Origin of the sequence: Maricaulis sp., from assembly GCF_039978735.1 — a bacterium.
Taxonomy (GTDB): Bacteria; Pseudomonadota; Alphaproteobacteria; order Caulobacterales; family Maricaulaceae; genus Maricaulis.
This window is the reverse complement of sequence record NZ_JBDWAS010000014.1, coordinates 55,996-112,623: the sequence shown is the minus strand read 5'-3', so window position 1 is coordinate 112,623 and position 56,628 is coordinate 55,996. Positions and strand designations below refer to the sequence as shown.

Sequence of the window (56,628 nt, the reverse complement as noted above, 5' to 3'; positions counted from 1 at the left end):
TTGCGGCGGCGCTTGCGCGACTTGCGCATCAGGTTCAGCAGCATGCCTTCGCGCAGCCCCCGGTCGCCGACGCGCAGCCGGTCCGCCGGCCAGGCTTCCGCCACCGCCTCGTAGATCGCACAGCCGGCAAGCACAAGCTCGGCGCGGTCCGAACCGATGGTCGGTTCCAGTGCCCGGCCCGCCACATCCAGATTGCGCAGGCGGGCGCAGGCGGCCAGCGCCTCCTCGCCCGACATCCACAACCCGTCCACGCGCGAACGGTCATAGCGCGGCAGGCGCAGATGCACGCCGGCCATAGAGGTCACCGTGCCGGACGTGCCCACCAGATGCCCCCGCCCCTCGCTGAACAGCGGCCGCATCGCGCGGGCACCGCGCGGGGTCTTCATCAGCCCCGCCGCATAGGCCTTCATCTCGTTATACCAGGCCTCGCGATCCTCGCGTTCGGGAAAGCGTTCGGACAGGGTGACAACGCCCACCGGCGTGGAGGTCCAGGACTTCATCGGCGGACGCCCGCCGCTTTCCGGTCCGCCGCGCTTGCGCCATTCGGCCAGATCCACCCAGGAGAGCTCCGTCGAGCCGCCGCCGATATCGATCACCAGCGCGGCGTCCTTTTCCGGATCCAGCAGGTCGACACAGCCATGCACGGCCAGACGCGCCTCTTCCTCCGGCGAGATCAGGTCGAATTCCAGCCCGGTCTCCGTGCGCACGCGCTCGAGGAAAGCCTCGCCATTGCCCGCCATGCGGCAGGCCTGGGTGGCGATGGAGCGGTAGCGGATGGATTTGTGACGGCGGATCTTGGAGGCGCAGATCTTCAGCGCCTCGACAGCCCGGTCCATCGCATCGTCGGAAAGATTGCCTTCGGCGGCCACGCCTTCGCCCAGCCGCACGACCCGCGAAAAAGCGTCGATCACCTGAAAGCCGCTGCCGGTGCGGTGCGCCAGCAGCATGCGGCAGTTATTCGTACCCAGATCGATCGCGCCGTACACCGGAGACGGCGCGCGTTTGCGCCGGTTCCGTTTGCGTCCGGCGGCGACCTTCCCCGGTTCCCCGGGTGATGGCTCCGCCATGATAGTCCTCTCGCCGTCCGGCGCGCCTGGGTCCCGGAGCGGGAGCACGAACCCGCAAGGGCCCGCCGGCGCGACACGAATCGGCCTGATACCGTTTCGAAACCAGAATACTCTCCCTGCCCCGGCCTGCAAGGATGCGTGACGCATGGCCCGTGTTTTCGTAGCTTATTGCCGGAAACACCCCATATGGAGGGGTATGAACACTATAATGGACGCGAGTCAGAGTACGCCCATGATCATTCGCCACGCCCGTTTCGGCCTCGGCGATGTGGTTCGGCACCGCCTTTTCCCCTTCCGGGGCGTGGTGGTGGATGTCGATCCGGAATTCGCCAACACCGAGGAATGGTACCAGTCCATCCCGGAGGATATCCGTCCGTCCAGGGACCAGCCCTTCTACCACCTGCTGGCCGAGAATGAGGACAGCTATTACGGCGCTTATGTCTCGGAAGGAAACCTGATCCCGGACGCCGAGAACGGCCCGGTCAGCCACCCGCAGGTGCCGGAAGCCTTCGAAGGCTTCGACGGCGAACGCTACACCCTGCGCGCCGGACCGGAGAGCGCGCACTAGGGTGCGTCGAACACCCTGTCATCCCGGCCGGATAGCCCGCGCAGGCGGGCTGGAGCGCCGGGACCCATAAACGCCGGCGTCGGCCGGAAGCAGGCTGGATAGCGCGAACAAATGGATGGGGACCGGGACTATGGGTCCCGGACCTGCGCCCCGCCTGCGCGGGGCATCCATCCGGGATGACAGATCAGCTTTTCTTCGCCGGGATGACAGCGAGCTGCATCGTCGCCCCCGCCTCAGCCCGCTTCATACCCCGCCTGCAACTCCCGCTTCAGCACCTTGCCGATGGCGCTGCGGGGCAGTTCGTCGATGATGCGCAGATCGGCGAGGCGCTGCATCTTGCCCAGCTTCGCATTGGCCCAGGCGAACAGCTCGTCGGCGCCGGCCGCGTCCGGTGAGGACAGGCACACGAAGGCGACCGGGGTCTCGCCCCAGTCCTTCGACGGCACGCCCACCACCGACGCGTCGGCCACGGCGGCGTGCTCCAGCAGCACGGCTTCCAGGTCCGCCGGATAGATATTCATGCCGCCGGAGATGATCATGTCCTTGGCGCGGCCGGCTATGGTGAAGAAGCCGTCGGCATCCATCTTCGCCAGATCGCCCGTGCGGATGAAACGCTCGCCCTGCGGCGATATCCATTCCGCCTCGCGCGTCTTGTCCGGCCGGCCGTGATAGCCGGTCATCATCGAACCCGAGCGGCCGACAACCTCGCCCACCTCGCCCGGCGGCAATTCGCGCCCGTCCGGCCCGATGACGCGGATATCGTGACCGGGCATCGCCTTGCCCACCGTGTGCAGCTTGTCCGGATGCTCGTGAGCAACAAGGGCGCAGGACCCGCCGCCCTCGGTCATGCCGTAGAATTCGATCAGACCGCCCGGCCAGCGGCGCAGCACCTCGGCCTTCAGCTCGGCCGAGAAGGGCGCGGAGGTGCAGTATTTCAGACGGAAGGCCGACAGGTCGAAAGCGTCGAAATCCTCCACCGCCAGGATGCGCTGATACTGCACCGGCACCAGCATGGCATGGGTCGCCCGGTGCTGCTGGGCCAGTTCCAGAAAGCCGCGCGCGTCGAATTTCGGCATCAGCACCACCGTGCCGCCGCCGGCCAGGGCCGGCAGGAAGGCGACCAGCGTGGTGTTGGAATAAAGCGGCGTCGATACCAGCCCCACCGCATCGGGACCGAACCCCGGCGGATCGGTCAGCTGGTTGTGCGGCCAGCGCATCTTGTGCGACTGGACGATCCCCTTGGGCGTGCCGGTCGTACCCGAGGAATAGATGATATTGAAGGCCATCTCCGGCGTGATCTCGACCGGCTCCGGCCGGGCACTCTCCGGCGCCATCCAGCCGTCCAGCGGAGCGCCGCGCGCGCGCTCTGTCAGCGCGATGAAATCTGCTTCGACCCCGCCGGCGACCGGTGCCAGATGCGCCGAGACGCTTGCATCGGTGAAGACATGGCTCGCCCCGCAATCGGCGATCATCCCGGCGAGCTGTTCCGCCGTGGCCGAGGGCGAGAGCGGCGCAATGGCCGCGCCGGTGCGCAGCGTGGCAATGAAGACGGCGACATAGTCGATCGAGGCCGCGGCACAGATCGCGACCGCACCGCCCGGCTTCACCCCGTCGCGCTGCAACGCCGCCGCGATCCGGTCCGCCCGCGCATCGAGTTCGCGATAGGAAATCCCCGCCTCGCCGCAGATCACCGCAGTCTTTTCGGGATCGGCCGCCACCTGCAGGGCGAACAGCCCGGTGAAGGTGCCGAAGGGCTGCTGCACATAATCCCGGATCGCACTCACCGCATCTCTCCCGCCATGGTTTGGAAACAGGGTATGCCTGTCCCGCCACATATTTATGCGGAAAGGTTAGCCTTGCGATCTACGGTATGGAAGGAGCCGGGCGCAGCACGCACAACACGCCATCGCTTCATCTGTCATCCCGGCTGAATGCCCCGCGAAGGCGGGGCGCAGGGCCGGGACCGATACGCGCCGATGTCGGCCGCAAGCAGGCTCCACCGCCGAGACAGCTGGATAAGCACCGGGGCTATGGGTCCCGGACTTCCGCCCGGCCCAGGACCGGGCATCCATCCGGGATGACAATCTGTGTGACGGTGCGAGCCAACCCTAACGCAGCTGGCTGTCCTTACTGCCGCGGCGGTTGATGCCGCCGGAGGGGCGGCGGGCATCGCGGCCGGACTGGCAGTCGATACAGGTCCGCACGCCCGGCAGGGCCTGGCGCCGGGCCAGCGGGATGGCTTCGCCGCATTCCACGCAGTATTCCGACCCCTCGCCTGTCGGCAGGCTGGCGCGCGCCGCGGCGACCGCGTCATTCGTGGAATCGTCGATCTGGTCCTGAATTGCGCCGTCGCGCGTCCAGCCACCCGCCATGTCGGCACCCGGTCTGCTATCGGTGTACGGAAGGATATGGCGGGTGAACGGGTGCGTTCAAGGGCGCCGAGAAGGGCTCGCCCCGCTTGCGGGGGAGCTGTCTGTCCAACCGCCCAAAGGTGTCATCCCGGCCGGATAGCCCGCGCAGGCGGGCTGCAGGGCCGGGACCCAAACGCGCCGATGTCGGCCGGAAGCAGGCTTCATCGCCGAGACAGCTGGAAAGCACCGGGGCTATGGGTCCCGGACTTCCGCCCGGCCCGGGGCCGGGCATCCATCCGGGATGACAATGGCGTGGGTGAGAAACCTACGCCTTCACCACTTCCTGTTCGATGGCGCCGAAGATGGAGTGGCCGGTCTTGTCCTTCATCTCGATGCGCACCGTGTCGCCGTAATTCATGAAGGGGGTTTTCGGCGCGCCGCTCTCGATGGTCTCGATCATGCGGATCTCGGCGATGCAGGAATAACCCACGCCGCCTTCGGCAATCGGCTTGCCGGGACCGTCGTCCAGCTTGTTGGAAACCGTGCCGGAGCCGACAATCGTGCCGGCGGTGACCGGACGCGTCTTGGCCAGGTGGGCGATCAGCTGCGGGAAGTCGAACGTCATGTCGATGCCGCACTCGGCCTTGCCGAAGGGTTCGCCATTATATTTCACCAGCAGCGGCAGGTGCAGCTTCTTGCCGTCCCAGGCCTCGCCCAGCTCGTCCGGCGTCACGGCGACCGGCGAGAAGGCGCTGGGCGGCTTGGACTGGAAGAAGCCGAACCCCTTGCCCAGCTCGGCCGGGATCAGGCCGCGCAGCGAGACATCATTGACCAGCATGACCAGGCGGATCGCCTTCTCGGCCTCTTCCACCGAACAGCCCATCGGCGCATCGCCCGTGATCACCGCGATCTCGCCTTCCATGTCACAGCCCCAGGCCGTGTCGCCCAGCGGGATATCGCCGCGCGGCGCGAGGAAGGCGTCGGATCCGCCCTGATACATCAGCGGATCGGTCCAGAAGCTGGCCGGCATTTCCGCCCCGCGCGCCTTGCGCACCAGTTCGACGTGATTGACATAGGCCGAGCCGTCGGCCCACTGGAAAGCCCGCGGCAGCGGCGACAGGGCCTCGCGCTCGTGGAAGCGTTCGCGCGGAATGGTTTCGCGCTCCAGCTCGTCGGACAGTGTGCGCAGCTCGCCCTCGCATCGCTCCCAGTCGTCCAGGGCCGCCTGCAGGGTCGGCGCGATGCGGGTGGCATCGGCACACCAGGCCAGATCCTTCGAGACGACGACCAGACGGCCGTCACGGCTGTCCGACTTGAGCGTTGCGAGTTTCATGATCGGTCTTTCCTTCGACGTTCGTGGATACCGGCCGCCCCTCTGCGGGAACGGTCCGGCGCTAGACCAGCGCGCCGGGCAGGCGCCCGTCGCGCGGGGATTGCGGGAATACGCCGTAGCTCCAATCGACGATGGCGTCGAGCTCCGGCCCCAATTGTTCGGCGATCCGTTCGGCTTCCGCGCGGCGGCGGTCAGGACCATGGGCCTGCCCCGTATCCTTGGCATCGCGGGTGAAGAGCGGCCCGGAGGCGGTCGCCGCGATATGGTCTTCGCCCAGCTCCAGCCCGAAAAACGCGTCGACAGCCGTGAGCCCCTGTTCCGGCGCGGCAACGAAGGCATCGCCGTCGAGCCAGGCGAAACGGTCTGCCGCGCCCTGGGCGCGCGCTTCCAGCATGGCAGCGACCTGCATCTGCCAGACGAGGGCGGCGATCTGCAGGTCGGACATCTGCATCAACTGGCGCGGGTCGGTGCGGGCGACCGGATGCCCGTCCATCGCGAAGATCGTGAACAGCCGCCGCGCAAAGGCCCGTCCCGCCTCGCCCTTCTTGGCGATGGAGATCAGGAAGGCGCGCAGCTGGGAGGTGAGGAAGAGATGGCGGCTGTCCGGGAAGAGGCGCACCACATCGCCGATCAGATTGTTGACCGTATTGGTCGGCTTGAACGTGACATGGGTCTCGCCGGCGAAGGGCTGGCTCAGGGCGCCGAGAACGGGTTTCAGCCAGGTATCGGACACCGCCCGGCCCTCGCGCCGCTTGATATTGGCGACCTCCATCAGGGCGGCCGGCTCCTTCAGGCTCAGATTGACGCCCGGCCGGTCGAGACAGCGCGCCAGCAGGGTCGAGCAGCAAAAGGCGGTATGCCAGATGAAGACCGGCGCGGCCGGCTTGTCCGGCTGCGGCAGCTCGCTCAGCGACACCCCCCGGGTGCGGCAGCCGGTGCGGTCCCAGCGCTCGTCCAGGAAGGCGGTATCGGCCAGGCTGTCACGCGTGGTCTGACACAGGCGCACCGCCCGGTTCTGCGCATCCAGCGCATCGGGGAACCACAGCGCGTCCGGCATGCCCGTGTCCGTCAAATCCCGCTCCCTGCCTGCCGGTCTCAGACCGCGCCGAACGCGCCGTCCTCACCCAGCCATTCCAGAATACCGTCATGAATGGAGAAACGCGCGCCGTGAAGCTCCAGACCGCGCCGTTCGATGGCGTCGCGCACGAAGGGGAATTGCTTCAGGCGTTCCAGGGAATGGCGGATCGAGACCAGCTCCAGCGTGTCGGCGATCTCGGCCAACGGCGCATCGCCCAGCTCGCCGCTCACCTCGGCCCGCGCCGGCTCCATCGTGCTCAGCCAGGGGCCCAGATAGGTGTTGGGCAGGCCGTCCAGCCCGGTGGCGCAGGCTTTCACGCCGCCGCAATCGCCATGGCCCATGACCAGCACGCCCTTGACCTTGAGCACTTTCACCGCGAATTCCAGCGCCGCCGAGACGCCGTGCAGGCCCCCGCCCTCTTCCGCCGGCGGCACCAGATTGGCGACATTGCGCACCACGAACAGCTCGCCCGGCGCGGCGTCGAAAATCGCCGCCGGATCGACCCGGCTGTCCGAACAGGCAATCACCAGCGTGTGCGGCGTCTGCCCGTCGGCAAGCTCGGCATAATGCGCCCGCTCGACCCGGAAACGGCCATCCTTGAAACGATGATATCCTGAAATCAGGGTCTCTGGCGGCTGAAACGACATGAACACCTCCGGCGATGCCTGTGCCCCTCAACGGGCATCTTTGCCAGCGGTTCTAGTTGCAATCGCAAGCAACGGGAACCCGCAGCCGCAGGCAAAAAAGGCCGGCCCCGCGAACGGGACCGGCCTCCAGTGTCGTGCATTTCGCCTTGGCAGTCTGGGAGGATTACCCGGCAGTCGTGCACTGAGCCATGGCCAGATTGGCCTCGACCTCGTCCTCGCCGGACGAGGCTGCATTCGCCGCCTGGAACGCCTCGACAGCGGCCGCACGGTCGCCGGAGAGCCACAGGGCCACACCGCGATTATTCATTGCGCGCCAGGCATCGTCGCGCATCTCGATGGCCGCATCGCAGGCGGCGATCGCCATCTCGTACTCGCCCGTCGCAGCGTAGGCGGCGCACAGATTGGTGTGGGCGGCCACTTTGTGACCCGGCGCACCGGAACCGGCGACGACTTCCTCGCCGAAATGGATGGCTTCCGGCCACTCGCCACGGCTCACCGCATTGTACTGGGCGCGGATCACGCCGTTGGCGGTGCGGTGGGCGGCAAATTGCGGTTCGGCATCGCAGGACTGGGCCAGGGCCGCAGACGAAGACACGGCCGCCAGGGCCGCCGCGAGAAACACAGAGCGCATGGTCACTCCCTCAACAAGCGCGACCCTTCAGGGGTGTCCGCCAGGGACAGAACGGGCTCCGATCCGCTCTCCAGGCCGCGCGACCATTCAAGACTGGCAGGCAACGCCGCCCGGAAGCCGCGAAAACCTTGTAAACAGCGTTCAGATTTAGAACGAAGTTATGCGAATGGAATTGACGAATTCAGGATCGCCGGAATACATATTCGTATGGATGACTGGTCCGATTATCTAGTCTGCCTGGCCATTTCCGAGGCCGGCAGCCTGACCGCCGCAGCGTATCAGCTGGGCGTCAGCCAACCCACCGTGACCCGGCGCCTGCAGGCGCTGGAACGCCGATTCGGCGAGCCCGTTTTCGAGCGCGAGAACGGCCAGTCACGGCTCACCCCCCTTGGCCAGAAGGTTATCGCACATGCCAAGCGCATGCGCGACGAGGCGTCTGCCATCGAGCGCGCCGTGATCGCCCAGGACCAGTCCCTTTCGGGCCTGGTCGTGGTCTCGGCCTCCGAAGGCATCGGCGCCGACTGGCTGCCGCGCGCCCTCGTCTCCTTCCAGCGCGCCAATCCGGGCATCGGCATCGAGATCGCGATCAAGAACAATTCCGCCAATCTGGCCGACCGCGAAGCCGATATCGCGCTGCGCTGGAACGGGCCCGGCACACAGCAGAGCCTGATCGGCCGCCGCGGCGCCACGGTCGGCGCAGGGCTCTACGCCTCGAAAGACTATCTCGACCTGCACGGCCGTCCCGAACAGGTCGAGGATCTCGCCGACCATGCCTGTGTCGGCTGGTCGATGGGGGATTATTTCGGCTGGCCGGCCAATGCCGACGGCGCCCCCGTCCTGCCCCGCCATGTCTCGATGAAGGCCAACTCCCCGGCCAGCCATGTCATGGGCATCGAGGCCGGCTTCGGCGTCGGCGTCACCTCCCACCGCCTCGCCCGCCGCAACCCCAACCTGGAACGCCTGTTGCCGGACTTCGAGTCCTCCCTGGACCTCTGGGTCGTCGCCCACGAAACGGTGCGCAAAAGCGCCCGGGTACGCGCCGCCTTCGACCACATCATCGCGCAGATGCAGGCGGACGGGGCGTATTTTACGCGCGGGGAGGCTTCGATTTTGTGAGGGGGGAGGTGTGTCTGCTTTGGCGCAGGAGCGGGCGCTGCGATGTCGTGGCAGGACCTCCCTCTCGAAACGACCGAGAAGGCGGTGAGAGCGCGATTGACGGATAAATATTCGCGCATCATGCACCGGACAGGTCGGCGGGCCCCAAATCAGTGCTGCCGGCCAGAAGCGCGGGCCGGCCGGACTGACCCCGACCGCCACGCAATCCATTTCCGGCGCTAAGCCCGGATCTCGATCGCCGCGGCGTTCTGGTATTTGTCGACAGCGTCCTCGTCGAGCTCAACGCCCCAGCCCGGCCCGGTCGGCACGTAAGCCAGGCCTTTCTCATAGCGGATGTCCTGCTTGATCAGGTCGTCCTCCAGCATCAGGTGACCCTGCAGCTCCGTGGCGTGGCGGATATCGCGCGCCCGGGCCGCGTGCATGTGAAGGATCACCGCGCTGCCGATGCCGGAGGGCTGATTGTGGAGTACGACGTCGAGCCCGCGCGCTGCGGCGTAGTCGATCGCCTTCAGCGCCGCCGTCATGCCGCCTGGCCGTTCGGCATTGAGCCCGAAACACCGCACCCCGCCCGTTTCCGCCAGGGTGACGATGTCGCGTAGCCCGAAGGCGCTTTCATGGGCCATGAGCGGAACCGCTGTGCGCGCCTGCACATAGGCCAGTCCCGCGAATTGGTCGGCGTGAACCGGCTGTTCGGCGTAGTCGATGCCATAGGGCGCAATCGCTTCGATGGCCGCCAGCGCCTCATTCGGCGCATAGGCCTGATTGTAGTCCACGCGCAGGCCGGCCTCCGGGCCGATCAGCTCGCGCATCGCCTTGATGATCTCGACATCGCGCACGGCGCCGTCGCCAAGCTTGCAGCGAAAGGTGCGAATGCCCTCGTCGAGTCCCATTTGAGCCAGGTTGAGAATGGTCTGCGTGTCCGTCAGCGGCAGCACGAGGCACATGGGAACGGCATCGATCTGCTTGCCGCCGCACAGATCGTAGACCGGCCGGCCGATGGAACGGGCAGCGATGTCGTGCATCGCCAAGTCGAGCAGGCCCTTGGCCATCTCGTTGCGTGCGACATTGTTGTCGAAACGCGTCGCGACCGCCTCCCGGTCGAAGGCCGACTGGCCAAGCACGTAGCGGGCCAGATGATCCTTGATCACGCCGGCCATCATGGCCGGGGATGCGCCACTTTCAACCAGCCAGACATAGGCGTCGGAGATGCCGACGATGCCGCTTTCGGTCGTCATGCGGCAGACAAGAAAATCCGCCCCCAACCAGGGATCGTCCACCTTGAGCCCCATGGCCACCTTGCCGCTGCCGCCCTGCAGAAGCGAGCGCACCATTTCGTTGAACGGGATGAAGACCGGAAACAGTTCGATCTTTACGATGGGGTCGTGTGTGCTGTTCATTGCGGCTTGTCCAATCGGCGTTCGAGGGTGGCAAGCTTCGTCAGTGCGTCCGAGAAAACCTGCCGCCCGCGGGCAAGAATCGCCCGCCGCCATTCGTCGTCGGCGGGCAGGAAGACTTCGCGCAGGCGTGCCTTGATCGCCTGTCCACGGGGGCTTTCGATGTCGCCATGGTGCACGAGCCAGTTTTCCTCGATCATGGCCGCCAGCACCGCTTCGGGCGGCTCGGTGCCATATTCGAGCGTCATCGGGATCACCCAGGCTTCGCTCATCGTCCGCTCCAGCCCGCCGTTGAGATAACCGCCGAGGATCGTCTCCTCGCGGGTCTTGGGACGCGGCGTGACCATCATGTCGCCGAACCACTCCTGCGCGAGGGCGTGGTGCGGTTCCTCTGGATCGGCGGCCATCATGAGAGTCCCGACCGCATTGGGACCGAGCCCGGTGTGGACATCGAACTGAACGATGATCCCGGCCTTCGCCAGCATCGTATTCCAGATGGTCTCGACCGTGCGGCGCGACCATGCCGGTTCGCTGCCGCCGAACTGCACGCCGCGGGAAAATTCGTACTGACCGCCGGAGACGGCTTTGAAAAACTGGAGGAAGCCCATGGTTTCGTTCAGCTTCATCAGGTCGTCCATGATCGCCTTGATCCTGCCGTCAGGCAGTTCGGCCGGATTCAGGAGCGGCTCGACATCGCTGTAGGCGGTGTTCTCCGGCGGTCCGTCGCCAAAGTCGACAAAGTTGCGATTGATATCGACATTGTCCTCGTTCACCCGGCGGATATGCGAATAGCCATACGGGTTGACGGCATGGATCATCAGCACCGCCGTGTCGTCGGGTAGCGACGGCGCGTCGGCGACGAACTGCGACTGCAGTGCGGATCCGCAAAACCCCTCGACCCCGTGCGTGCCGGCGGTGATGACGAGAACACGCGACGCCTCTGCGGGGCCCCGCCAGAACGTGTCGACAAAGATCGGTTCGCCGTCGAGGCCGGGCAGCGGATGCCGATGAGCCTGATGGCTCCAGCCGGCCGCTTCGCCGGCGGCGGCCACAAGGCCGTTCCGCGCCGCTCTGTAGTCCCGCGAGAAATGGTTCAGTGACAGATCCATGGGTCTTCCAGACATGGGTTTGCGAGACCGGGTCTCAGTTCGGTGTGAAAATGCCGCCGATCATGGTGCGCTGGACGGCAATGCGACCGAGCTGATCAGGCGGAACGGTGAGCGGGTTGCGGTCGAGGATCACCAGATCGGCCCGCTTGCCGGCTTGCAATGTGCCCTTCTCCGTCTCCTCGAACTGGACGAAGGCGGCGTTGCGGGTGAACATCGCCAGCGCCTCTTCCACCGACACGCCCTGCTCGGGATGAAACCCGCCGCGATTGACCGCGAAATCGATGGCCGCGATCGTGTCCGTTGCCTCGATCGGTGCGTCGGAAGAGCCGGCAAGGGCGATTCCGGCGTCGAAAAAGCTGCGGAAGGGATAGGCCATCGGCGTACGGGACGGTCCGAGGCGGCGCGGCAGCCATGCCATTTCCGAGCGGATGAACAGCGGCTGGGTGCAGATCTGCAAGCCGAGCCCGGCAATGCGCGCGACGAGTTCCGGCGGTGCGAAGGAGGCGTGCTCGATACGGTGACGATGATCCTCACGCGGATGGGCAGAAAGAAGCCGTTCGAACAGATCGACGCATTTCGCGATCCCCTCATCGCCGATGGCGTGGATGCAGACCTGGAAACCGGCAAGGTGGGCGGCCTCCATGCGGGCGTAGATGTCGTCCTCGGGCAAGGTCATGAAGCCGTGGCTGCAGGTCTTGTCGGCGTAGGGTTCGCTCATGCAGGCCGTGCAGGAGCCGAAGGTCCCGTCTGCAAAAATCTTGAAGGCGCGGGTGCGCGTCGCGTTCTGCGGGTCGTTCATCGGTGAATCGGCCATGGCTTTGACGCCGTCGAGCGTCTTGCCGATGACGATGGCGTAGATCGATTGCGGGACGTGTTCGCGGATCGCCTGCATGGCGATGGCCTCGAGCTGCGCCGCCTCGCCACCCGGCCCCTCTTCATCGCTTTGCAGCATGGCACCGATGGACGTGATGCCGCTTCTGGCCAGGGCGTCAAAACAGGCCTTGCTGGCTTCGATCATGCGCGGGATCGAGGGAGGCGGCATGTGCGCGAGCGGCAGGCCCACCGCCTTTTCGCGGAACACCCCGTTGAGTTCGCCATCCATGAAGCGGCCCGCCTCTCCACCGTCGGGTATCGCGGTGTCCGCCCCAAGGCCGGCCTTTTCGAGCACTGCGGAATTGACGAAGACGGCGTGTCCGTCGCGGGAGTAGACAAGGGCGGGAACATCTCCGAGCCATGCGTCGAGTTCTCGCCGGGACAGGGCGTCCCCGCCCTGCAATTTGTTTTCTTCGAGCTGGACGCCGATCACCCATTCGCCCGCGTCGATGCGTTCGGCCTGCCGTGTCAGCGCCGCCCTCACCTCTTCGAGGCTCGACAATGCGTCGAGATTGGCACTCATCGCAAAGAAGATCATGGGCAATGGATGGAGGTGGGCGTCGATGAAGCCAGGCAGAAGGGCTGCGCCGTCAAGGTCGTAGTCCATGGCGACGAGTCCCCGTTCGGCGATCAGCGCACGTCCGGCATCCAACGGCCCGACGAAGGCGATGCGATCACCTTCGGTGACGACACATTCGGCGCTGGCAGCGCCGGGCTCCATCGTCACGATGGGACCGTTTCGAAAGACGCAAGCCGGCAGGCCCATTTCCCACTCCTCCCAAGACACGGTTCTCAATCGGTCGCAAAAAGGATGGCAGAGCCCCTTTGGTCTGTCTATAGTAATTACTATATTTTCCCGGAAGGGGGCTGGAATATGGACAAGGCGGCATCGATGGAGCCGGACGGAAAGCGCGCGCCACGCGGCAAAGTCCCCGCCACGGGCCTGTGGTGGGCCATGATCGATTGGGCCCGGGCGCCGGTTTATTACGTCGTTCTGATGTACGTGTTCTCGGCCTATTTCGCTGAAAGCGTTGTGGGCGACCATGCGCGCGGACAGGTGCTGTTTTCCAGTGCCATCGCGCTGACCGGGGCCTTCATGGCCGTGCTGTCGCCGTTCCTCGGCGGCTTCGTCGACGAGGGCGGACGCAGAAAGCCGGTCCTGCTCGCGCTTTTTATCGTCATGGCAGCGGCCTGCAGCGGACTGGCGCTGGCAGCGCCCGGTGTTTCCTACGCCATCCCGCTGGCGATGGTGCTGTTGGGGGTGACGGCCATTGCCTATTCCGTTTCCGAACTGCTGCACAACGCGCTCCTGCCAGCCTCAGCGGGCCCGCGGCACGTCTCCATGGTATCGGGGCTCGGCCTGTCTCTGGGCAGCCTGGCCGCCGTCATCGTGCTGGTTGGCCTCATCTATTTTCTGGAGAAACCGCCGGCGGGCCTGACGGGAGAGGATGTGGCGCGTTTGTCAGGCCTGGTCTGCGCCGTGTGGATGCTCGTCTTCATTGTTCCGGCGCTGGCCGGGCTGAAGGATCACTACCGCGAAGGTGCACGCTGGCGGACGGCGCGGTTCATTCCGCGAAGCTGGTCGCCGGTAAAAACGGTGGCGACCCTGTTCAGGGAACATCCCGCGATCATGCGGCTTCTGATCGCGCGGATGATCTTCATGGACGGGCTCACCGCCCTTTTCACCATCGGCGCGGTCTATGTGGCTGGCGTCCTGGAATGGAGCGCAGGCGAGACGGCAGCAATGGGAATTCTATCGACCTGCTCGGCTGTCTTCGGCGGAATTCTCGGCGGCTGGCTTGGACGGCGCTTCGGGTCGCGCAACGCGATCATCATCGAACTGGCGGCGATCACCCTGATATTCTGCTTCCAGATCGGCATCTCGCCCGAGGCGGCCTTCTTCGGCCTGCTTCCTCTCGACCCCGCGGCCGCGGACCGTTCCATGTTCCCGCGCGTGGTCGATCTCGTCTATCTCGGAACCGTCGTGCCGCTGAGCGCATTCGTGATCGCCGCCTATGCGTCGTGCCGCAGCCTGCTTGTGCATTACTGCCCGCAGGACCGGGTCGGCTATTTCTTCGGCATCTATGCGATGACCAGCACCATCACGATCTGGCTCGGGCCGGCGCTCGTCTCGCTCGTCACCCAGGTCTTCGACAGTCAGCGTATCGGCTTTGGAAGCTTGTCTATCCTCTTCGTCGCCGGCCTCGCACTGATGCAGCGACTGCCGAAGGACAGGCCCGATCAGAAAAAATCGTAGATACGGGTCACGGCGTCGGCGGTGTATTCAAGTATGGCCTCGCGGTTCCGGAAACCGGTCTCGAACAGCATTTCGACGGCTGCGTAGGAGATCTCCAGCGACAACCGCACGCGAATGAGAACATCGTCATAGTCTGTCACCAGCCCCTGTTCGGCAAAGTAATCAGCGAGCAGCCGGGTAATCCGTTCGTGCGATTCAAGCCGGATCGATTGCAGTTCGGGGACGGCGCGCAAGGCAACGAGAAGCGGATAGGCCCCGCGAAAGGCGATCGCCGAATCGAGTGACTGACGAATGGAGGTCAGGGCCGCCGAGCGCATTTCGCCGGCGGTGCGGATCGTCATGCCTGTGTCGGCACGAATAGCCTCCGTCTGCGCGTCCATCAGTCGCAAACCGAGTTCGCGCAGAAGCGCATGCTTGTTGGGGAAATAGTGGTAGAAGGTGGGCGGGGTCAGCCCCGCACGCTCCACGATGGCATTGGAATTAAGCGCCTCAAGCCCCGACTCGGCGAGAATGTGCTGGGCCGCCCCCAGGAGCCGGTCAACAGCCTTGATCCGCCGGTCGGGCTTAACACTGTCCTCCCGATCCTTCACCACGGCAGCACCATCCCTCTCATTATTCCTGCCGCTGTCCGCGCGGAAGCTTCACAATCTGCTGTGCAAGCGCAAGGAGCGGCTGGCACTTCGCCGCCGGCCGCAGCGGGCTGCTATATCCTGATTAGGTCACCAACAGGTACAAATCCACCCTGTCTCAAGACACTCTCCTCTCAAAACAGCCCTTGCAAGCATCTGTAATACGTGACCTTTCCGACGCCCTCTACACACGTCGCGAACGCCCCTGGCAGCCCTTCCTGAAGCCGCGCCGGACGTCCGTCTTCGGGATCAACCGGCCCCAGCCCCCTACCCCTCCGGCGGAGGCCCCGCCGGCAAGGCCAGCACATTCATCGCTACCGAGATCCGCTCTCCCGGGCCCTTGTGGGGGCGGACGGCGTGCATGAGCCAGGACGGGAAGATGACCAGCTTGCCGGGTTCGGGGCGGACGCGGAATTGCGACATCTGCTTTTCGCCGGTCTCGTCGGTGAAGACGAGGTCGGGGGCGACCATGCGGATCATCGGGAAGCGCGGATCCTGGGCCACGAAGAAACCGTCCTCGCCGTCGCCGCCATCGTCGACATAGAAGCTGGCCGACCAGAAGGAGCCGGCATGGGCGTGCATCTGGTTGGACGCGCCGGCGGGCGAGACATTCGCCCACATCTCCATGCCCATCTGCCAGCGAGACTGGCCTTTAGCGGCATTCACGTCGGAGGTGAAACGGCCGCAGACCTGCATCGTCTCGCGCGCCAGCTCGATCGCGGCCTCGCCGCCCCAGTCCAGCATTTCGATATCGGAATGCCAGCCATGGATGTTGGAGCGCCGCACGCCCGGCGAGGCGGCCCGCCGCGCCAGGATGGCCTGTTTCAGCGCGGAGACCAGCCGGTCGGCGCCGGGCAGGCGCACCTCGATCAGGGGGGTGGCGAAGAGCCGGTTGACCGTGATCTGCGGCGCGGCGCTGCCGCCCGTCACCGTCATTCCTCGTCGCCGTAGATCGCCACCACCGGCTCGCCGCCTTCGGTCAGGCGGGCGCGGTACATGCCCGGCGTGTTGAAGCTCCAGGCGATATCGCCCTCAGCCGTCAGCGCGATAATGCCGCCATCGCCGCCCAGGTCCGTCAGCTCGGTCTGGATCACCTGGTCGGAGGCCGCCTGCAGGGTCAGGCCCTGCATCTCGACCAGCGCACAGATGCGGCTGGCCACGGTCAGGCGGATGAAATACTCGCCCGTACCCGTCGCCGAGACGCCGCAGCTGTCATTATTGGCATAGGTGCCCGCGCCGATGATCGGGCTGTCGCCGACCCGGCCCCAGCGCTTCGCCGTCGTGCCGCCTGTCGACGTGCCGGCTGCGATATTGCCGGCCTCGTCCAACGCCACCACACCGACCGTGCCGAAGCGGTGTTCCAGCGCATCGCGCTCCAGCAGGCCTTCCTGGACCGGTTCCGGATCCGGCGCGCCGTCCGGACGCGGCGGAATTTCCAGACCGTCACGGCCGAGCGAACGTTCCAGCGCCGCCCAGCGGCGTTCGGTGAAAAACCAGGCCGGCTCGACCATTTCCAGCCCCTGCTCCCGCGCAAAGGTCTCCGCGCCCTCGCTTTGCAACATGACGTGACGCGAATGTTGCATCACTGTGCGTGCAAGGGTGATCGGATGTCGCACCTGTGTGACACCTGCGACGGCGCCCGCCTGAAGGGTCGCCCCGTCCATGATCGAGGCGTCGAGCTCATTGCGCCCGGCCGCCGTGAACACGGCACCGCGCCCGGCATTGAACATGGGATCGTCCTCGAGCCCGTGGATCACCGCCTCGATCGCATCCAGCGCACTGCCGCCCTGCGACAGCACCGCCTCGCCACGCTCCAGCGCCGCATGCATGGCTGCGCGATAGGCGGCATCGGTCTCCGGCGTCATGCTTTCACGCTCGATCACACCGGCCCCGCCATGCACGACAAGCGCCCAGTTTCCGTCCTCCGCCAGGACCGGAGACAGGGTCAGAAGAACCGCGGCAGAGGCCGCCGGCAGAACAGATCGCAGCATGATGAAATCTCCCCAAATCAGTTGAATTCAGCTTTGCCATTCGCGCCGTCCGACGCAAGCCTGAAGACGGTTCGGGACTGCTCAGCCGCCCGTGCGGATACGCACCCGGGACTGCGCCATCCGGCCGGATTCATCAACGGCCGTAACGGCATAGAAGCCCGGCCCCGGCGGCACCCAGACCGGCTCGCCCAGCGCATTGCGGTCGACCGGTTCCCCGTCCGCATACCAGTCCAGCGTTCCGCGCGCCTGCGCCGCCAGGACAAAGCCGCGCCCCTCGCCTTCCGACCAGACCTCGGCCCCGTCCGGCGGGAAGAGGATGTGCGGTGCCGGGTCGGTGCGGTATTGCGCCAGCGTACCCGGAACGTCCGGCACCGGCGCCCGGTCTTCCGCCCGCGAGACAGAGCCCGGCTCGATACGCTCCAGACCGTCTGCCAGGCGGAACAGCAGCGGCAGGGCGCCTTCACGGCCGGTAATCCCCTCCCGCGGCGCACCGTCTGCCCGGCCGGTCCAGACCACGAGGGTGTAGCGTCCGGTCACGCCGGCCGCCCAGGCGTCCCGGAAGCCATAGGATGTGCCCGTCTTGAAGGCGATGTCCGGTGCCCCGCGCGCCAGCGAAGCCGGCATGCGCCCGCCCGGATGCGGCGCCCGGCGCAGGATATCGAGCACTTCCGCCGCCGATTCCGCGCCCAGCACGGCATAGCCGTCTTCAGCCGCCGGATCGTCTTCGCGCCAGCGCAGCGGACGCGCCACGCCCTCATCGCCCAGGGCTGCATAGAGCACGGCCAGCTGGCGCAGGGTCAGCCCGGCACCGCCCAAAGCCACGGCGAGCCCGCTGTCGGCTCCCGCCGTCCGCGGCCGTTCCGGGTGGGCGCCGGCAAAGGTCAGCGCAGCGTTGAAGCGGCGCGCGCCTACCCCGTCCAGCGCCGTGACAGCCGGAACGTTCAGCGAGTGCTGCAGCGCTTCGGCAATCGTGACATCGCCGCGGAAACGCCGGTCGAAATTGTCCGGCCGATAGCCGGCAAACCGGCGCGGCAGGTCCGAAATGCGTGTGCCGCCGGCGGCCAGACCGTCATCGAACGCCATGCCATAGATGAAGGGTTTCAGCGTCGAGCCGGGAGAACGCGGCCGGTCGGTCAGATCGATCCAGCCGCCCGGTCGTGCCCGGCTGGCCGACCCCGCCATCGCTCGCACGGCCCGTGTCCGCGTTTCCACCAGCATGGCGGCGAACTGCACGTCCGGTCCGGTTTCCCGGGCTGCCAGCGCCAATTCTTCCTGCAGCATTGTCTGGAGGTGGGTATCGAGGGTGGAAACGATGTCCGCCTCTCCGGGCCCGGCCGCGCGGCGCAGGGCATCGGCCGCATGCCAGGCATCGGCCGGGAAATCCTGGCGCCCCGGTGCCGGATCGAAAGCGGCATCGGCAGACGCATCCGCACGCGCCAGCCCCACTTCGGCCAGACGGTCCAGCACGCGTCCGCGCGCCAGCACCGCATTGTCGGGACGCCGATCCGGACGCCGCGCTTCCGGCGATTGCGGCAAGGCGATCAGCAGAGCGATCTGCTCGATGGTGAGCGCATCCGGCTCGCGCCCGAAATAGGCCCAGCTGGCGGCCCGGACACCTTCCAGATTGCCGCCATAAGGCGCCAGGGTGAGATAGAGTTCGAGGATTTCGCGTTTGGAATAGCGCAGCTCCAGCTGCCAGGCCCGCAGGATCTGGATGATCTTGGCGCCGACCGTCCGCTCGCGCGGCTCGATCAGGCGGGCAAGCTGCATGGTCAGGGTGGAACCACCGGACACGATGCGGCCGGCCAGGGCGCTGTCCCGCGCTGCACGCACCAACGCCAGCGGATCGACACCGGAATGCTGGTAGAAGCGCGCATCCTCATAGGCCAGCAAAGCCTCGACGAAATCCGGATCGATCCCGTCCAGATCGGCCTCAAGCCGCCAGCGGCCATCGGCGACCGGGAAGGCCCGCAGCACCTGCCCGTCCCTGTCCCGAACGACCGTCGACACGTCTCGCCCGGCCTCGACAGGCGGCGGCAGGGCGTGGTCGGCCGCGAGAACCGCCGCAAACAGGGTCAGGGCGATCACCCCTCCCCAGTATATCCGCGGCAGTCCCAGCACGGCGTCAGCCTCGCGGTGCGATCACGATACGCCCGGTCGCGCTGCGTGCGAACGTGTCCGGCCGGTACATGTCCTCCACCACGGCACCGGGCAGAGTGTAGCTGCCCGGCGTCACGGCGCGCACGACATAGGCGATGCGCTCGGCCCGCCGGTTGCGCAGGTCGAGAGCCGCCACGAAGCGGTCGTCGCGCGCTTCAGCCACCCGAGGCGTGCGGATATTGTCGAGCCAGGAATAAACACCGGTATTGCCGGCGTCTTCGGGCCGCACGACAGCTTCAATCTCGAAGCCGGGCGGCAGAAGATCTTCCACGATGGCCGGGATCAGGCGTTCCTCGCGCGGCGCGACGACAAGATCGACGATCAGGCGGTCGCCCTGGACCAGGTTTTCAAGATCGGCCTCGGAACCGTCCAGGCGGCGGATCCGCTTCTGGATCACCAGGCCCTGGGCATCGACATCCGGCGCCTCGACCGTCTGGCCATGGGCGATCTGCGTCACCCAGGCCGGCGCATCGCCGCTCATGCGGAACTCGACCCCCTCACCGATATCGCCCGCTTCCAGCCGGTAGCGCAGCGGGCCGTCGGCCTCGGCTGCCGTGTCGATCACAATCTCCTCGCCGCCATCGCGAAGCGCATTCGCAGCGAGCAGCAAGAAAGCCTTTTCCTGTGTGTTCAGACGGGCCGGTTCCGGCAGGTCCTGACCGACACGCTCGGCCAGGCGGGCGACGCGCTCATGCTGGCCGGCCTCGGCTGCCAGGGCCAGAACGCCAGCCAGGTCACGCCGCGGCGACATGTAGTAATTGCCGGGATTTTCAAAACCCAGCGCCGCCTCGGCCGCATCGAAGGCATTCACGGCGCGCGACTGGTCACCGATGAGATAGAGCGCCGCACCGATCTGCGCCCGGGCCAGCGGGCTCTCGATCGCCTCAAGGCGCTCGTCATGCATGTAGCGCAGGCGCGAACGATCGACCCGTCCGGCGCGGGCCAGAACGTAGAGCGCATAGGCGGCCGAACGGTCGTTGAGACGTTCAGGCGTGTCGGTCTGGCCGCGCCAGCGATGGATCTCGGTGTCATAGCCATTCACCCGCCACATCTCGCCGGAGGCAATATGCTCAAGGCCGGCATAGGCCCGCTCCAGCGCCGCATCCGGCACGGTGTAGCCAGCCTCTTGGGCACGGGCCAGGAAATCGGTGGCGTAAGCGCCGATCCACGGCCGCAGGCCACGATCGCCGATACGCCAAAGACCGATGGCGCCATCGGCGGACTGGCGTGACAGCAGCGTTGCGATGGCCTCCTGCACGCGTGCCCGTGCACCCTCGACCGGATCTTCACCCGCAGCGCTGGCGAGCGGATCGGCGTAGAGCAGCGGCAGCGCCCGGCTGGTGATCTGCTCGGTACACCCATAGGGATAGCGGCTGAGGGCCGTCAGCAGCGCCGCCTCGTCCAGCGGTGTCGGCGAGAAGCTCACCGTCACATCGGACGTGCCCGGCAGATAACCGGCCAGCACATCGCTGGACAGGCGCCAGCTGTCGCCCGGCATGACGCGTCCGCGCCGGACGCTGGAAGATGGCAGCCAGGCCGAACGCGCCTCGATCGGGTAGCTGCGCGCGACGGCAAATTCGTCCGGCCCCTCGACCGACAGTCCGACCGAGCCCACACCGACATCGTCGGACGTAAGCCCATAGCGGCGATCAACGCGCTGGCCGGCGGCGAGCTCGATCGTGTCGGTGGCCGACATACTGACCGGCGCTTCGGCATCCATCGCCACGGCATACGTGCCTGGTGCGCCATCGATATTGTCGATCGTCAGCGTCGCCATCGACTGATCGCCCGGTGCGAGGAAGCGCGGCAGGATCAGTTCGGCCGGCACATCGTCGCGCACGGTCAGCGGCTGGGCCGCCTGACCGACAGCGCGGCCGCTCCAGGCAACCGCCATGAGGCGCAGCTCGCCATTGAAATCCGGCACGTCGAAGGAGACGGTCGCGCGACCATTGCGGCCCACTTCGACAGGGCCCGTGAACAGCGCCACGGTCTGCGTCGGCACGACGGTCAGACCGGCACCGCCGATCTGGTCGCCACCCTGGCGCACGGGCGCCGCGGCGCCCTGGTTCGGATCGAGCAGGCGGCCATAATCATCGTGCAGATCGACGTCGAGCGCCGTCTTGCCGAAATACCAGGCCTGCGGATCGGGGGAGGCAAAGCGGGTCAGGGCGAGAATGCCCTCATCGACCGCCGCCACGGACACGTAGGCACCGCTGCGCACCGGCCCCTCGATCGCCAGCTCCAGTTCAACGGTCTGGCGCGGATGAACGCGCTCGGGTGCGTTGAAATCGATCTCCAGCGTCCGGTCCGACATGTCGACGGGCAGATGCAGAACCCCGACAGCCCGGCGCGGCGCCGGCCGGTCGACCGGATCACGCGGCGTGTAGACCGAGACCATGGCATAGGCGCCGGCACCCCAGTCCTCGGTGACATTGAAGGACAGTTCGACACCGCCTTCGGGAATGCTGACCGAGCGGGTCTCCAGCACGCGGTCGCTGGCAATCACCACCTCGGCCTCGCCGGGATAGGGCGGGCGAATGGATACGGTTGCAGTGCCGCCAACAGCGACCGGCTCTTCAGGGCCCGACAAAGCCACGCGGTCCGGCGCCTCGACGCCCGGCTCGGAGGAGCCACCCCAGCCGACCCAGAACTGGGCGCTGGCGGACATGCCGCTTTGCGGGTCGGTCACAACAAGCTGATAGTCGCCCCAGTCAAGCGCGCGCAGTGACAGGGGATCGGCGCCTTCGCCGTCCAGCGACAGCACCCCCTCCTCGATCGGCACGACATGGCGGGTGCGGCGCCAGCGCCAGCGTTCGCCATCGGTGCGGTACCAGTCATAATCCCAGTCGATACGCATCAATTGCCATTCGATGTCCGCCGTGACCGGCGCACCACCGGCATCGATCGCAACCACGTCGAAAGCGCTTTCGCGATTGCGCTCGGCGCGGCCCTCGAATTGCGGCTTCAGGCCGAGATAGAGCGGCGCAGGACGGTAGGGAATGCGGACATCGTCGGCGACAGCCCGGCCGCCGGGCTCGATGGCTGAGACGACGGCACGGATGCGAAGCGGCTGGCTGGCATCGGCACCGATCTCGCCCGCACTGACGGTCAGGGTCGCGGCACCGGCCCCGTCGGCCACCGTGCCAGGCAGATCCTCGGTACGATCGCGGAAAGGCTCGTCATGACGGCCGAAACTGAACCCGGGATAGTCGGCAAACGGACGCGGATCGGTCTCGATCCGCAGACGGCCCTCGACCGGCAGTCCCGCCCCCGGCGCACCATAGAGGAAGCGGACATTGGCAGCGATTTCACGCTTGCCGCCCAGCAGGATCGGCGTTTCGTCGTCGGCATCGAGTTCCAGGGCAATGCGTTGCGGCACGAAATCCTCGACCGAGAAGCGGGTCGAGCCGACATCGCCATAGCCATCCATCGTCGCCACGATGCGCCACTCGCCGCGCGCGGCGGCCACAGGCAGATCATAATCCCAGAAGACAGATCCGGCCTGCGGCAGGCCTTCAAAGCGCGAGACGGCGGCTTCGATACCGTTCGGCCCGTAGACCGTCAGCGTGACGGGTCGGTCCGATATGGCCACGGCTTCGGCATCGCGCACCATCGCACCGGCATGAACCGTTTCGCCCGGCCGGTAGATACCCCGGTCGAGCCAGACATAGCCATCCGCACCATCGGGCCGCTGACGGCCGCCGATATCCTGGCCGGACAGATCGACCGGATTGCGCTGGAAGTCGAGCACGGCGAAATCATTATTGCGGCCATAGGCCGTCAGGAGACGCGGCGCCATGGCGCCCTCACCGCGCGTCAGCGGCCCGTCAAAGCGGGCACGGCCGTTCGAATCCGTCATGGCCGTCGCGAGGATCTCGTTGGAGCGTGCGATCAGCTGCACTTCGACACCGGCCTCCGGCATCGCGGTCTGCAGCGAGCGCACCACGAAATCGATACCATCCGCACCGCGATAGGCCGTGAGAGCCAGATCGGTGATCACCAGCCAGCGTTCGGCGCGGGCCGGAACGTCATCGTCAGCGGCTTCGCTGTCCTCGCGCACCGACACGAAATAAGCGCCTGGCGACAGGGTCCCGATGGCTTCGGCGATCGGGAAAACAGTCGTCACCGGCGTATTCGGCGCGCCGGCGGTTTCCATGCGGCCCTGCCAGATCTGTTCGCCGACCGCATGCGGGCTCTCCTCTTCGGGGACCCAGTTGTATTCACCCTGGGCCGCATTGAAGCCGGTCGTGATCGAGCGGAAGGCCAATGCCCGGTCGGTAATCCGCCAGACTTCAAGCTCGACCGCATCGACATTCACCGTCTCGATGGCCAGACCATCGGCGTCACGGCGGGGCAGAATCACGCCGTCGCCGGCAATGCCGACAAAGGCCGGGCGGTCGCCGAAGTCGATCTCGACGGTTTCGTCCACCAGCAGGGCATCGCCGTTCGCGGCCGGCAGGCCCTCGCGCAGCGTCAGGCTCTGGCCGTCCCCGAAGGTGAGACCGCCGACACACAACGAGCGCCCGGATGCCGACAGGGCAATCGGACGCTGCGGCGTCACGGCGACATAGGGTTCGTAGTCAGTGCCGGGATCGAGCGGATGCGTGAAGCCGAGGCAGACCTCCGGGGTGTCGCCATCGACGCTGATCGCATAGCGCAGGAAGGCGAAGTTCGCGGGCGCCTCGGTCGCAGCGCGCGGCGCATCGGCAGATCGTCGCTCCAGTTGAGGTCCGGTTGATTCGACCGTCTCGTCAGACGGACCGGTACACGCAACGGCCCCCAGCGCCAGTGCCAGCGCGAGGATTCGACTGTGCCACAGCGACATCGCTGAACTCCTATCCCATTGGCGCCGAACCATAATGCTTTGTTAAGAAAAACGCACCGGCGAAATGGGCATTCGGCGCGATTTCTCCCGTCAGGCGACTTCAATGCCGCAGAATGCGGCAATGGTGCGCCAGGGCAGTGCGGCCGAGGCCACACCGATCGCCACGATCGCCAAGCCGACAGCGATTCGAACCCGGGGCGTGCGTGCCGCCGACAGCAATCCGCTGACGCCGAAAGCCGCAGCAGTGACGGCCGGCAGCGTGCCCAATCCAAAGCCCAGCATGATCAGCGCGCCGGTCGCGACCGAGCCCGACAGCATGGCGTAGAACAGCGTGGCGTAGACCATGCCGCACGGCAGGAAGCCCCAGAGAAAGCCGGCCAGCAGCGGGCTGGCCAGCGACAAGGCTCCCGCAAACGGCGCCCTCATCCAGGTCAAAAGGCGCGCACCGAGACGGTCGACGCCGGCCAGCGAAGGCGCCCAGCCCGCGACCGAGAGCCCGATATAGACCAGCATGGCCGCCGCCAGCCAGCGCAGGATCAGGTGCGCCTCGGCACGATCGAACGCGAAATAGGCTTGGGAACCGAGCGCTGCGAGGACTGCTCCGGCGGCGACATAGGCCGCTATGCGGCCCGTCTGAGCGAGCATGAGTGCCCGGGCGCGGCTTTGGGCTGCATCCCCGCCGAGCGAAACGGACAGGCTTGCCGCGATGCCGCCGCACATGCCGACACAGTGCAGGCTGGACGCGAATCCGGCGAGCATTCCACCCAGAAGGCTCAGTTCTGACAATCCGGCCGGTGCCATGCCATACTCCCTGGCGCTGTCTTCGACTGGACAAGCCCACAAATAAAGTGTGGCGTAATGCCGCAAAACAGCTGACGATACCCAGCATAGAATTTCCGAGGGAGGACACCATGGTTCATCTCAAGCACGTGCGCCGGGACGCACCCTGGGCTTGGCTGAAGGCCGGATGGCAGGACATCGTACGCGCACCGCGGGTGACGCTGGGTTACGGCCTGATTTTTGTCGGCGTGGGTGCCCTGATCGTGCTGGGATTGAACGCCATCGGCTTCGCCTCCGCTGTCCCGGTTGCGCTCAGCGGTTTCGCCCTTGTCGCACCGGCGCTGGCGATCGGCATCTACCAGGTGCCCCGGGCGATCGAGCGTGGCGAGAAGCCCCGCTTCCGCTTCATCATCTCCCGCTTCCCCTCACGGCTGTCGCAAATCGGCTTTCTCAGCCTGCTGCTCTTGATGCTCTTCCTGCTCTGGGTCCGGATCGCACAATTCCTGCTGGTCGCCCTTGCACCCGATACGCCCCTTCTGCCGGGGCCCTTCCTGGAATACGCGCTGAGCGATCCGGCCGGGCTGAGCCTGATGGTCATCGGTACGGCGATCGGCGCCATCCTGGCAGCCGTTGCCTTTTCAATGTCCGCCCTCGCCTTCCCGATGCTGGTCGATCAGGATGTGGACGCGGTGACCGCACTCGTCGCCAGCTTCAAGGCCGTGATCGGCCAGCCCTTCGTGATGCTCACCTGGGCCTGGCTGATCGCCTTCATGATGGCGGCGGGGTCAGCGGTGTTCCTGATCGGACTGGCGGTCACCTTCCCGTGGGTCGCGCTGGCGACCTGGCATGCCTACCGGGATTTCTCGCCGGAAGCGGCGCCGTCGGCGTCGTCCTCCGCCTCGCCCTCGGCATAGCCTTTCGGCACGATCGGCTTGTCGTCATCCATCAGGATGCGCTCTGCGGCCCCGTCCAGATCCTCGAACTGGCCGGACTTCAGGCTCCACATGAAAGCCAGGAGACCCAGACCGCCCATGGCGATGGCAACAGGTATCAGCCAGATCAGGACGGACATCAGCGAGCAAGCCTCAGCGCATTGAGAGTGACCAGGACCGAGGACGCCGACATGGCGATGGCGGCGATCAGCGGCGTGACCAGACCGGCCACGGCGAGCGGCACGGCGATCATGTTGTAGACCGCGGCCAGGCCGAAATTCTCCAGCACCCGCCGCTTGGCGCCGCACGACACATCATAGGCCACGATGGCCGCCGCCAGCCGGTCGCCCTGCAAGACGAAGTCGGCTGCAGCCTGGGAAATCTCCGCGGCCGAAGCCAGCGAAACGGACACGTCTGCCGCAGCGAGCGCCGGCGCATCATTGATCCCGTCGCCGATCATGGCGACCCGTCGCCCTTCGGCCTTGAGCGCCTCCAGACGCGCGATCTTGTCCTGCGGCTTCAGCTCGGCTTGCCACGCATCCAAGCCCAGCTCGGCCGCAACGGCTTCGACGGGACCGGTCCGGTCTCCGGAAAGGAGTTCGACCCGGCAACCGCGGTCACGCAGCGCGGCGACCGTCTCGACCGCATCGGCGCGTAGCCGGTCTTCAAAGCGGAAACGGACGGGCGCCTCATCACCGGCCTTTAGCCAGACTTCGCTGTGCGGATCGCTCGCCGCGTCGATGCCCAGCCAGCGGGCCGAACCGAAGCGGATCGTCACGCCGTCCTCGACGGCCTCGATGCCGCCGCCGGAGATCTCGCGCGTTTCAGCCGCTGCGATCCCCATGCCTGCGGCATCGGCAACGGCACGGGACAGGGGGTGACGGCTGGTCCGGGCGAGCCGCGCGGCCGTCTCGAACGCCGTATCGGGAATCTCGTCCCGATTGATCAGGCGCGGCCGGCCTTCGGTCAGCGTGCCTGTCTTGTCGAACACGACCGTGTCGATCCCTGCCAGACGCTCCATGGCGTCGCCGGATTTCACCAGCACGCCTTCCCGGTAAAGACGGCCGGACGCGACCACCTGGACGGCCGGCACAGCCAGACCGAGTGCACAGGGGCAGGTGATGATCAGGACCGCAATCGCATGGATGATCGCCAGATGCGGGTTTTGACCGATAACCAGCCAGCCCAGCAGCGTCAGAGCGGCAAGCGAGTGGACCACCGGCACATAGAGTTTGGCGGCGCGGTCGGCGAGGCGCACATAGCGCGACCGGCTTTGCTCCCCGGCCTCGACGAGGCGTGTGATCTCGGCGAGCAGGGAGTTGTCGCGGTCGGCCGTGGCTTCCAGCACCAGCTTGCCGTCCAGATTGAGCATGCCAGAAAAGACCTCGATGCCCGGTTTTGCAGCGACGGGAGCGGTCTCGCCGGTCACAAGGGAACCGTCCAGCGCGCCCTGCCCTTCGCGGATCACGGCATCCACCGGCACCCGGTCGCCTGCGGCCAGGACCAGCCGGTCGCCGGCCTTGACCTCGCGGGCCGGGATTGCCTCGATCCGCCCGTCTGCGCGGACCCGGTTGGCGGTTGCTGCCTGCATCGCCGCCAGACCGCGAGCCGCCTCTCCGGCCTTGGCCCGCAGACGCATGTCGAGAAAACGCCCGATCAGCAGGAAGAAGAGCAACATCGCTGCGGCGTCGAAATACGTGTCGCCATGCCCGTAGAAGGTTTCCCAGATCGACAGGCCACAGGCCAGGATCACCGCGAGCGAGATCGGCACGTCCATATTGACGTGCCTGTTGCGCAGCGCCGTGATTGCCGAGCGGAAGAAGGGCTGGCCTGCATAGGCGACCGCCGGCAACACGATCAGCGCCGAGATCCGGTGCATCAGTGCCTGGGTCGCCTCGGTCATCTCCATGCCGCCGGCCCAGACCGAGATCGACAGCAGCATGACATTCGCCATCGCAAAACCGGCCACAGCCATCGCACGAAGCAGCTTGCGCTCTTCTTCCTTCTGGGGATCGGCTTCGGCTTCCGGCTCATAGGGCGTGGCGGGATAGCCCAGCCGGCCCAGCCGGCTGACATAGGTCGATGCCAGCGCCGCATCGCCGCGCCAGCTCAGGCGAAGGCGGCCGGTCGACAGATTGAGACGTGCATGCTCGACACGGTCGTCCTCGAGCAGGCCCGACTCAATACGCGAAATACAGCCGGCGCAGACAGCACCGCGTACCAGCAGGTCGAGATGGCATTGTCCATCGGCGAGGCGGACAAAGGCCTGCGGATCGACCTGGCTGACCGGTTCGGAGAAATGGGCCGTGTCTAGCGCAGCCAAAGCGCGTGCTCCATTTCGAAGGGCGCGTCGCCATTATTGTGCGCGCGCAGATGCCATTGCCCGGTCTCGGTGCAGGGCAGCGCAGCGCGATAGAGACCGGCGCGATCTTCCAGAAACTCGAGCGGACAGTCACGCGACGTGTTCGTGGGATGGTTCATGGCTCCGGTCAGCTCAAGCCCCGGCACCGGCGCGCCGTCGGCGTCACTGACCTCAACCAGCAGCTCGCCGTCGACCACGTTGACGCGGGCCGACCAGCCCAGCTCGGCCTGTTCGTGGCGGCGGGCCAGCGTCTCGTTGTAGTTGAGTCCCTGATAATAGGAGCGCGGCACATCCTCGCCGGGATGGGTGCGCATGGCGAGCGTGATGAAGGTGGTGTTCACCCCGATCGTCACGCCGAAGAACAGAACGATCATGACCAGGACATGCCAGCCCCGCACGGGGTTGAGAAAGGACTTCATCACTCGGCTCCGGTCACAATCATTGACGGGGTGGTCGCGGTCTCGCCGGTCCGCGTGTCGGTGACGCGGAAATTGAAGGTCTCGCGCGCGCCGTCGATCGCGCTGGCCGGCAGGGTAAGATATATCACGAAGTCCTGGGTCCGGTCGGCATCCACGCTCAGCTGCATGGGCGCATCATCTGCAGCACCCAGCAGTCGCGTCACGATCTGCGGATCGCCCTCGATCGACAGTGTAAGCGTGCGTGGCTCATTGGCCTTGTTGACGACTTTCAGATTGTAGCCGTTTCGCACCGAACCGTCCGACAGGATCACGAAGTTCGGGTTGCGGTCCCGCTGCGAATTGAGTTCGAGTTCCGACCGGTTGAGCAGGGCCGCCAGCATGATCGCCGCTACGATGGCGAAGGCCACGCCATAGACGAGCGTGCGCGGACGGATGAACTTGTAGACGGCTTTCTCGCCTTTCTGGAAACGGTCGACATTGTCATCCGTCTCGTAGGTGATGAGGCCGGTCGGGCGGTCCACCTTCTTCATGATGTCGTCGCAGGCATCGATGCACAGCGCACACTGGATGCATTCCAGCTGGGCGCCGTCGCGGATGTCGATCCCCATCGGGCAGACCGCCACGCACTGCTTGCAATCGATACAGTCGCCGCGGCCGTCCCAGGTTTCATTCTTCTTGTGCGGACCGCGCGGCTCACCCCGGTCGACTCGGTAGGTCACGTTGAGGGCATCCCGGTCCGTCATGGCCGCCTGGATGCGCGGCCAGGGGCACATATAGGTACACACCTGCTCGCGCATCGTGCCGGCGAGCGTATAGGTGGTGAAGGTAAGCATGCCCGCGAAGAGATAGGATGACGGCTCGGCCTGACCGGTAAAGAAGTTCCCGATCACGTCATAGGCGTCGTGGAAATAAAGGATCCAGGCACCGCCCGTCGCCAGTGCGATGACCAGCCAGACCGTATGCTTGCCGATCTTGCGCCAGGCCTTGTCGAACGACCAGGGCGACCGGTCCAGCTTGATCCGGGCATTCCGGTCGCCTTCAAAGGCGCGCTCGACCCAGATGAAGAGATCGGTCCAGACGGTCTGCGGGCAGGCATAGCCGCACCAGACCCGGCCGAAGAGCGCTGTCGCGAGGAAAAGCCCAAGCGCCGCCAGGATCAGCAGGCCGGTGATGTAATAGACTTCCTGCGGCCAGATCTCGATGAAGAAGAAATAGAAACGCCGGCCGGCAAAATCGACCAGAACAGCCTGATCCGGCGCGTCCGGTCCCCGGTCCCAGCGCAAGAAGGGAATGAGGTAGTAGATGCCCAGCGTCACCGCCATCACCAGCCATTTGACGGTCCGGAACTTGCCGTGCGCCAGCTTGGGGTAGATGGGTTCGCGTTTTTTGTAGAGTTCGCGCGTATCCGCTGCGTTGACCGCTTCGGCCTTTGACTTGCGGATGCCGGGCGCCGCCATGGCGCGTGTGTTCTTGTCACTCATGACGGCGCTTTATCCCGGTTCCTCTGGTTGGTGTATGCGACCTAGCGACCCGTGGGACCGTTCGCCGCACCCTCTGCTTCCTCACCGCCGCCCAGCAGATAGACATAGGCGGCCAGCGCATCGATCGTGGCGTCGTTCAGACGGCCTTCCCAGGCCGGCATCACGCCATAGGGGCCGCGATGGATGATGTTGATCACCTGCTCGCGGTTCGAACCATAGAGCCAGTCCTGGTCGACCAGGTTCGGAGCCCCCTGCATGCGGTCGCCCGTACCGTCAGGCATATGACAGGACGCGCACTGGATGTCGTAGGTCTCCTGACCGCGAGCGAGCGCTTCGGCACTCACATCCCCGGCACGGCCAGACATGGACAGGACATAGTCGGTTACATCGGCGATCTCGCTGCCGGTGAGCAGTTCGTCGCGGCCAAAGGACGGCATCTGCGAGAAACGGGTATCCGGGTGTTCGCTCCGGATGCCGTAGCGCAGCGTGGTGCGGATGTCCTCATAGGTCCCGCCCCACAGCCAGACGTCGTCATTCAGGTTGGGATAGCCGATAGCACCCTGGGCGCCCGACCCGTGACAGGTCGCGCAATTGTCGCCGAAAGCGGCCTCGCCCGCTGCGCGGACAAAGCCGAGCAGCTGGGGATCATTCTCGATCTGGTCGATCGAGGCCCCTTCGAGGGCCGCAAAGCCGCTGGCCCGGCTGGCGTGCAGCTCCTCGATGGCCTGGGCGACATTCGCCCGTTCGGAGTGGTCACGAAGGCCGCGGGTGTGATCGGTCTCGCCGGCCAGCCCAGGCAGGGCCGGCCAGGCCGGCATGAAGATCATGTAGACCACGGACCAGGCGATGCTGGCGTAGAAGACCCACAGCCACCAGCGCGGCAGCGGCGTGTCGAGTTCCTTGATGCCATCCCACTCGTGACCGGTCGTAGCCGTCCCTGTGTGGGCGTCTCTTTCGCGTTCTTGATCATGCTCGGACATGGGTCTCGTCCTTATTGTGATCGGCCGTTTCCGGCTTGTCGGTTTCTTCCAGCGGTGTGCGCGCGGCAGCGTCGAATTTCGCCTGGTTACGCGGCCAGAGCGCGTAGGCGAGGACGCCGAAGAACAGGAGGACGAAGATCAGCAGTCCTCCTGTCTGAGCGAAATTGGAAAGTGTCTCGTGCATCGCCCTACCTCAGATTTTCGTCGGCCTCGGCCTCATAGGTGGAGAAGTCCACCATCGTGCCGAGCACCTGCAGATAGGCCACGAGCGCATCCATTTCGGTCACCCGCGACGGATCGCCGTCGAAATCGCGCATCAGCGCGTCCGGATAGCGTTCCTGGAAACCGTCATAGTCGGCGGCATAGGGATCGAGCTGCGTCGTGATATCGGCGACAGCATTCTCGATCATGGCATCCGAATACGGCACACCCACCCGGCGCAGCGCCCGAAGATTGGCGGCGACGTTCTCATAGTCGAGCTCGGAGTTTTCCAGGAAGGGGTAGTCCGGCATGATCGACTCCGGAACCACCGATTGCGGGTCGCGCAGGTGGTCGCGATGCCATTCATCCGAATACTTGCCCCCGACGCGGGCGAGGTCCGGCCCCGTCCGCTTCGAGCCCCACTGGAAGGGGTGGTCGTACATGCTCTCGGCCGCCAGCGAATAGTGGCCGTAGCGCTCCACCTCGTCACGCAGCGGGCGGACCATCTGCGAGTGGCAGTTATAGCAGCCCTCGCGGATGTAGATGTCCCGGCCCAGCTGTTCCAGCGGCGTGTAGGGGCGCACGCCTTCCACCTCCTCGATGGTCGAGTCGAGGTAGAAGAGCGGTGCGATTTCCACGATCCCGCCGATCGAGACCGTGACCAGGATGCCAACGGTCAGGAGGAGCGAGTTCTGCTCGAAGAGCTTGTTGTGGAGCTTGCTCCAGCGGCTTTTCTTTTGTTCTGACATGACAGGCCCCTATTCGGCCGGAACGGCGGCGGGTTGAGGAATGACGTTCTCGTCTTCCTCTTTCACGTCGCCCTTGATCGTGCGGTACATGTTGTAGGCCATGATGATCGCGCCGCTCAGATAGAGCAGACCGCCGACGGCCCGGATGATGTAGGAGATGTGCATCGCCTCCACGGTCTCCACGAAGGAGAATTCCAGGAAGCCGAGCTCGTTATAGGCCCGCCACATCAGACCCTGCATGATGCCTGCAACCCACATCGAGGTGATGTAGAGCAGGATGCCGAAGGTCGCGATCCAGAAGTGCCAGTCGATCAGGGCCTTGGAGTGCATGCCCTTGCGCTTCCACAGCCACGGAACGAGGCAGTAGACGGCACCGAAGGAGATGAAGCCGACCCAGCCCAGCGCACCGGAGTGCACGTGGCCAACGGTCCAGTCGGTGTAGTGCGAGAGCGCGTTGACCGCGCGGACCGACATCACCGGGCCCTCGAAGGTCGACATGCCGTAGAAGGCAACCGACAGGACCAGCATCCGCACGACCGGGTCGGTGCGCAGCTTGTCCCAGGCCCCCGACAGCGTCATCAGGCCGTTGATCATGCCACCCCAGGACGGCATCCACAGCATCACCGAGAAGGTCATGCCCAGCGTCTGCGCCCATTCCGGCAGCGCCGTGTAGTGCAGGTGGTGCGGCCCCGCCCAGATGTAGATGAAGATCAGCGACCAGAAGTGGATGATCGACAGGCGGTAGGAATAGACCGGGCGCTGAACGCGCTTGGGGATGAAGTAGTACATGATCCCCAGGAAGCCGGCCGTCAGGAAGAAGCCCACCGCGTTATGGCCGTACCACCACTGCGTCAGCGCGTCCTGCACGCCGGCAAAAAGCGAGTAGCTGCGCGCGCCGAAGAAGCTGACCGGCATGGCCAGATTGTTGACCACGTGCAACACGGCAATCGTGACGATAAAGGCTAGGTAGAACCAGTTCGCCACATAGATGTGCGGCTCCTTGCGCTTCCACAGCGTGCCGAGGAAGACCAGGAGATAGGCCACCCAGACGATGGTCAGCCACAGGTCGGTATACCATTCCGGCTCGGCATATTCCTTGGACTGGGTGATGCCGATCACATAGCCGGTCGCGGCCATGATGATGAAGAGCTGGTAGCCCCAGAACACGAACCACGGCCAGATGCCGCCGGCGATCCGCGTCCGGCAGGTGCGCTGCACGACATAGAAGGACGTCGCCAGGAGTGCGTTACCGCCGAAAGCGAAGATCACCGCTGAGGTGTGCAACGGACGCAGGCGTCCGAAACTGGTGAAGCCGAACTGGTCGATATTGAGAACCGGAAAGGCCAGCTGGAAGGCGATGACAACGCCCACCAAGAGCCCCGCAATGCCCCAGAACATGGTCGCAATCGCGCCGGCCTTGACCAGATTCTCGTTGTATTCGCGTTCGTCATTGACGACGCCGCCATTGGCGATGGTCCCGACGATGAGGATGATGCCCGTCAGGAACCCGCCCAGCAGAAGCCAGGCCTGGCCGCGCATCGCGGCCTCGGGCGCGTAGGCTGCTGCGAACAGCGACCAGAGCGCCCCCAGGAAGGTGATGAGAAGGACGACGGCAGTGGAAGGATCGGCCCCTGCACGTCGCAGCACTTGCGGCGTAGACATTTATGCGCCCCCGGATTGGCTGTTATCGAGCCCGGTTTAGCGCACTATCCCCCAAAAACTCTATGGCAATTTGTCGCGTGCGTCGAAATGGAACTGCTACACGGTCTTGCCGCGACTCGGTGCGAGGGATCGCCCGCCGATACTCACCGGTCCATGCGCCAGACTATGCAGGCTTCGCGTTTGATTCCCAAACGATTTTTTAAAAAAATTCGCCAAATCCGCCGGCAAGTCGTGACGAGCAATGCCAGGTCGCGATGCGTCAAGCTGCCGCTGTAGCAGGCTCGGCAGGCGGGGGCACCAACCTTACCGATTATTGGGTTGAGTCGCTGTCTGCCATGACCCAAGACCGTCACGGGAGACATCGGAGGGACGATCATGAAACTGGCCATCGCGCTTGGCGCGGCGCTCTTTGCTACGCCCTGTATGGGCCCAGCGGCGAATGCTGAAAATCACACCGAACCGGCCGACCTCGCCCGGCAGGCGCTTGACGCGTTGGGTGCGGGCTCGGCGGTCGCCGAAGGCGACTGGATCACGGCGGACATCACCGGCGAAGCCTGGATGCTCGAACAGAGCGGTACGCTGGACGGCGGCTGGATCCGGCTTGACCAGACCGCACAGCTCACTGCCGATCTGGCATCGCGCCATGGAGAAGTCTCCGAAACGCGCTCAGTGCCGGCCTGGAACGGAACGCCATACGGCGGCGACACAATCCGCTTTGCGGACGATGCGCTCGCCTCGGCCCGCAATCCGCGCGCCGCGGATGACGCGACGGCCTGGGGTCCGGCGCGAATGGCTCAGGCCCGACAAGCCCTGCGCTATATGGACCTTTTTCCCTCTGCGCTGCTGCGCCAGGCCTTGTCCGCCGACGATCTGCGTTATGACGGCGAGAACCGGCTGGCCTTTACCCGCTCCGCCTTCGGGATCGCTGAGCAGATCACGATGGAAATCCAGCCCGGATCAGGAATTCCAACCGGCTTCACGGTCGAGACGAGCTTTCCCCACGACATGTTCCTGTCCGGTTGGGGCGAAAGCACGCTTCGCGGCGAATGGGGGTTCTGGTGGCGAACCGAAAGCGGCCGCCTGCGCCCGCGTCAGCTGGAAATCTCTTTCAATGGCCGCCCCTGGCAGCGGTTCGAGCTGTCCAGCTTCTCGACAGACCGCCCCGCGCTGGCCGACACATTGGCGCAACCGCCGGAAACCGCCCCCGGCGGTTTTGCCATCGACGATTTCCCGTTCTCGCGCCGGCATGAAAGCCCGGCCGAGAATGTGCGCGTCTATTATGGTGCCTGGAATGTAATGGCCGTTGCTCTCGACGACGGTGTGTACATCCTCGATGCACCCATTTCGCCCGGTTATGCGCGTGCCGTGATGGACCAGGTCGAGACCGACTTCCCCGGACAACCGGTACGTGGAGTGATCTCGACATCCAATGCCTGGCCACACATGGCCGGTCTTGCGGCCTTCGCCGAACGCGGCATCCCGGTCCATGTCCACCCCGACAATGTCGACCTGGTCACTGCAATGGTTCCGGCACTGAGCGGCAGTGACACCCTGATCCCGGTTTCCGACGGCGAGACAATCGGCTCGGGCGCAACCCGTCTGCGTGTCAGGCTCGCAGCGGGTCCGGCTCTGGACCGCATGGCCTTCGTTTTCGTGCCCGGCGCCAACCTCGTCTGGGGCAGCGATGCAGTCCAGCTGGACCGGGGCACGCAGGCACCCTCGCCGCACGCCCGGCAATACATCGCTGAATTCCTCGACGCCGTGTGCGCTGATGTTCAGGGCACGACACAGGTCGTGGCGATGCACATCGATCCCGTTTCCATCGATGCGCTCAATACCGGCTTCGCCGGGGATCCGGAAGCGCAATGCCTGGAAGGCTGACGGCCGGAAAACCGGTCAGAGAATGCTCTGACCGGTCTTTTTCCAATCCGCAAGGAAGGCTTCGAGCCCTGCATCGGTGAGCTTGTGCTTGACCAGGCCCTTGAGCACCGCCGGCGGCACGGTTGCCACGTCGGCGCCCGCAAGCGCGCACTGCTGGACGTGGTCGGCAGAACGGATCGATGCGGCCAGGATTTCCGTCTCGAAGCCGTAATTGTCGTAGATGATCCGCAGGTTCTCGATCAGCTCCATGCCATCGACACCCAGATCGTCCAGACGGCCGATGAAGGGCGAGATGTAGGTCGCGCCGGCCTTCGCAGCGAGCAGGCCCTGATTGGCCGAGAAGCACAGGGTGACATTGGTCTTGATGCCGTCATCCGTCAGCGCACGGCACGCCTTCAGGCCGTCGAAGGTCAGCGGCAGCTTGACCACGACATTGCCGGCCAGCGCGGCCAGCTTGCGGCCCTCGGTGATCATCCCGTCAGTATCCATAGCCGTGACTTCGGCACTCACGGGACCATCCACCAGCGCGCAGATTTCCTTTGTCACCTCAATGAAATCGCGGCCCGACTTGGCGATCAGTGAGGGGTTGGTCGTCACGCCGTCGACCAGGCCGGCCTCATTGAGTTCGGTGATTTCAGCGACATCGGCGGTATCGACAAAGAATTTCATGACTTAACTCCAATCGGACGGCGGACCACTTGCGCACGGCCGGTCCTACTATGTCCATGTGACAACTTAAATGAAACGCTCAATAGCTGGCCTGTTCCACGCGGAAGCCGGCCTCACGCAGCGCCGCTTCGATGCGGTCCATATGGGCGGCATCCTGCGCTTCCAGCGAGATATCGATATAGGTCACCTTCGCCGGCAGGTCGGAGAAGGTCTTGTGATAGGCCACATCCGTGACATTGCCCTCTGCCCGCGAGATCACCTCGGACACGGCCGACAGCTGTCCCGGCACGTCGACCAGCTCGATGCGCAGCCGGGCCAGGCGGCGGGACCGGGCAAGGTCCCTCAGCAGCAGCGAGGAGAGAAGCCGGGTGTCGACATTACCGCCCGTGAGAACCAATCCGACGCGCTTGCCGGCGAACCGTTCCGGCGCGGCGAGAACCCCGGCCAGCCCCACGGCGCCCGCACCTTCCGGCAGGACGCGCAGATGCGAGATGAAGAGGTTCAGGGCCCGTTCGATCTGGCGCTCATCCGCGACGAGCACATCGTCGAGAATGTCGCTGAGGATTTCGCGCGTCAGCTCGCCGGGCTCTCGCACGGCGATTCCCTCTGCCAGAGTAAAGCCGCCAATCGGCCGTTCAGTCCCGTGATAGATATTGGCGAAAGACGGAAAGAGATCCGACTGAACGCCCACGAGTTCGATATCCGGCTTTATCTGGCGCGCGGCGAGCCCGCAGCCCGCCGCCAACCCGCCCCCGCCGATCGGCAGGACCAGCGTGTCGAGATCGGGGTATTCGGCGAGCATCTCGCGGGCCAGCGTTCCCTGCCCGGCCAGAACGACCGGGTCGTCGAACGGGTGGATGAACACCGCACCGGTCTCCACGGACAGCGACAGCGCATGCGCCTTCGCCGCATCGAAGTCCGCGCCCGTGATATCGACCTCGGCACCGAGCGCCCGGGTCTGGTGTACTTTCACCATCGGCGTGCCTTCGGGCATGACGATTGTCGCCGTTACGCCCATCGCTGTCGCATGGCGCGCAACGCCCTGGGCGTGGTTGCCTGCCGATGCGGCCACCACGCCACGACGGCGCTCCGCCTCGCTCAGGGCAGCAAGGCGGGCATAGGCGCCACGTTCCTTGAAGGATCCGGTCGCCTGGAGGTTTTCAAGCTTCACGACGACATCACAGCCCAGCGCCCTGGACAGCGCGGGCGATGGCAGGCAGGGCGAGCGCAGGATGCCGCCCATGCCCTGTTCGTGAAGCCTGCTGACGAAGGCGAAGGCGCCGGCGAGGTCGCCGGGCAGATCCGCCGCCGGCTGTGAGGCTGTAAGGGGCATTCTCAGGTCTCCGGTCAGCCGGACATGCCAGACACGAAAAAGCCCCGCTCCTTTAGGAGCGAGGCCGGTTTTCCGTGTCGTGATGTCCGGTGGGACGTCAAACAGGCGTGGGCAGCGCTCCCGCAAGGGCGAGGCCGATAATAATCGAAAGGAGAATGAGGCCGGACATCATCAGCGTCCGGACCTTTGCGGTCCGCTCTTCGTCAATCCGCCGGGCAATGGCGATGGCACGAGCACGATTTCGCATGTCATTCCTCTTTCAGCTGACAATTACAATGGGGTGTCTTCGCCCCCCTGTCCAGCCCCTCGCCTACCCGGCACGGTCATATGCCATGCGCAACCACCCGATCAGCTCGGCATCCACATCCTCAAGCGATCCCAGGCGTACCCTGTGCGACACCATGCCGTTAAAAGAGCCAGACGCCTCCAGGCGCCCCTCGGGCGGCACGTCCTTCAGATTGATGCCGACATCGACCCGCGTTTTGGTCGAGGGCTGGACGAGCGCGAACTGCTTGGCCCGGCGCAGGCTGACATAGGTCTTCCTCGGCGCCTGTTCGACATCGTCGCCAAAACCGGCAACCGCATCGGCGATCGCGTCATGGATCGTCCGGAGCCCAGCCTTGTCGCCGGCATACTGCGCGGCCACGAGATCGGTGGACGGATCGGGTAGCCTGGTCGCCACGCCGCCTCGCACCTCATGGGCGACGAGATTGGCAAAACCGTGCGTCATGCCATGCTCGCTCTTGAGCAGCTTGACCATCTCGCCATGCTTTTCCAGACCGCTGGCCTTCACGATCTCCACCCATTCAGCCAGCGGCTTGCCGGTCTTCGCGGGCATGTTGGCGATCATGGTGGCGGCCATTTCCTGCGGGGACTGTGCCATGTCTGCCTCCCTACCCTTTCGGCGCCCGGTCGAGCGGCCAGTTTTCCGAGCGCGCGACCTTCGATGTCATTGGCGCCATCAACGAAAACATGAACAGCAAGGCCTGGCCGCCAAAGGTCGCCTTGCCGGTCTCGACAACCGATTTGAGATTCTCGCAGATGAATTTCGCCCCCTGGGCCATCTGCTTTTCCGACTTCGAAACCGGATCGCCAGCCGGATGCTCGTTGATGAGGGTGAATTCCGTGCCGCCCTCCACCTCTTTGAGCTGATAGCGAACGATCGAGGCCGGATCGTCGGATGTGGTAAAGCGGAAGGTGTGCGCGTAGCGGTGCGGCGGATCGAATTCGATCACCTCGCCCATCGCCATGGTGAACTTGCCGTCCGGCGAACGCATGGCAAAGGGGGCGCCGGTCTTGAGCCCCGGCGTGTCGTACTGCCCGCCGAAAAAGAAAGGCAGCGGCCGGTCGGTGCGGATCAGTTCCGACCAGACCGTCTCGATCGAAGCGCGGATCACCACGCGGTACATGGATGTGCGAACGGCATCCGCCCGTTCGGCCTTGCTGGCTGTCTCACTCATGGTTTTCCCCTTTTCTGCCCCCTGCAGCCGCCCGGCCCTCGCTGGCCTCGGCGTCCCATCCCTCCGCTGCAGCACGCTGCTCGGCGAGATATTTGATATCCAGCGTGCGGCCGGCCCACAGCGCCGAATACTCGCTGGTCCAGCGGTCATGGATCATCTGGATCGGAACCGCATTCATGTAGAGGTGGCGCGTCCGGCCGCGCTTGTCGGAGATGATCAGCTGCGCCTCCTCCAGCACGGACAAGTGACGCATGACGGCCACCCGGCTGACATCGAATCCGCTGGCGACCTGCCCGACAGAACAGCCGGGATGATTTCTCACGTAGTCGAGCATGCGGCGGCGCTGGGCATTGCCCAACGCCTGAAAAACCGCATCCATCGAGCCCGGAGACATCATCACAAACCTCAATATGTAATACTTTCATTACATATTTGGACGCATCAGAAGTCAAGCACGCAAGGGGCGACGCACTCCGGCACTGAAAAACGTAATGATTATAGCTAGTTTTTGACGCGACCTGCGATCCGCCGGACGAAAGCCTCCACCTGCTCCGGCGCGATCACCAGTGGCATGTGACCGCCGCCATCCAGCGTTTCGATGCCAGCGTCCGGCAAGGCCTGACGCAGGACGGCAATCTGGTCGCCGGCGGACAGGATGCGGTCGGCGGTGCCGTAAAAGAGCCCGACCGGTACGCCGATACCGTCGATGCGCCCCGTGATATCGTCCATGTCCTTCGGCACGCTCTGCAGATCGGTCGCCGCCGCATAGAAGGCCTCCGGACGCAGGCTGAGCAGACCACCGCCCCGGGTGCGGAAATCCTTGGGCGGGGCGTCGGGGCCGAAGATGAAAGCCAGGGTCTTTTCGCCATTGCGGATCGACATCGGTACCGCCAGCGTATTCGCCACCAGACGGCGCAGAACCGGATTGGCGATATCGATGCCGGCAAAGGCTTCAGCCGGTTGAGAGGGCGCCTGTATCAGCGCCGAAACCAGCGCCAGTGCCTTGACCCGCTCAGGATGATTGACCGCCAGCGCCAGCGACACGGCCCCGCCGAGCGAATGCCCGACCAGGATGGCCGGACCGACCCCTTCCTTTTCGAGCATTTCCGCGATCATACGGGCCTGTTCGGGAATGCGCGCCTGCTCGTCGCCATCGCGTTCGGACCAGCCGCATCCGGGACGATCAACAGCGATAACCCGGAATTCCTGCGCCAGCCGGTCGACCAAGGCATAGCCGAAATTGTGCAGATTGCCGGCCAGGCCGTGGATCATCACGACCGGCGTCCCCTCGCCCTGGTCGGTCCAGTGGATTCGTCCACCGGAGACTTCGGTGAAGCGCCCATTGGCCGGGATCGCGGCAGCGGCCTTCTTTCCGACAGCCGCGCTGAACCGCCAGGCCAGGACGAGCGCCAGAAGGACCAAGGCTATCAGACCAACGAATATCCACATGATGACCGACAGCATGTTCGCCCCTACTCGCTCTTGGCGCCGGCGAGGCGCCCCAGTTTCGACCAGTAGCTGACCGGCCAGATGCGCTCGATCAGCGCCATGGTGTGCGCGTCGCGCCCGACGAGAATGCGCGGCTTACGCCGCTCAACACCGCGCAGGATGATCCGCGCTGCTTCGGGCGGCGGCATCACCAGGAGGCGCCGGGCCCGTTCGCGCCCTTCGGAGACTTCCATATTGCTGGCATCGGCCGGCATGCGCGCACTTTCCGCAATCTGCGTCGCGACGCCGCCCGGGTGCACGACAGTCACCCCCACTCCGGACTGCTCCATCGCCAACTCGTGCCGCAGCGCGTTCGAGAAACCGCGCAGAGCAAATTTCGCGGCTGAATAGGCCGTCTGCCCGGGCGGCGAAATAATGCCGAATATGCTCGACGTGTTGACGATCTGGGCCGGAGCGGACCGTTCCATCAGCGGCAGCAGGGCGCGCGTCAGACGCACCGGCGCATGGAAATTGATCTCCATCAGCCAGTCGAAATTAGCGTCCGTCACGCGATCGAACGTTCCGCCCAGCGCTACACCGGCATTGTTGAACAGGAGGTGCAGGGGCTCGCCATCGCCCGCAACCTCGGCCGCAAAGGCCGCGACCGCCTCACGGTCCGACAGATCGAGCGCCCGGCTCGCCACGGTCACTCCGGATCCCGCAAGCTCCGCCGCGAGCGTTCTCAGGCCGGCGGCTTTCACGTCAACGAGGAGAAGGTCGGTGCCGCGCCCGGCAAGATCGCGCGCAAGTGCAGCGCCGATGCCGCTGGCCGCGCCTGTAATCAGCGCGCGGCGGCCGGCGAATTCGAACCGGCCGCTCATTCTGCCACATCCCGGCGCAGGGCTGTGTGCGAGAGACGCGGCCTGTATTCGCCGGCACGGGCAAAACGCATGTGGCCGTCCTCAAGCCGCCCGTAGCGTATCGCCAGCATGTCGCGGACATAGTTCTGATAGGTGCGCCAGGGGGCCACCGATCCCTGTTTGGGAAGGTGCGGCAAGGCGCGCTGCACATAGCCCGAGGAGAAGTCGAGCAGCGGCGCCGGCTGCAGATCGTCCGGCGGGATCGGCACGGCGATCTCGGCACCCGTACGTTCCATATGGTTGAGCATCCGGCAGACCCGTTCGCAGGTCAGATCGACCTTCAACGTCCAGGACGCATTGGTATAGCCAAACGCCAGCGCCAGGTTCGGCATATTGCCCAGCATCATGCCGCGATAGGTGAAGAGCTCGGCGGGTGTAACCGGCACCCCGTCAAGGCTGAGGCGCGACCCGCCGGCCAGCTGCATATCCAGACCTGTTGCGGGAACGATAATATCCGCCTCGATCTCGGCGCCGGATTTCAGGCGGATACCGGTCTTGGTGAAACACTCGATATGATCGGTCACGATCGAAGCCGAACCGGTGCGCAGGGCCTCGAAAAAATCCCCGTCCGGCGCGAGGCAGAAACGCTGGTCCCAGGGGTTGTAGTGCGGGGTGAAATGGGTCTCGACGTCGAAATCCTCGCCCAGCTCCTCGCGGACATGCTTGATCACCTGGCGCTTTACGAAGGCCGGGAAACGCTTTGACAGCTGGTAGACATAGATCGACAGCGCGATGTTTTTTATCCGGGCAATGAGATAGGCGAGCTTGCTTGGCAGGACCCGCTGCAGCGCGTCGGCCAGGCCATCGCGGGACGGGCGCGCGGCGATATAGGTCGGCGAACGCTGCAGCATCGTCACATGGGCAGCGCTCTGCGCCATCGCCGGAACCAGCGTTACCGCCGTCGCCCCTGACCCGATAATCACCACGCGCTTGCCGGAATAGTCGAGGTCTTCCGGCCAGAGCTGGGGATGCACGATCTCGCCGGCGAAATCGTCCTGGCCCGGGAAGTCCGGCATGTAGCCTTGCTCGTAGCGGTAATAGCCGGAACACAGCATCAGGAAGCGGCAGTCGAACTCGACGCGTTTTCCTTCATGCTCCGCCGTGACCGTCCACAGTGCCTTGTCGCTGTCCCAGTTTGCACCCACGACGCGATGGCCGTAGCGGATATGCGTGTCGATGCCGTTCTCGCTGGCCGTGGCCTCGATATAGTCGCGAATGGCCGGGCCGTCGGCGAACACCTTGCCGCCGGTCCACGGCCGGAAGGCATAGCCGAACGTGTACATATCGCTATCCGAACGGATGCCGGGATAGCGGAACAGGTCCCACGTCCCGCCCATCGCCGCGCGCGACTCCAGGATCATATAGCTCCGCTCGGGACAGCGCGCCTGCAGATGATAGGCCGCACCGACACCGGACAGGCCCGCGCCGACAATCACCACATCCAGCACATCGCTTTTTGCTTCGCTCATCTGGCTCCCCGTCCTGTACAGCCGCAAAAAGTGAACACTGTTTCTGGCAAAGCGCAAGCGTGTGGACCGGGACACACGACGATTCCGAATATTCGAAATGCACACCCGGGACTCGATTCTGCGGAGGAATTGTCTAACTGCTCTGATCAACGGTTTGTCGAGGAGAAGAATATGACCGACACAAAGGCGCTCTTCCGCCCCTTTTCGCTGGGCTCGCTGGAGCTGAGCAATCGTATCGTGATGGCGCCCATGACGCGCTCGAAGAGCCCGGGCGGCATTCCGGGCGAGCCGGTCGTCGAATACTATCGTCGTCGCGCCGCCAATGCAGTCGGCCTGATCATCACCGAGGGGACCACGGTCGACCGCCCCGGCGCCAGCTTCGACCCGGCCATACCGAACTTTCATAACCCCGCCTCCCTGGCCGGCTGGCGCAAGGTCGTGGACGCCGTGCATGCCGAGGGCGGCAAGATCGCACCGCAGCTTTGGCATGTCGGTCTGGCGCGCCGCCCGGGAACCGGTCCGCATCCGGAAGCCGCATCCGACAGCCCGTCCGGCGTTCTGCCCAATGGCAAGCAGATCGGTGAGCCAATGACCGCCGAAGATATTGCCGACACGATCTCCGCCTTTGCGAAGGCCGCAAAGGCCGCCGCCGAAATCGGCTTCGACGCCATCGAGCTGCACGGCGCACATGGCTATCTGCTCGACCAGTTCTTCTGGGAAGGCACCAACAAGCGCGACGACCGTTTCGGCGGCGGGCTGATCGAGCGCACCACCATCGTCCAGGAAATCGTCAGAGCCGTGCGCGCAGAAATCCCGGCCGACCTGCCGCTCATCCTGCGCTTCTCGCAATGGAAGCAGCAGGACTACAATGCCCGCCTGGCACAGACGCCGGACGAGCTGGAAGCCTTCCTTGCGCCGCTGTCCGAGGCCGGCGTCGACATCTTCCACGCCTCCACCCGCCGCTTCTGGATTCCCGAGTTCGAGGGTTCGGATCTCAACCTGGCCGGATGGACGAAAAAACTCTCCGGCAAGCCGGCCATTACCGTCGGCTCGGTGGGGCTGAACTCCGACTTCCTCGGCGCATTCATGGGCGAGAACTCGCAGGCCTCATCGATCGACAGCCTGATCGAGCGCCTGGAGAACGATGAGTTCGATCTCGTGGCTGTCGGCCGCGCGCTGATCAGCGATCCGGAATGGGCCGCAAAGGTCCGTGATGGCCGCCTCGACGAACTCAGCGACTTCGACGCAGAAAAGCTGAAAGAACTCGTCTAGCGGAACAGCTGCAGGAGAATCTGCGGCGACTGGTTCGCGATCGACAGGGCCTGGATGCCAAGTTGTTGCTTCACCTGAAGCGCCTGCAGTTCGGCCGCCGCTTTGGCCATGTCTGCGTCGACAAGATTGCCGATGCCCTTCTCCAGGGCATCGGTGAGCTTGTCGGTGAAGGAGCGCTGGATTTCCAGCCGCTTCGAAGCGGAGCCCAGCCGGGCCAGTACGGCCCCGACATTGTCGATGGAACTGTCGAGTTCAGAAATCGCCAGATCGGCGTTCACAAAAGCACTGACCGTCGCGTCCTCGGAGAGGATGATATTGGTTCCGGGGCCGCCGGGCGGCCCGTAGGAGAGGTCCTCGGCCGCGAAGGTAATCCGGCTGCTGCCATCGTCATTGGCGAGCACAGACAGGTTGTCGCCCCCGGATTTGATCAGATTGATGCCGTTGAACTCGGCGTTCTCGATGATCGTCTTGATCTGGTCACGCAGCTGAACAAAGTCCTCGTTCAACGCATTTCGGCTCTGTTGGTCCAGGCTGCGGTCCGACGCAGCGAGCGCCGTCTCCCGCATCTCGATCAGGAGGTCGGAAATGGATTCACTCGCCGCGATTGCGACATCGACCACGCTCGTTCCGCGGTCCAGCGACTGCTTGACGACATTGTAGCCGGCCACCTTGGCCCGCATGCCCTGGGCGATCGCGTAGATCGCGCCATTATCCTTGGCAGACGAGACCTTAAGGCCCGTGCTGATCTGGCGCTGAACCACTTCGAGACGTGCATTCGTCTCGCGCAGATTCTGCAGCGCGATCATCGCACCGGCATTGGTGTTGACCGAAAGGGTCATGCAGTCTCCTTCTGAGACGCCAAAAACAGGCTTCCGCGAATACTTCGCGTCGGTCATAAGCCATGCAAGATCTGCGCCGCGCGATGAGCCAGCCAGGCCTTGCGGTATCAGCGGCGCCCCCTCCGAAGCGGGCAAAACTTGCCGGCCTGGCGAGAACTTCTTGCCGCGACGGCAAAATTTGCCGGGCCGTCAGAGCGGGCTGGCGCGCTCGACAATGGCAGGTACATCAAGCTGCCCGGTCAGTGCACCATAGGCAAAGCTGCGATGATCCGGATCGAGCCGGGCGGCGCAGAAGCCGTCGAAGACATAATCCGGCGATGCGTGATGCAGGGCCGCGGCCTGCAGCCCCAGAGCCACATCCTCGGCAAAGGCCCGCGCTGTCGCTTCCCCCAGAACACCCGGTTTGAACCAGTCGTCCAGCCGCTGGAGATGGGCGTCGTAGAAGCGGTTGATACCACGCACCGCCACGAGCTCGGCACGAACCGCTTCCAGGCTGTCCGGCTCCCGGCCCAGCGCCCGCAGCACGTCCAGCGCGATGACATTGCCCGAGCCTTCCCAGATCGCGTTGAGCGGCGATTGCCGGTAGAGGCGCGGCATCGGCCCCTCCTCGACAAATCCTGCGCCACCGTGACACTCGAGCGCCTCGTAGACGAGCCCCGGCTGACGCTTGCACACCCAGTATTTTGCGATCGGCGTGGCCAGCCGCATGAAGGCCGCCTCGCCTGCCGACGCCTCCGCCCGATCGAAACTGTGCGCCAGGCGCAGCCCCAGCGCGACCGCCGCTTCTGCCTCGAGCGCCAGATCCGCCAGCACGGCCTTCATCGCCGGCTGGTCGACGAGCTTCTTCTGGAAAGCGGTACGGTGCTCGGCATGCCAGAGCGCCTGGGCCAGCGCGGCCCGCATGCCGCCAGCCGAGCCCAGAATACAGTCGAGCCGCGTGTGCTGGACCATGTCGATGATCGTGCGCACGCCACGCCCCTCATCCCCGACACGCCGTGCCCAGGCGCCATGATATTCGATCTCCGAAGAAGCATTGGACCGGTCGCCCAGCTTGTCCTTGAGCCGCATGATATGCATCGCATTGCGCGTACCGTCCGGCCGCCAGCGTGGCACAAGAAAACAGGTCAACCCGCCCTCGGCCTGTGCCAGGGTCAGGAAGGCATCGCCCATCGGGGCGGAGCAGAACCATTTATGCCCGGTCAGCTCGTACTCGCCCTCGCCTCCCGCGGGCACCGCCCTTGTGGTATTGGCCCGCACATCGGAACCGCCTTGCTTCTCCGTCATCGCCATACCGAAGGTCACGCCGGCCTTTTCCTCCGCCGGAATGAAGCGCGGATCATAGCGGCCGGCCGCGATGCGCGGCTCCCATTCCGCCGCGACAGCCGGTTCGGCCCGCAGAGCAGGTACGGCCGCATAGGTCATCGACATCGGGCAGACGACGCCAGCATCGGCCTGCGTCATCAGATAGAGCATGGCCGCGTGCAACACATGCCCGGCCGTGTCCTCCGTCCAGGCGGCCGAAGACAGGCCGGCATCCAGCCCCAGCCGCATCAGCTCGTGATAGGCCGGATGAAACTCGACCTCGTCCAGCCGGTGACCATAGCGGTCGAAGGCTTTCAGCTTCGGCGGATTCTCGTTCGCGCGGCGTGCCCAGTCGACCGTTTCGGCCGCACCGCACCGCGCGCCCATCGCCGACAGGCGTTCGGCGTGCACCTCGCCCCCCGCCGCGACCAGCGCCGACTGCAGCGCACGATCGCTCTTGCACAGATTGACGTCCTCGAAGGGCGACGGCTGGTTGGTGACGGTGTGGGTGGCCAGTTCGGTATGGGGGCGAAGGGGAGCCGTCATATCGGGATCCATTGCTACAGAGCCACCAGTCTACATCAATCACCCGATCACGCAGCATAACCCGAAACACAAATGGCCGGGCACTCTGGGCGCCCGGCCATTCGTTCATGGAAATCGCACGGATCAGTCAGCGGCTGAATCGGCGTCGAAACCGAGATCGGACAGGCCACCCGCGCTGGTCGTCACCAGCCGCCGCATGGTCAATCCGGCACTGGTATCGTCCTGATCCGCGACAACGCGGAAAAGGACATCAGCACGTCCGAAACTACCGCAATCGGCAAAGTCGGACGGCAGGATGACGAAATCACCCTCGCCGGACCGCGCAGCGCGAATAGTCAGCGAACAGTCGAAATAAGACCCGACGCCGGACCCTGCCGTCGCGTTCAGAAGTGCGACATCAATCCGGTACGGCGCGCCGCTCGCCAGTCCACTGATGCGGAAGGAACTCATCGTTGTTCCGTTGGCGTCCTCAACCCAGTCAAACGGACCGAATGACACGGCGCCAAGTCCCGCCGGAGCTCCGTTCGGGACATTGGACGCAGTCGCGTTGGAGCCCGGCGTATGATCAAAACCGAAATCGGTCAGATCCCGGCTTGGCCCGATGGCAAAACGGCGCATCATCAGCCCTTGCGGCACATCCGTCTTGAGACCACGGATCCGGAAAACGAGATCCGCCTGCCCAAACGCTCCGCAATCGCCAAGGTCCGACTGCGTGACAAGGTATTCTTGGCCGTTCTTGCGCTCAGGGCGAATGGTCAGTGAGCAATCGGCAAAGGTCCCGTTATAGCCGGCGGCCTGCGCCGACCGGATGGCCAGATCGATCTGGGTGGGCAACCCGGTTTCGAAGCCGACAATCCGGAAAATGCTCGACAGGCTGGCAGAACTGTCGCCAGTCCACTCGAACGGTCCGAAGGCGGCCTGCCCATGCGTGGCATCGAGCGAGACAAAGGTAGAAAATGCACTGCTCTCCTGATCGAAGGCGAAATCTGTCAGACCGCCGCTCAGCGCGGTTGCGAACCGTCGCATCGCCAGCCCGTTCGCAACGTCAGTCGAGTCCGCGGTAATGCGGAATGTCAGATCGCCGCGTACGAAGTTGCCGCAAGCGGCAAGATCAGAGCCGAAGATCAGATACTCAGAGCCACTATAACGAGCTCCGAGAATATTCAGCGTGCAATCCGAGAACGTTCCGGCGTAGCCACCCGAAGCGGCATTATCGATGGCAACAGAGATCGAGTCGGGAATGGCCGTTCCGAGCCCGGAAATCCGGAACGCGCTGCCGGTGAAGGCATTTGCATCGCCGGTCCATTCGAACGGTCCGAAATCGGCATTCGCCAGGGCGGCCGGCGCAGCAGCTGCGGGTTCATCATGAACCGTGTCGGCCCGGGCCCAAATGCTGTCTTCTGCAAGAGCAACAAATCCGGCATCGCTTTCAAGGCCTGGCCCGGACTGCGCCGAAGTCTCAGAAGAACTCGTGCCTTCCGAATCGAAGCTGAAATCCGTCATCCCACCAAGACTGTTCGTCGCAAAACGACGCATCCGGATGCCTTCCGTAATATCAGCCTGCTCGGCAAAAATGCGGAAAGTCAGGTCGGCGCGACGGAAATTACCACACTCGGCCAGATCGGTGTTTGTGATGATGTATTCGCCCCTGTTGTACCGGCCGGGCTGAACGGAGAGACTGCAATCGCTAAAATCGCCACTGTAAGCATTTGTCGCCCCATTGTTGACCGAAACAAGAATTCCAGTCGGCATTGCGGTATCGAGCCCGGTGATACGGAACACATTCCGCGACACGGCCGAAGCGTCACCCGCCCACGGATAGGGCCCGAGCTGCGCAAAGGGCGCGCTGCTTTCAACCTGTATCGAAACAGGGATGGAGACAGTTTCGCCATTGACCGACAGAACCACATAGCCGCCCACGGACTCCGCTGGCAGACTGCTGGTTCTGACGCCGAGCTCCATCGTCGCATTTCCACTCGCCGCGAGATTGAAGCTGGTGGCATTGGTAGAAATCCACGACGGCGCAGATGCCACGGTAACCGTGCGCGCTCCCCCCGCCGTGTTGATCAGCTGGTAGGACTTGGAAGCGAACGACGATGGATCTCCAGCGTCTCCCGCCACGCGATAGGCTTCTACTGGTGTCAACTCGACGCCGGCCGCAAAAACACCTTCATCGCGGACAATCTGGACCGCTTCGCCCACATTGATGCGCGAACGCGTAATGCCGTTTTCCGGATCGGTGACCTGCGTGCCGGTAAACTGGAGGGCCGCAAGATAATCTTCGACTTCGAGATTCGGATTTGCGTCTTTCAACACGGCAAAAGCGCCGGCCACGTGCGGCGCAGCCATTGACGTGCCAGAGCTGCGCGCGAACCAATGGCAAAAGCCTTCCGAATTCGGCTCTTCATCATTGATGATGCAGTTTTCGCCTGTCGGCGGTTGCTCTGTCTGCCAGGCGGCCATGATCGACGAACCAGGCGCGAGCAGGTCAACCAGCTCCGACGAGTTAGAGAAGCTGGAAATTTCGTCGCTCTTGGTCGTGGACCCAACAGTGACGGCTTCAGGGATACATGCCGGCGAGCTTACGGCATCAATGAAGCGCTCATTGCCCGCCGCGATCACTGTGGCGATACCGGCCGAGCGCAGGCTGAATACGACATTTCGAAGGACGTGGAAAGAGCAAGCCGCTTGGTACTCCCCGCCCCCCAAACTCATGTTGATTGACGCGAGACTGAGGCTGTTGCGGTTGTCATAAAGCCATTCCAACGCAGCCAGCTGGTCGGATTGATAGCTCAGAATACACGGGTCTTCGCTGTCATCACATTCGTCGGCTACAAACCGGCTGAACACATTGACCGCAACGATATCAGCATCCCGTGCAACACCGTTCAACGTCGACCCGCCAGACAGATTGACTGAGCGCCCTGCAGCCGTCGAGGCGACGTGTGTGCCGTGGAAACATCCATCCGTGCCGGTCTCCGGCGCCCGGGCGATATCATCCTCGACACAGGAATCACCGGAATCGGGGCCCGTGAGATCGGTTTCCTCTTCCAAGCCGCCGGGACACAGCGAAGTCGATGATCCCGGGTCCTCGGTGTTGAAACACGCACTGGCTGTGATAGCCGGCCCCGTCATGGGGTGTTCGGTCTCCACACCTGAATCAAGAATGGCAACAGCCCACCCCGACCCGTCTGCCCCCAGAGCCCATGCATCATCGGCCCCGATCAGCGGGATCGACTCATCCAGCACCGGCGGCACGGGGACGTCCTCCGTCACGCTCAGCACATCGGGATGATTGCGCAGCGCACGGATCGTGTCCGGCCGCGCCATCATGGAAAAGGCAGGCGTCACGGCGAACTGGCGGGTGACACGCTCTTCCGCAACACTCTGACCGGCGCGCGCCGCGCGTGTGGCGTCACTCAGGCGGCGCAGACCGCTTTCTCCCATCGCGGTCAGCAAGACGCGTTCACGCAGCGCGGTGAGGAATTCGCGGCGCAGCTCCAGCTCCAACCCGGTCGGCGCAGCAGCTTGCGGTGCGGCAAGCATTGCCCTGTCCGAAAAGGTGACAATAACCGGGATCGGCCGCCCCTCCTCGACCCGCCGGACCGCGAACGGGGACAGCGGCGCTTCGAACAGGCCGCTGGAGCTGGCGTCCGGTGCATTCTGGGCCATCACCGCCGCAGGCAGGAGTGCGACACTGAGACCGGCGACAAGAGGCGGAAGGAAAGAACGTTTCATGAGATCACCGCTGCGAGATAGAGGAGTTCGAGGATAGGGTGGCCGTCGGCGCGCTGGTCGTGTCGGGCGTCACGGACAGGACGGAGGATTGTCTGCGGATACTGTCCGCTTCGTCGGCAGACAGTCCCATCGCAAAACCCGGCAAGGAGCTGAAAGTCTCGTGCAGCACCGGCCGGCAGCCGGTCTGCATGCCGCTGCGATCATAGCCTTGCGCGCCAAAAGCCGCCTCAAGAACAGCCTCGCGCCGACCTTCCAGGCCGCCAGCGTTCCTGCTGGCATCCGGCGCGAGCCTGACAATCATGATTGTCCGGTCCGCCTCGACACATCCGGCCACGGGATCAGATGTCGTCGCACAGCCGGCCAGTACTCCGGCCGGAATCAGAGCGAGGGCCGACACGATTCCCGGAACCGACCGCCTGACTTTGCAGATCTTTTTCAGATGCATCCCGTTTCCCCTCATTCTGCCTGCCAGTCTGGATCGACTCTTGTTCAGGCCTTGATGGCAGCATATCGCGCCATTCGGAAAAATATATGTCGCTCCGCGATATGGACAATTTTTTATCGCCGGACAGAAATACACAACCCCGGCGCGCACAACTGCAACTGTGACGCCCTGCCACATCCAAACGCGACGGAAATCGCAGCTAATGCCGTTTCAGCAGGTATGGCAGCCCCTTTTCCCGGAGACCCGGCATGACCCTTCGGCGCGCAGTTTTCTGGACCCATCTGGCTGCAGGCCTCGTCACTGCCCTCTTCATCGGGCTTATGTCGGTCACCGGCGTTTTGCTTACCTATGAGCGCCAGATGATCCGCTGGGCCCAGGATGCAGCTGTTTCCGCGCCCGCCGGCGAAGCGCCCTTGACCTTCCAGGGTCTGGCGGACGCCGCAGCGGCGGAAGGCGCGCAAGCCGGCCATGTGGTCACCGTGCCGGATGGCCGGACCGGCGCCGTGCATGTTGCGGCCGGGCGGCGCAATGTCTTCCTGCTCGATCCCTACACGGGTGAACGCCTCGAGGGCGCTGGAGAGGACATGGAAGCCTTCTTCGGCCGGGTCATGCGGATCCACCGCTGGCTTGCCTTCACGGGCGGGCGCAATAATCTGGGCGCCGCGATCAATGGTGCGGCCAATCTGGCCTTCGCCGCCCTCATTCTTACCGGGCTTTACCTGTGGTGGCCGAAGGTGTGGCGCTGGGCCTTCGTGAAAACCCAGCTCCTGTTTCGCCGCCATTATCCCTCCGCCAAGGCGCGTCACTATAATTGGCACCATGTGATGGGTTTCTGGATGGCGCTGCCCCTGCTCGCCATCACGCTGACCGGTGCAGTCTTCTCCTACGGCTGGGCCAATGCGCTGGTCTATGCGGCCTTTGGCGAAAGCGTGCCGGCGCGAGGCGGCCCGCCGGCTCCCGCCGGCACCGCGGACGCAGCGCCGGACGAGCCGCAAGCCCTTACTGGCGAGCCCGTACCGCTGGACGCGCTGGTGGCGCTCGCTGTCGCCGAGACCGGACCCGGACGCCGGATTGCCATCACCCTGCCTGAGGAAAGCGCCGGAACAGTGCGCATATCCGTGGATCACGGCAATGGAGCCCAGGCTGCCCTGATCGACGAGGTCGTGGTGTTTCGCGACGGGTCGGGCCTGGCCACGGCAACACCGGCGCGCCGCTCGCCCGCGGCCCAGGCCCGCCGCTATATCCGTTTCCTGCACACCGGCGAAATCTACGGCCTCGCCGGCCAGACCCTCGCGGGCCTCGCATCGCTATTCGCCGTCCTGCTGGTCTATACCGGAGCCTGCCTGGGCGTGACCCGACTGTGGCGGATGTGGCGAGCGCGATAGGCGCTGCGGATGAGGCGTTCTGTTTGAGGAGAAAAATGGTGCCCGGGGGCGAGCAGGGTATTTTCCAATTTATCAATAACTTACAAAGAGGTGGGACACTTGGACGTTTCAAGAGACTTCAAGGAGTTAGCTCACTGAGCGTCCCACCTAGCTAGGTTCTTTTTTCGGCGCATGTCCGCCACCGAGAACGATCAACTTCCACTGCTCATGCGTGAGAGCGCCACCTCGGTCCAACATGCTATCAACCATCACTGGAAAGTGCTCTTGGGCCCGCTTCAATACGCCAAAATCGAACTTACCTTTGAGTACACCCTGGTGGGCTGCCTTCGAGCGATAGTCGTATAGACTGCGCAAATTGTCGAATATGCGTTGGCGGTGTTCAACGCTCACCCCACTAAGCCACGCAGCACGACTGGCAATTTTGTAACTGATTTCCGTTTTGCCGTCGCCGTCAGTCCCAATCAACAGGCTCTCATAGGCTATTGCCAAGTTGATGCATGCGTCCACCGGGTCCTTGTCGAGGAGGCTTTGATTATACCTTCTCAGGACACGGACGAAATTTTGGCGTCGTCTTTCGTCCAATCGCCAAATCGCTGCATACCGGGTGTGTGCTTTTGAGACGACGCTCAAAGTGGGAAATCCCCAGCGCCCTGTTTCAGGTACTTTCGAGTAGAAGGTCGCCATTAGCCCCACCCCAAATTGCGATCGAGCTAAAATTGCCCCTCCGGCAACACCGGAATTGGACTCCAGCGAGAGAACCTCAAGAGCAAGCTCTAATTTTGACGACATGTCCTCCCAAGCCCTATCCCAAGACGGGTGATGCGAATCCGATCTTGGAATTTTCGCCGGGGCTATCTCCGCATCCAACAAAAGAACCCCGGAGTATTCGGACATTCCCGGCGCGAGATAGTGTTCAACCGCGAGCTGCAAGTCCCCTGATAGTGTCTCACTCTCCGCAACCGAACTCAGCAATGTCAGATCACTCGATATAACGACGTCCGATATTGGCTGAAACATCGGCAACACCAAACACACTTGCAACTTCGCAGTCTTTTTTGAGAAGTAGTCAAATATCTCCCTGAATATGTCGTCAGATTGCCTTCCGGCGGCGCGCTCCCGAAGCCAGTGCATCACTAGAGTGTTGTGAAACAAGACGGACTTGAGCCCGTGAAAATCCGGTATCGACCACTCATTAAGTGCAGCAATACTGGGTTCCGCGAGAAGACGCTTTTGCATCTCACTGGTTTTTGCCAAGAGGCCTTCGCGCATTAGCCCCTCAATATCAGCACGAAGAAGGTCTACGCCCGCCGCAACGGCGTCATCGTAGAGTTCCTCCAACGCGTCGGAGATTGACGGATCATCGAAGCCTTCAAATTTGGCCAATATGATCTTTCACCTTCTATTCGGCTTGCTTTCAATCCAGCATCAATACCGATGTCCGCCGGCACTTCAAACCGACATCTGGAAACCATCTCTATTCGCAATGCGAATTTGCACGTTCCACAATCGATTGGCCAAGCAGCGAAATCACTATTCGCGACCATGGTAGTCGCGCGCAAATGAGCCCATCAAGTCGACACAAAAGCGTCCCACTTCACCATGCAATGATTTGATTTTAAAGAGTTATTTCAAAATGGTGCCCGGGGGCGGATTCGAACCACCGACACGCGGATTTTCAATCCGCTGCTCTACCAACTGAGCTACCCGGGCGCCGGGCGGACGCGCGCCTCGGGGCGCGGTCGAGAGCGCGGTTTATAGGGGCCCGCGCCGGGCCTGTCCATGGCCGTTTTCAGCGAAATGTGCACCCGGCCGCAAAGGCGGGGCAGCGAGCCTAGCGGTCTTCCCCGGACGGCGGGTTTTCCTCGGCCACATCGGCCGGTTCGCCGGGAATGGCGTAGCTGTCATTCATCCACTTGCCCAGATCCAGATCGGCGCAGCGCCTGGAACAGAAGGGCTTGAATTGGGGGTCGGCCGGCTTGCGGCAGATGGGACATTTCATCATGTCCTCCTTCGTTCGGCATTTGCGCGCCCGGTCAGGCGCGGCTGACGCGCGCATCCTCGCGCCCAAGTCCGTCGGCGGCCACCAGTTCGAAGCGCGGCCCGATCCGGCCGGTCAGCGCCTCGCGCCACCCGATCCTATCGGCATCGAGCCAGGCGAAAACCTCCGGCGAGACTTCCAGCTTCTGCTTGCGGCTGCGATCGGACATCGCCTCACCCTGCAGGCGGCGCAGGGCCGCCAGGGCACAGCTTTCCACCGACAGGCGGCCATCGGCATCGCACATCTGTTCGCGCAGCGAGCGGCCACGGCGCTGGCGGGCCAGCTCGCCGACGCCGAACTGCGACAGCGGCGCCACATCCACCTTGGCCCGGTCACGCTTGAACGCACCACGCATCGCCTGCTCCACCACCTTGCGGTCGGGCTGGGCGCGCATGTGTACAAAATCGATGGCGATGATTCCGCCGAGGCCGCGCAGACGCACCTGGCGGGCGGCTTCCTTGGCAGCCGACGTGTTCAGCGCCACAGCCAGCTGGGCCGGCGAGCCCTGGCCCTTGCGGCCATCGGCATCGACATCGATCGTCGTCATCGCCCGCGTCGTCTCGATGTAGAGCGAGCCACCGCCGGGAATCGCCGCACGCGGGTTCAGCGCGGCCTCGAACTCATCGTCCAGATCGATATCTGTCTCGTCGGCCCAGACGGCCTCGGCCTCGCCCCAGGCTTTCACCAGGCGCTGGGCCAGGATCGGGGCGGACTGGACGCATTCGGGCGCATCGCCCTCCCCGGCCTCGGCCAGGGCGAGATTGGGGCCTTTTTCGGCATAGGCTTCGCGGGCAATACGCACACCGATGGCGGCGCCTTCATGGAAGCCCTTGGGCCGGCCTGCCTTGCCGAAGGGCAGGAAGCCTTCCGGCCCCACGCCGAGATCGACAAAGGCCGCATTCAGTGCCGGTTCGACCCGGCGCACGCGGCCGCGATAGATCTCGCCCTCGACGACGCGCTGCCCGGCTTCGCTCCAGCGGTCCAGCCACAGCTCGACCACGCGGCCATTGTCCACGACAGCGGCGCGGGTTTCGCCAATATTTTCCTCGATCAGGATGCGGCGGCTCATGTCGTCGGCCTTTCGCCCATGCGCTCGGTCACGGGATAGCCCAGACCGGCCAGCAGATTGCTCGTCTCGTAGAGCGGCAGCCCCACCACGCCGGTGAAGGAGCCGATCAGATTCACCACAAAACACCCGGCCCGGCCCTGGATACCATAGCCACCGGCCTTGCCGTGCCATTCGCCCGAGGCGATGTAGGCATCGATCTCCGGCTGGGACAGGCGTTTGAACTTCACCCGGGTCTCGACCACACGCGCCGCAAACGCCCCGCCGGGGCCGGCTGCGGCAATACCGGTGAAGACCCGGTGATTGCGGCCGGACAGAAGGTCCAGACAGCGCCGGGCCTCGGCCTCGTCGAGCGTCTTGGGCAGGATGCGCCGGCCGACGCCGACCACCGTATCCGCCGCAAGCACGAAGGCATCGCCGCCCGCGCGCACGGACGGATGCGCCATCGCCTTTTCCTGCGCCAGGCGCAGAGCGAGCGGCCCCGGCAATTCGCCGGGGATCTCGTGCTCGTCGATATGGGTGGGTTCGACGGCGTCAGGAACGATCCCGACACTGGCCAGCAGATCGAGGCGGCGCGGCGAGGCGCTGGCCAAGATCAGGGGCTGTCGCGGTCCGTGTGCCATGGCGGCATCCGTCATTGCGTCGACACGCCCCGCAAACGGCTTACTTGAAGCGATAGGTGATACGACCCTTGGTCAGGTCATAGGGTGTCATTTCGACAAGCACCTTGTCGCCCGCCAGAACCCGGATCCGGTTCTTGCGCATCTTGCCCGCCGTGTGGGCAATGATCTCATGATCATTCTCGAGTTTGACCCGGAAGGTCGCGTTCGGAAGCAGTTCCGTCACCTCGCCGGGAAACTCCAACAACTCTTCTTTCGCCATGCGGCTCCTCAATTCCTGGCCCGGATTTCCGGGCGAAACAGATACGGGATAAGGCCGACTCGCCGTGCGGCCGGCGCCCCGGAGCGCGCTATATAGTCCTTCACCGGGTGCAAAGTCGAGACGTCAAGCGCTTTTTAGGCTGGCATCCCATTCAGCGATGCGTGCAGCGATGGCATCGCGGGTCTCGCGATAGGCGGCCAGGCGCATGTCGCGATTGCCGCCGGTCTCGCTGGGATCGGGGATCGGCCAGGCCTGGAACTCGGCGCCCGTGCGCGCTGCATAGTCGCGCGCCGTGCGGTCGGCGGCGGTGGACAGAGAGACCACGATATCGGCCGCCGGCTCGCCCACGCCGTTCAGAGC

At 64.7% G+C, this 56,628-nt stretch carries 50 protein-coding genes and 1 tRNA gene (2 of these 51 cut by a window edge); 7 read left to right on the top strand and 44 right to left on the bottom strand.

From position 1 onward, the window contains the following. A protein-coding gene (locus ABJO18_RS04170) for a Ppx/GppA phosphatase family protein (RefSeq protein WP_348507356.1) crosses the window boundary here: on the bottom strand, positions 1-1,067 show its 5' portion. Its footprint begins 40 nt before the window's first position; only the first 1,067 of its 1,107 coding nucleotides appear in the window; it begins with the start codon at positions 1,065-1,067; its stop codon lies off the left edge, out of view. 232 nt (positions 1,068-1,299) lie between these two features. Here ABJO18_RS04170 and hspQ point away from each other — a divergent pair, with 232 nt between their 5' ends. Continuing rightward, positions 1,300-1,635 (top strand): heat shock protein HspQ, encoded by a 336-nt coding sequence (gene hspQ, locus ABJO18_RS04165; RefSeq protein ID WP_348507357.1) that lies wholly within the window; start codon positions 1,300-1,302, stop codon positions 1,633-1,635. Between the two features lie 233 nt (positions 1,636-1,868). Here hspQ and ABJO18_RS04160 read toward each other — a convergent pair whose 3' ends face one another. From ABJO18_RS04160 to ABJO18_RS04135, 6 genes are all read right to left on the bottom strand, one after another. Beyond that, positions 1,869-3,398: a class I adenylate-forming enzyme family protein gene (locus tag ABJO18_RS04160; protein ID WP_348507372.1), complete on the bottom strand. Its 1,530-nt coding sequence runs from the start codon at positions 3,396-3,398 to the stop codon at positions 1,869-1,871. A 345-nt stretch (positions 3,399-3,743) separates the two neighbouring features. After that, a complete protein-coding gene (locus ABJO18_RS04155; protein WP_348507359.1) occupies positions 3,744-4,007 on the bottom strand; it encodes a DksA/TraR family C4-type zinc finger protein in 264 nt (87 codons plus the stop codon). Positions 4,008-4,311: 304 nt separating this feature from the next. Next, positions 4,312-5,319, bottom strand: a complete 1,008-nt coding sequence (locus ABJO18_RS04150) for a fumarylacetoacetate hydrolase family protein (RefSeq protein ID WP_348507360.1) — start codon at positions 5,317-5,319, stop codon at positions 4,312-4,314. Positions 5,320-5,380: 61 nt separating this feature from the next. Beyond that, positions 5,381-6,376, bottom strand: a complete 996-nt coding sequence (locus ABJO18_RS04145) for a hypothetical protein (RefSeq protein ID WP_348507361.1) — start codon at positions 6,374-6,376, stop codon at positions 5,381-5,383. 38 nt (positions 6,377-6,414) lie between these two features. Continuing rightward, positions 6,415-7,044: a carbonic anhydrase gene (locus ABJO18_RS04140; protein ID WP_348507362.1), complete on the bottom strand. Its 630-nt coding sequence runs from the start codon at positions 7,042-7,044 to the stop codon at positions 6,415-6,417. Between the two features lie 163 nt (positions 7,045-7,207). Beyond that, positions 7,208-7,675 carry a tetratricopeptide repeat protein gene (locus ABJO18_RS04135; RefSeq protein ID WP_291884443.1) on the bottom strand — a complete coding sequence of 156 codons (468 nt, stop codon included), beginning with the start codon at positions 7,673-7,675 and terminating at the stop codon, positions 7,208-7,210. 207 nt (positions 7,676-7,882) lie between these two features. Here ABJO18_RS04135 and ABJO18_RS04130 point away from each other — a divergent pair, with 207 nt between their 5' ends. After that, complete coding sequence (locus ABJO18_RS04130; protein WP_271187777.1) at positions 7,883-8,791, top strand: LysR family transcriptional regulator; 909 nt, start codon at positions 7,883-7,885, stop codon at positions 8,789-8,791. 218 nt (positions 8,792-9,009) lie between these two features. On the opposite strand, the gene ABJO18_RS04125 is transcribed toward ABJO18_RS04130, so the two are convergent. From ABJO18_RS04125 to ABJO18_RS04115, 3 genes are read right to left on the bottom strand one after another with little or no spacing between them, the layout of a single operon-like run. Beyond that, complete coding sequence (locus tag ABJO18_RS04125; protein ID WP_348507363.1) at positions 9,010-10,188, bottom strand: enolase C-terminal domain-like protein; 1,179 nt, start codon at positions 10,186-10,188, stop codon at positions 9,010-9,012. Further along, the gene (locus tag ABJO18_RS04120; protein WP_348507364.1) at positions 10,185-11,294 is read right to left on the bottom strand and encodes a DUF2817 domain-containing protein; all 1,110 of its coding nucleotides are present in this window, start codon (positions 11,292-11,294) and stop codon (positions 10,185-10,187) included. The genes ABJO18_RS04125 and ABJO18_RS04120 overlap by 4 nt, the downstream gene beginning before the upstream one ends. A 34-nt stretch (positions 11,295-11,328) precedes the next feature. Next, on the bottom strand, positions 11,329-12,933 hold the full coding sequence (locus ABJO18_RS04115; RefSeq protein WP_348507365.1) for an amidohydrolase: 1,605 nt from the start codon (positions 12,931-12,933) through the stop codon (positions 11,329-11,331). A 108-nt stretch (positions 12,934-13,041) separates the two neighbouring features. Here ABJO18_RS04115 and ABJO18_RS04110 point away from each other — a divergent pair, with 108 nt between their 5' ends. Next, positions 13,042-14,424, top strand: coding sequence for an MFS transporter (locus tag ABJO18_RS04110; RefSeq protein ID WP_348507366.1), 1,383 nt, complete (start codon positions 13,042-13,044; stop codon positions 14,422-14,424). Here the strand turns inward: ABJO18_RS04110 and ABJO18_RS04105 are convergent. The 6 genes from ABJO18_RS04105 to ABJO18_RS04080 form a co-directional block, all read right to left on the bottom strand. Next, positions 14,409-15,017, bottom strand: coding sequence for a TetR/AcrR family transcriptional regulator (locus ABJO18_RS04105; protein WP_348507367.1), 609 nt, complete (start codon positions 15,015-15,017; stop codon positions 14,409-14,411). The genes ABJO18_RS04110 and ABJO18_RS04105 overlap by 16 nt on opposite strands. 303 nt (positions 15,018-15,320) lie before the next feature. Next, positions 15,321-15,989, bottom strand: coding sequence for a TIGR02466 family protein (locus ABJO18_RS04100; RefSeq protein ID WP_348507368.1), 669 nt, complete (start codon positions 15,987-15,989; stop codon positions 15,321-15,323). Further along, the gene (locus ABJO18_RS04095; RefSeq protein ID WP_348507369.1) at positions 15,986-17,044 is read right to left on the bottom strand and encodes an isoaspartyl peptidase/L-asparaginase; all 1,059 of its coding nucleotides are present in this window, start codon (positions 17,042-17,044) and stop codon (positions 15,986-15,988) included. The genes ABJO18_RS04100 and ABJO18_RS04095 overlap by 4 nt, the downstream gene beginning before the upstream one ends. 81 nt (positions 17,045-17,125) lie before the next feature. After that, a complete protein-coding gene (pbpC, locus tag ABJO18_RS04090) occupies positions 17,126-19,165 on the bottom strand; it encodes a penicillin-binding protein 1C (protein ID WP_348507370.1) in 2,040 nt (679 codons plus the stop codon). Between the two features lie 4 nt (positions 19,166-19,169). Next, entirely contained in the window at positions 19,170-24,029 is a 4,860-nt protein-coding gene (locus tag ABJO18_RS04085; protein ID WP_348515742.1) for an alpha-2-macroglobulin, read from the bottom strand. Positions 24,030-24,119: 90 nt separating this feature from the next. Further along, on the bottom strand, positions 24,120-24,830 hold the full coding sequence (locus ABJO18_RS04080) for a sulfite exporter TauE/SafE family protein (protein WP_348507123.1): 711 nt from the start codon (positions 24,828-24,830) through the stop codon (positions 24,120-24,122). Between the two features lie 110 nt (positions 24,831-24,940). Here ABJO18_RS04080 and ABJO18_RS04075 point away from each other — a divergent pair, with 110 nt between their 5' ends. Continuing rightward, positions 24,941-25,723: a DUF2189 domain-containing protein gene (locus ABJO18_RS04075; protein WP_348507122.1), complete on the top strand. Its 783-nt coding sequence runs from the start codon at positions 24,941-24,943 to the stop codon at positions 25,721-25,723. On the opposite strand, the gene ccoS is transcribed toward ABJO18_RS04075, so the two are convergent. From ccoS to ccoN, 8 genes are read right to left on the bottom strand one after another with little or no spacing between them, the layout of a single operon-like run. Further along, positions 25,660-25,881 carry a cbb3-type cytochrome oxidase assembly protein CcoS gene (ccoS, locus tag ABJO18_RS04070; RefSeq protein ID WP_271187788.1) on the bottom strand — a complete coding sequence of 74 codons (222 nt, stop codon included), beginning with the start codon at positions 25,879-25,881 and terminating at the stop codon, positions 25,660-25,662. The two genes, ABJO18_RS04075 and ccoS, sit on opposite strands and share 64 nt — an antisense overlap. Then, a complete protein-coding gene (locus ABJO18_RS04065; protein ID WP_348507121.1) occupies positions 25,881-28,064 on the bottom strand; it encodes a copper-translocating P-type ATPase in 2,184 nt (727 codons plus the stop codon). Before ABJO18_RS04065 ends, ccoS begins: the two co-directional genes overlap by 1 nt. Next, the gene (locus ABJO18_RS04060) at positions 28,052-28,522 is read right to left on the bottom strand and encodes a FixH family protein (protein WP_348507120.1); all 471 of its coding nucleotides are present in this window, start codon (positions 28,520-28,522) and stop codon (positions 28,052-28,054) included. Before ABJO18_RS04060 ends, ABJO18_RS04065 begins: the two co-directional genes overlap by 13 nt. Beyond that, on the bottom strand, positions 28,522-30,003 hold the full coding sequence (gene ccoG / locus ABJO18_RS04055) for a cytochrome c oxidase accessory protein CcoG (RefSeq protein ID WP_348507119.1): 1,482 nt from the start codon (positions 30,001-30,003) through the stop codon (positions 28,522-28,524). Before ccoG ends, ABJO18_RS04060 begins: the two co-directional genes overlap by 1 nt. 41 nt (positions 30,004-30,044) lie before the next feature. Then, entirely contained in the window at positions 30,045-30,983 is a 939-nt protein-coding gene (gene ccoP / locus ABJO18_RS04050) for a cytochrome-c oxidase, cbb3-type subunit III (protein WP_348507118.1), read from the bottom strand. Continuing rightward, the gene (locus ABJO18_RS04045; RefSeq protein WP_348507117.1) at positions 30,970-31,167 is read right to left on the bottom strand and encodes a cbb3-type cytochrome c oxidase subunit 3; all 198 of its coding nucleotides are present in this window, start codon (positions 31,165-31,167) and stop codon (positions 30,970-30,972) included. Before ABJO18_RS04045 ends, ccoP begins: the two co-directional genes overlap by 14 nt. A 4-nt stretch (positions 31,168-31,171) precedes the next feature. Beyond that, entirely contained in the window at positions 31,172-31,933 is a 762-nt protein-coding gene (gene ccoO / locus ABJO18_RS04040) for a cytochrome-c oxidase, cbb3-type subunit II (RefSeq protein WP_348507116.1), read from the bottom strand. Between the two features lie 9 nt (positions 31,934-31,942). Beyond that, complete coding sequence (gene ccoN, locus ABJO18_RS04035; protein WP_348515741.1) at positions 31,943-33,595, bottom strand: cytochrome-c oxidase, cbb3-type subunit I; 1,653 nt, start codon at positions 33,593-33,595, stop codon at positions 31,943-31,945. A 375-nt stretch (positions 33,596-33,970) separates the two neighbouring features. Between ccoN and ABJO18_RS04030 the strand changes: the two genes are divergently transcribed. Beyond that, positions 33,971-35,476, top strand: coding sequence for a hypothetical protein (locus tag ABJO18_RS04030; protein ID WP_348515740.1), 1,506 nt, complete (start codon positions 33,971-33,973; stop codon positions 35,474-35,476). Between the two features lie 15 nt (positions 35,477-35,491). On the opposite strand, the gene fsa is transcribed toward ABJO18_RS04030, so the two are convergent. The 9 genes from fsa to ABJO18_RS03985 form a co-directional block, all read right to left on the bottom strand. Then, positions 35,492-36,145, bottom strand: a complete 654-nt coding sequence (fsa, locus tag ABJO18_RS04025) for a fructose-6-phosphate aldolase (protein WP_348335678.1) — start codon at positions 36,143-36,145, stop codon at positions 35,492-35,494. A gap of 79 nt (positions 36,146-36,224) precedes the next feature. After that, positions 36,225-37,478 carry a threonine ammonia-lyase gene (locus ABJO18_RS04020; RefSeq protein ID WP_348335677.1) on the bottom strand — a complete coding sequence of 418 codons (1,254 nt, stop codon included), beginning with the start codon at positions 37,476-37,478 and terminating at the stop codon, positions 36,225-36,227. Between the two features lie 97 nt (positions 37,479-37,575). Next, positions 37,576-37,725, bottom strand: a complete 150-nt coding sequence (locus tag ABJO18_RS04015) for a hypothetical protein (protein ID WP_271187799.1) — start codon at positions 37,723-37,725, stop codon at positions 37,576-37,578. 63 nt (positions 37,726-37,788) lie between these two features. Further along, complete coding sequence (locus tag ABJO18_RS04010; protein WP_348335675.1) at positions 37,789-38,361, bottom strand: DUF4287 domain-containing protein; 573 nt, start codon at positions 38,359-38,361, stop codon at positions 37,789-37,791. Positions 38,362-38,371: 10 nt separating this feature from the next. After that, on the bottom strand, positions 38,372-38,938 hold the full coding sequence (locus tag ABJO18_RS04005; protein WP_348335673.1) for an SRPBCC domain-containing protein: 567 nt from the start codon (positions 38,936-38,938) through the stop codon (positions 38,372-38,374). Next, positions 38,931-39,335 (bottom strand): helix-turn-helix transcriptional regulator, encoded by a 405-nt coding sequence (locus tag ABJO18_RS04000; RefSeq protein WP_348335671.1) that lies wholly within the window; start codon positions 39,333-39,335, stop codon positions 38,931-38,933. Before ABJO18_RS04000 ends, ABJO18_RS04005 begins: the two co-directional genes overlap by 8 nt. Positions 39,336-39,439: 104 nt before the next feature. Next, positions 39,440-40,402, bottom strand: a complete 963-nt coding sequence (locus tag ABJO18_RS03995; protein ID WP_348335669.1) for an alpha/beta fold hydrolase — start codon at positions 40,400-40,402, stop codon at positions 39,440-39,442. 8 nt (positions 40,403-40,410) lie between these two features. After that, positions 40,411-41,247 (bottom strand): SDR family NAD(P)-dependent oxidoreductase, encoded by an 837-nt coding sequence (locus ABJO18_RS03990; protein WP_348335667.1) that lies wholly within the window; start codon positions 41,245-41,247, stop codon positions 40,411-40,413. After that, positions 41,244-42,755 (bottom strand): NAD(P)/FAD-dependent oxidoreductase, encoded by a 1,512-nt coding sequence (locus ABJO18_RS03985; RefSeq protein WP_348335666.1) that lies wholly within the window; start codon positions 42,753-42,755, stop codon positions 41,244-41,246. Before ABJO18_RS03985 ends, ABJO18_RS03990 begins: the two co-directional genes overlap by 4 nt. 171 nt (positions 42,756-42,926) lie before the next feature. On the opposite strand from ABJO18_RS03985, the gene ABJO18_RS03980 reads away from it, so the two are divergent. Continuing rightward, positions 42,927-44,027, top strand: a complete 1,101-nt coding sequence (locus ABJO18_RS03980; protein WP_348335664.1) for an NADH:flavin oxidoreductase — start codon at positions 42,927-42,929, stop codon at positions 44,025-44,027. Here ABJO18_RS03980 and ABJO18_RS03975 read toward each other — a convergent pair. The 4 genes from ABJO18_RS03975 to ABJO18_RS03960 all read right to left on the bottom strand — a co-directional run bounded on the left by ABJO18_RS03975 (position 44,024) and on the right by ABJO18_RS03960 (position 50,897). Continuing rightward, positions 44,024-44,866, bottom strand: a complete 843-nt coding sequence (locus tag ABJO18_RS03975; protein ID WP_348335663.1) for a flagellin — start codon at positions 44,864-44,866, stop codon at positions 44,024-44,026. The two genes, ABJO18_RS03980 and ABJO18_RS03975, sit on opposite strands and share 4 nt — an antisense overlap. A gap of 189 nt (positions 44,867-45,055) precedes the next feature. Further along, entirely contained in the window at positions 45,056-46,714 is a 1,659-nt protein-coding gene (locus ABJO18_RS03970) for an acyl-CoA dehydrogenase family protein (protein ID WP_348335661.1), read from the bottom strand. 123 nt (positions 46,715-46,837) lie between these two features. Continuing rightward, on the bottom strand, positions 46,838-50,452 hold the full coding sequence (locus ABJO18_RS03965; protein ID WP_348335659.1) for a S8 family serine peptidase: 3,615 nt from the start codon (positions 50,450-50,452) through the stop codon (positions 46,838-46,840). A 4-nt stretch (positions 50,453-50,456) separates the two neighbouring features. Beyond that, complete coding sequence (locus ABJO18_RS03960; protein WP_348335657.1) at positions 50,457-50,897, bottom strand: protease inhibitor I9 family protein; 441 nt, start codon at positions 50,895-50,897, stop codon at positions 50,457-50,459. A 248-nt stretch (positions 50,898-51,145) separates the two neighbouring features. Between ABJO18_RS03960 and ABJO18_RS03955 the strand changes: the two genes are divergently transcribed. Next, positions 51,146-52,282: a PepSY-associated TM helix domain-containing protein gene (locus ABJO18_RS03955; protein WP_348335655.1), complete on the top strand. Its 1,137-nt coding sequence runs from the start codon at positions 51,146-51,148 to the stop codon at positions 52,280-52,282. A 147-nt stretch (positions 52,283-52,429) separates the two neighbouring features. On the opposite strand, the gene ABJO18_RS03950 is transcribed toward ABJO18_RS03955, so the two are convergent. The 7 genes from ABJO18_RS03950 to ABJO18_RS03920 form a co-directional block, all read right to left on the bottom strand. After that, the gene (locus tag ABJO18_RS03950; protein ID WP_348335653.1) at positions 52,430-53,665 is read right to left on the bottom strand and encodes a hypothetical protein; all 1,236 of its coding nucleotides are present in this window, start codon (positions 53,663-53,665) and stop codon (positions 52,430-52,432) included. Positions 53,666-53,916: 251 nt separating this feature from the next. Further along, positions 53,917-53,992, bottom strand: a tRNA-Phe gene (locus tag ABJO18_RS03945). A gap of 121 nt (positions 53,993-54,113) precedes the next feature. Beyond that, on the bottom strand, positions 54,114-54,281 hold the full coding sequence (yacG, locus tag ABJO18_RS03940; RefSeq protein ID WP_348515739.1) for a DNA gyrase inhibitor YacG: 168 nt from the start codon (positions 54,279-54,281) through the stop codon (positions 54,114-54,116). Positions 54,282-54,315: 34 nt separating this feature from the next. After that, complete coding sequence (locus ABJO18_RS03935; protein WP_348335649.1) at positions 54,316-55,389, bottom strand: ribonuclease E/G; 1,074 nt, start codon at positions 55,387-55,389, stop codon at positions 54,316-54,318. Next, a complete protein-coding gene (locus ABJO18_RS03930) occupies positions 55,386-56,009 on the bottom strand; it encodes a Maf family nucleotide pyrophosphatase (protein ID WP_348335647.1) in 624 nt (207 codons plus the stop codon). The genes ABJO18_RS03935 and ABJO18_RS03930 overlap by 4 nt, the downstream gene beginning before the upstream one ends. A 40-nt stretch (positions 56,010-56,049) precedes the next feature. Further along, positions 56,050-56,268, bottom strand: coding sequence for a translation initiation factor IF-1 (gene infA / locus ABJO18_RS03925; RefSeq protein WP_019961978.1), 219 nt, complete (start codon positions 56,266-56,268; stop codon positions 56,050-56,052). 123 nt (positions 56,269-56,391) lie between these two features. Beyond that, positions 56,392-56,628, bottom strand: partial view of a low molecular weight phosphatase family protein gene (locus ABJO18_RS03920; RefSeq protein ID WP_348335645.1) — the 3' portion only. 198 nt of this gene lie beyond the right edge of the window; only the last 237 of its 435 coding nucleotides appear in the window; the start codon falls outside the window, past its right edge; its stop codon occupies positions 56,392-56,394.

What these genes read in the sequence shown, in the direction of transcription:
- hspQ (WP_348507357.1), top strand. Translation starts at nt 1,300, where the DNA reads ATGATCATTCGCCACGCCCGTTTCGGCCTCGGCGATGTGGTTCGGCAC.
- ABJO18_RS04155 (WP_348507359.1), bottom strand. Translation starts at nt 4,007, where the DNA reads ATGGCGGGTGGCTGGACGCGCGACGGCGCAATTCAGGACCAGATCGAC.
- ABJO18_RS04150 (WP_348507360.1), bottom strand. Translation starts at nt 5,319, where the DNA reads ATGAAACTCGCAACGCTCAAGTCGGACAGCCGTGACGGCCGTCTGGTC.
- ABJO18_RS04145 (WP_348507361.1), bottom strand. Translation starts at nt 6,376, where the DNA reads ATGCCGGACGCGCTGTGGTTCCCCGATGCGCTGGATGCGCAGAACCGG.
- ABJO18_RS04140 (WP_348507362.1), bottom strand. Translation starts at nt 7,044, where the DNA reads ATGTCGTTTCAGCCGCCAGAGACCCTGATTTCAGGATATCATCGTTTC.
- ABJO18_RS04135 (WP_291884443.1), bottom strand. Translation starts at nt 7,675, where the DNA reads ATGCGCTCTGTGTTTCTCGCGGCGGCCCTGGCGGCCGTGTCTTCGTCT.
- ABJO18_RS04130 (WP_271187777.1), top strand. Translation starts at nt 7,883, where the DNA reads ATGGATGACTGGTCCGATTATCTAGTCTGCCTGGCCATTTCCGAGGCC.
- ABJO18_RS04125 (WP_348507363.1), bottom strand. Translation starts at nt 10,188, where the DNA reads ATGAACAGCACACACGACCCCATCGTAAAGATCGAACTGTTTCCGGTC.
- ABJO18_RS04120 (WP_348507364.1), bottom strand. Translation starts at nt 11,294, where the DNA reads ATGGATCTGTCACTGAACCATTTCTCGCGGGACTACAGAGCGGCGCGG.
- ABJO18_RS04115 (WP_348507365.1), bottom strand. Translation starts at nt 12,933, where the DNA reads ATGGGCCTGCCGGCTTGCGTCTTTCGAAACGGTCCCATCGTGACGATG.
- ABJO18_RS04110 (WP_348507366.1), top strand. Translation starts at nt 13,042, where the DNA reads ATGGACAAGGCGGCATCGATGGAGCCGGACGGAAAGCGCGCGCCACGC.
- ABJO18_RS04100 (WP_348507368.1), bottom strand. Translation starts at nt 15,989, where the DNA reads ATGACGGTGACGGGCGGCAGCGCCGCGCCGCAGATCACGGTCAACCGG.
- ABJO18_RS04095 (WP_348507369.1), bottom strand. Translation starts at nt 17,044, where the DNA reads ATGCTGCGATCTGTTCTGCCGGCGGCCTCTGCCGCGGTTCTTCTGACC.
- ABJO18_RS04085 (WP_348515742.1), bottom strand. Translation starts at nt 24,029, where the DNA reads ATGTCGCTGTGGCACAGTCGAATCCTCGCGCTGGCACTGGCGCTGGGG.
- ABJO18_RS04080 (WP_348507123.1), bottom strand. Translation starts at nt 24,830, where the DNA reads ATGGCACCGGCCGGATTGTCAGAACTGAGCCTTCTGGGTGGAATGCTC.
- ABJO18_RS04075 (WP_348507122.1), top strand. Translation starts at nt 24,941, where the DNA reads ATGGTTCATCTCAAGCACGTGCGCCGGGACGCACCCTGGGCTTGGCTG.
- ccoS (WP_271187788.1), bottom strand. Translation starts at nt 25,881, where the DNA reads ATGTCCGTCCTGATCTGGCTGATACCTGTTGCCATCGCCATGGGCGGT.
- ABJO18_RS04060 (WP_348507120.1), bottom strand. Translation starts at nt 28,522, where the DNA reads ATGAAGTCCTTTCTCAACCCCGTGCGGGGCTGGCATGTCCTGGTCATG.
- ccoG (WP_348507119.1), bottom strand. Translation starts at nt 30,003, where the DNA reads ATGAGTGACAAGAACACACGCGCCATGGCGGCGCCCGGCATCCGCAAG.
- ccoP (WP_348507118.1), bottom strand. Translation starts at nt 30,983, where the DNA reads ATGTCCGAGCATGATCAAGAACGCGAAAGAGACGCCCACACAGGGACG.
- ABJO18_RS04045 (WP_348507117.1), bottom strand. Translation starts at nt 31,167, where the DNA reads ATGCACGAGACACTTTCCAATTTCGCTCAGACAGGAGGACTGCTGATC.
- ccoO (WP_348507116.1), bottom strand. Translation starts at nt 31,933, where the DNA reads ATGTCAGAACAAAAGAAAAGCCGCTGGAGCAAGCTCCACAACAAGCTC.
- ccoN (WP_348515741.1), bottom strand. Translation starts at nt 33,595, where the DNA reads ATGTCTACGCCGCAAGTGCTGCGACGTGCAGGGGCCGATCCTTCCACT.
- ABJO18_RS04030 (WP_348515740.1), top strand. Translation starts at nt 33,971, where the DNA reads ATGAAACTGGCCATCGCGCTTGGCGCGGCGCTCTTTGCTACGCCCTGT.
- fsa (WP_348335678.1), bottom strand. Translation starts at nt 36,145, where the DNA reads ATGAAATTCTTTGTCGATACCGCCGATGTCGCTGAAATCACCGAACTC.
- ABJO18_RS04020 (WP_348335677.1), bottom strand. Translation starts at nt 37,478, where the DNA reads ATGCCCCTTACAGCCTCACAGCCGGCGGCGGATCTGCCCGGCGACCTC.
- ABJO18_RS04015 (WP_271187799.1), bottom strand. Translation starts at nt 37,725, where the DNA reads ATGCGAAATCGTGCTCGTGCCATCGCCATTGCCCGGCGGATTGACGAA.
- ABJO18_RS04010 (WP_348335675.1), bottom strand. Translation starts at nt 38,361, where the DNA reads ATGGCACAGTCCCCGCAGGAAATGGCCGCCACCATGATCGCCAACATG.
- ABJO18_RS04005 (WP_348335673.1), bottom strand. Translation starts at nt 38,938, where the DNA reads ATGAGTGAGACAGCCAGCAAGGCCGAACGGGCGGATGCCGTTCGCACA.
- ABJO18_RS04000 (WP_348335671.1), bottom strand. Translation starts at nt 39,335, where the DNA reads ATGATGTCTCCGGGCTCGATGGATGCGGTTTTTCAGGCGTTGGGCAAT.
- ABJO18_RS03995 (WP_348335669.1), bottom strand. Translation starts at nt 40,402, where the DNA reads ATGCTGTCGGTCATCATGTGGATATTCGTTGGTCTGATAGCCTTGGTC.
- ABJO18_RS03990 (WP_348335667.1), bottom strand. Translation starts at nt 41,247, where the DNA reads ATGAGCGGCCGGTTCGAATTCGCCGGCCGCCGCGCGCTGATTACAGGC.
- ABJO18_RS03985 (WP_348335666.1), bottom strand. Translation starts at nt 42,755, where the DNA reads ATGAGCGAAGCAAAAAGCGATGTGCTGGATGTGGTGATTGTCGGCGCG.
- ABJO18_RS03980 (WP_348335664.1), top strand. Translation starts at nt 42,927, where the DNA reads ATGACCGACACAAAGGCGCTCTTCCGCCCCTTTTCGCTGGGCTCGCTG.
- ABJO18_RS03975 (WP_348335663.1), bottom strand. Translation starts at nt 44,866, where the DNA reads ATGACCCTTTCGGTCAACACCAATGCCGGTGCGATGATCGCGCTGCAG.
- ABJO18_RS03970 (WP_348335661.1), bottom strand. Translation starts at nt 46,714, where the DNA reads ATGACGGCTCCCCTTCGCCCCCATACCGAACTGGCCACCCACACCGTC.
- ABJO18_RS03965 (WP_348335659.1), bottom strand. Translation starts at nt 50,452, where the DNA reads ATGAAACGTTCTTTCCTTCCGCCTCTTGTCGCCGGTCTCAGTGTCGCA.
- ABJO18_RS03960 (WP_348335657.1), bottom strand. Translation starts at nt 50,897, where the DNA reads ATGCATCTGAAAAAGATCTGCAAAGTCAGGCGGTCGGTTCCGGGAATC.
- ABJO18_RS03955 (WP_348335655.1), top strand. Translation starts at nt 51,146, where the DNA reads ATGACCCTTCGGCGCGCAGTTTTCTGGACCCATCTGGCTGCAGGCCTC.
- yacG (WP_348515739.1), bottom strand. Translation starts at nt 54,281, where the DNA reads ATGAAATGTCCCATCTGCCGCAAGCCGGCCGACCCCCAATTCAAGCCC.
- ABJO18_RS03935 (WP_348335649.1), bottom strand. Translation starts at nt 55,389, where the DNA reads ATGAGCCGCCGCATCCTGATCGAGGAAAATATTGGCGAAACCCGCGCC.
- ABJO18_RS03930 (WP_348335647.1), bottom strand. Translation starts at nt 56,009, where the DNA reads ATGGCACACGGACCGCGACAGCCCCTGATCTTGGCCAGCGCCTCGCCG.
- infA (WP_019961978.1), bottom strand. Translation starts at nt 56,268, where the DNA reads ATGGCGAAAGAAGAGTTGTTGGAGTTTCCCGGCGAGGTGACGGAACTG.